Origin of the sequence: Thalassospira profundimaris WP0211 (assembly GCF_000300275.1) — a bacterium.
GTDB classification, from domain to species: domain Bacteria; phylum Pseudomonadota; class Alphaproteobacteria; order Rhodospirillales; family Thalassospiraceae; genus Thalassospira; species Thalassospira profundimaris.
Genome location: NZ_AMRN01000003.1, coordinates 1 through 57,671, shown reverse-complemented (window position 1 = coordinate 57,671; position 57,671 = coordinate 1). Strand labels below are relative to the sequence as shown.

Here is a 57,671-nt window from a genome sequence, read left to right as displayed (position 1 = left end):
ACATTCCGCCGCCTTTACAAGATTTCCCCGCTGGGCTTCGTTGCCGCATCGGGTGCAGGCGTGCTTTCTGGGGCGGTTTATGGCGTCGGGCCAGTCTTTGCCGCCGACCTCGGACTTGCGACCAATGAAATCGCCTATTTCATGTTCTTCGTCATTCTGGGCGGCATGATCATGCAATTTCCGATCGGCAAGATTTCGGACATGGTGCCGCGCCAATATGTGATGATTTTCGTTCTGACCGGGCTTGCGATCTGTGGATTTTTCCCGCTGGTTGCGCCGGATCTTGTCCGCGACAATCTAACAGTCTGGGGCGGGATCACGGGCGTGTTCATCATGCCGGTTTACGGCCTGGCTGTGGCCTATGTGAATGACTACCTTGAGCCCGAGGACATCGTTCCTGCGTCAGGTGGTCTTCTGATCATTTATGGTGGGTCTGCTGCGTTTGGTCCAATTCTGGGATCCAGTGCAATCGGTTATTTCGGCCCGTGGGCCTTGCCTGTACTGTTTTCAATCGTTGGCATTTGCGTTGCGAGCTTTGCCACGTACCGCGCTGGCTTTGGCCGTCGTATCTCGATCGAGGAACAGGGTCAGTTCGTTGCCGTACCGCGCACAACGCCAATGGCGTTTGAGCTGTCACCGATTACCGACGACATCAGTCTCAATGACGAAGACGACAGCACAGAGCCAGATAGTGAAACAAAACCAATGGACCCGCATGATCTGCAAGATGTGCTGACCCCCGACGGCACGGCACATCCCGACGACATCGGACAGGTACCGCCGGCAGACACGGACGGCACGACGGATCCGAATGAAGACAAGAAGATGTGAACGTCTGTCGATTGAGGCAGAATGATCAGGCTTCCATAATGCGGAAAACATCCCGCAATTTTGAAACCGGCTGTGGACCCGGGCCTGCTTCAACCCATATGTTGTGAACCAACGATAAGCGAGTTGCCTTTGCCGCGCTTTGTGTGTTCGTCGGCAAAGCCATATTAATCGCCCGAAACAGTTCCAAGTCTGGTGAGAGAAAACATGACCCAACGCATCCAAGAAGGTGGACTTCAGATTGCAAAAGTGCTGCACGATCTGGTGGCCAACGAAGTCATTCCGGGAACCGGGATCAGTTCCGATCAGTTCTGGGCATCCTTTGAAAAGCTCGTCACTGAACTTGGACCACGCAACAAGGCGCTGCTGGCAAAGCGAGACGAATTGCAGGCCAAGATCGACCACTGGCATCTGTCGCGTCAGGATCAGCCACGCGACCCGGCCGCCTACAAGGAATTCCTGACCGAGATCGGTTATCTGCTGCCCGAAGGCGATGATTTCTATATCACCACCACCCATGTCGATCCGGAGATTGGCCGGGTGGCAGGTCCGCAGCTTGTCGTGCCGGTGATGAACGCGCGCTATGCGCTGAATGCCGCCAATGCACGCTGGGGCAGCCTTTATGATGCGCTGTATGGCACCGATGTCATCGACGAAGCCGACGGCAAGGAAAAGACCAAGTCATTCAATCCGAAACGCGGTGCTGCGGTTGTGGCTTATGCCGCGAACTTCCTTGATGAAGCCGCCCCGCTTGCAACCGGCAAACATGCCGATGCCACGAAATATGAAGTGCGCGAAGACGCATCTGGCTGGTGGACGCTGGTTGTCACCCTTTCGGATGGCAGCGAAACCGCACTTGAGCTGCCATCCCAGTTCATCGGGTACAACGAAAAGGACGGCAAGCTGACCGATGTCTTGCTGCGCCGTCACAGCCTGCATATCGAAATCCATATCGATCCGACGCATCCGATTGGCAAGGAACATGCCGCGGGTGTGTGCGATGTCATTCTGGAATCTGCGGTCAGTACCATTCAGGATTGCGAAGATTCGATTGCTGCCGTGGATGCCGAGGACAAGACCGTTGCCTATCGCAACTGGCTAGGCCTGATGAAAGGCACGCTTGAAGAAAAGTTCGAAAAAGGCGGCAAGACGATCACCCGTCGTCTGAACCCGGACCGGACCTATCAGGGCTTTGACGGGACTGAAGTTGTCCTGCCGGGCCGCAGCCTGATGCTGATCCGTAATGTTGGTCACCTGATGACCACGGATGCGGTGCTTGATGCCAATGGCGACGAAGTCCCGGAAGGCTTCCTTGATGCCATGGTCACCAGCCTGATCGCCAAGCATGATGTGATTGGCAATAGCGAACTTTCGAACTCCCGCCATGGCAGCGTCTATATCGTGAAGCCGAAAATGCACGGCCCCGAAGAAGTCACGCTGACCAACGATCTGTTTGCCTTTGTCGAGAAGGCGATTGATCTGCCGGAACATACCCTTAAGGTCGGCATCATGGATGAGGAACGCCGCACGACGGTCAACCTCAAGGAATGCATCCGTGCTGCCAAGGACCGTGTGGTCTTTATCAATACCGGCTTCCTTGACCGTACCGGTGATGAAATCCATACCAGCATGGAAGCTGGCCCGATGGTCCGCAAGGAAGCGATGAAAGACCAGTACTGGATCGCGGCCTATGAAAACTGGAACGTTGATATCGGTCTTGAATGCGGCATGAAGGGCGTTGCCCAGATCGGCAAGGGCATGTGGGCCAAACCGGACCGGATGGCCGAAATGATGGAAGCCAAGATCGGCCATCCCAAGGCCGGCGCGAAATGCGCCTGGGTCCCGTCACCGACCGCAGCAACCCTGCATGCCATCCACTATCATCAGGTTGATGTCCGTGCGGTTCAGGACGAGATTGGCAAACGCGAACGCGCAAGCCTTGATGACATTCTGGCGATCCCGCGTCTGGGTGACATCAAACCGATGCCAAGCGAAATCCAGGAAGAGCTTGATAACAATGCCCAGGGCATTCTGGGTTATGTTGTGCGCTGGATCGATAGCGGGATCGGCTGTTCCAAGGTGCCAGACATCAACGATGTCGGCCTGATGGAAGACCGAGCGACGCTGCGTATTTCAAGCCAACATATCGCCAACTGGCTCCATCATGGCCTGTGCAGCGAAGAACAGGTGACGGAAACCATGAAGCGGATGGCCGCCGTCGTCGACAAACAGAATGCCGGTGACCCGACCTATCGCAACATGGCCCCGAACTTTGATGACAGCATCGCCTTTGCGGCGGCCTGTGATCTGGTCTTCAAGGGCCGCGAACAGCCAAACGGCTACACTGAACCGGTCCTGCATGCGCGCCGTCGCGAAGCCAAGGCAAAATACGGTTCGTAATCGCGACACCGCATATCAAACACACACAAAACAAAAGCCGCCCGACACATTCGGGCGGCTTTTATGTTGCAAGAAATGCTGCAGCATGAACTGCAACATTTTAAACGGGATCAGTTTCCCAGCGTCATGATTTCATAGCCCTTTTCGGTGACAACAAGGGTGTGCTCGTACTGCACGGTTGCGTCACCGGTATCGGCATACAGCGTCCAGCCATCTTCGCTATCAAGGGCCCATTTCGCGCCACGTGACAGAAACGGTTCGATGGTAATCACCTGCCCCTTTTTAAGGGCACGGCGTTCCTTGGGGTCATCCCAGGTCGGGATGGTGTGGGGATGTTCATGCAGCGACTTGCCAATGCCGTGGCTGGCAAGATTGCGGATCAGGGTATAGCCACCCTTGCGGGCGAACATTTCGATCTTAAGCCCGATCTCGCGGATCGGCGCCTTGTCACGCACCACCTTGATGCCCGCCCACATCGCTTTCTTGCCGTCTTCGCACAGCTTTGCAATTTCGGGCTTTGCCGTGCCGCAGATGAAGCTGGCACCGGTATCGGAAAAATAGCCATCAAGCGATGCCGAAACATCGATATTGACCAGATCACCATCAGCCAGAACCTGATCACCGGGAATACCATGCGCAACCGCATCATTCACACTGATGCAGGTCGCACCGGGGAACTTGTATTCGCTTTCCGGTGCTGAAACCGCACCGGCATCCTCAAGAACCTTGCGGCCGATATCATCAAGCTCGGCAGTTGTAATCCCCGGGACAATAGCCGCCCCCATGACATCGCGCGCACGGGCACAGATCCGCCCGATCTTGCGCAATTGTTCGAGTTCTTTTTCGGATGAAATTGTCATGAAATGCTTATTGCGATGCCCTGAGACAAAGTCAAGAAAACCCGCATTTCACGCCAGCGACGACTTGCTGCCGGACGGCTCACCATCATCAGACGCAAGCACATAACAGTTCTTGCCGCGCGCCTTGGCGGCATAAAGGGCATCATCCGCCTGATCAAGAAGCACGTCGATGGTTTTGCCGTGCACCGGACAAATGGCAATGCCGATGCTCATATGAATGGAAACACGATTGCCGCCGGTAATAAAGGGCATCTGGATGTCGTTCAAAATCCGTTCGGCCAACATTGCGGCTTCACCCTCGCCACTCGTTCCGACATGACACACCACCACCATCTCATCCCCACCGAGACGCACAACCAGATCGCCACCGCGCACACAACGGCGCAACCGTTTTGCGACCTCGCGCAGGACATCATCGCCAGCTGAGTGACCGAACTTGTCATTGATCGGTTTAAAGTCATCAAGATCAAGCATCATGACCGCAAGTTGGGTCTTCTGGCGATCAGCATGGGCAAGTGCATGTTCGAAATAGACATCAAGCGCCAAACGGTTGCCAAGTCCGGTCAGGTTATCGTGATGGGCAATGTGTTCCATCTGGCCAAGGGCTGCGTCCTTTTCCGTCAGCTTGGCAAGCAACGCATTGAGGCTGTTTGACAGGATTTTGATTTCTCTTGCGCCATCAAAATCGGGAAGACGTTCAATTTCGCCACGTTTCATCGCCTCGATCGAACGGGCCATCTTGCCGATCGGTCCAACAAAGAAACCAGCCCCCCACCATGCAATCACGCTGGAGACGATACTTAACACCAACCCCCACGCCATGATGTCGCGGCGCAGGACATACACCGGCTCAAGCGCCTCTTCGACGGGCTGACGCACCAGAATTGACCAGTTCAGACCGGCATAATCAAGGTGACCGTCGGCCGGGGCATAGCCCGTCAGATACTCTGCGCCATCCGGCCAAGTGCTGATCTTCCATCCGATATTGTTGCGCTGCGCCTGCTGCAGAGCATCAAGTTCAAGCGATGAGCCGACCATCGCCCCGTCCGCCCCCAAAAGAACAGTGCCATCGGCAGATACGACAAATATATCGACATCCCGATGGATCCCCTGCCCGGCAAAAAGTGTTTTGCGGACATTATCGGCCCATTCCCAACTCAGATGGGTGGCAAATACGCCGGTGAACTGATCGTTTTTGTTGAACAGGGGAACGGCAATATCGACAAACTGGATCGGCTCCCCGTTATAAAGCGGGAATTTTTCAGCCAGCAATTTCGCATCGTGAACATCACCGATAAACTGTCCGTTCTTGCCATACTGATACACTGGGCGCTGCGCGATATTCGCCCCGAGTAACAAGTCGTTCGTCGACGCAACCACCGTCCCGTCGCGATCAAGCACACCTATCCAGGTAAAGATCGGGATTTCGCGGCTTAGGCGATTGACGATGCTTGAAATCTGTTGGGTATCTTCGAGCTCTTGCAGGACAGAGAGCGTGCTTAGGACCGAAACCTCGCCACGGTGGGTCCACATGATACGGTCAAGTTCATCAGCCATCTGACGGGCAATATCAGAAACACCCAGACCAATCTGCTTTTGCAGATCAGCACCGGATCGCTTTCCGATCACAAAGCTCATCAGTACGGTCAGGCCAACCAGTAGCAGCGCTGTTGCCAGAGCTACTTGCACGCGGATTCCGACCTGTAACAACTTGTTCAAGGCTGATCCTCTCACTCTCCATTGCCGGGGTCTTCTTTTTGTTTTTGAAACCCTCAGCAGCGGTTGTTTTACCACACCGCTTTTATGAACGTGAATATAAGAATCAGCAGACGGCTTTTTAAGTAGTTGATTGAACAAAAATACGGCAACCGCAAAGAGCGGTCGCCGCATTACCCATACAGTTTTAAGCGCTGTTAGATGTCAAAAAACACGGTTTCGCCATCGCCCTGCAAGATGATGTCAAACCGGTAGACCGGGATCGGTCCACTGTCATCACGATCAGCAATCAGGGTCTTGCGACGGGTTTTCTGTTCGATCAGGTTCAGAACAGGATCAGCCGCATTCGAATCTTGTTCGTCGGCGAAATACATCCGGGTATTCAGCCCGATATTAATACCCCGTGCCACGATCCAGAAGTTGATATGCGGCGCCATGTCTTTGCCATTGCGACCGGAAACCACACCTGGCTTGATGGTTTCAAAGCGATAGACGGCAGTATCGAAATCCGTTCCCGTCCGGCCCCAGCCGCGGAAATCCTCATCGATTTTGCCAGAATTCTGACGATCAAGTTCATGGTTGTAGCGCCCGTCTGCATTGGCCTGCCAGATTTCAAGCAGCGCATCACGCAGTGGCGTTCCGGTACCATCAATCACCCGCCCTTCGATGATGATCCGTTCCCCACGGGTGTTTTCATCGGCCAGAAGGTTGGTGAAGTTGTTTTCAAAAATGTCAAAACCGGCCTGATTGGGAATGAGCCCGATATGAACATACGGGCCCGCCGTCTGGGAGGCGGTTTCTTTGAGATAATCAAGGCTTTGCACCATGGATCAGTTTCCTTCCAGACGGTTTTCAAACAGGGTCGAACGACGGCCGCGCAGGACGATGTCAAACTTGTAGGCAATGGTATCAAGCGGCACCGAGCCCTTGAGATCAATCGGCGCTATCAGGCGGTTGATCGCATCCTCGTCCGGGATGACATGCACAATCGGACACTCCTTTATCAATGGATCGCCTTCGAAATACATCTGGGTGATCAGGCGCTGGGCAAAGCCGGACCCGAATACCGAAAAATGGATATGGGCCGGACGCCAGCTGTTGACGTAGTTGCGCCATGGATACGGACCCGGCTTGATGGTACGGAAAAAGTAGTAACCGTTTTCATCGGTCAGCGCCCGGCCACAGCCGCCAAAGTTCGGATCAATCGGCGCCAGATAGGTATCTTTTTTGTGGCGATAGCGTCCTCCGGCATTGGCCTGCCAGAATTCGACCAGCGTATTGGGTACCGGACGGTTGTTTTCATCCAGAACCCGCCCATGCACGATGATACGTTCGCCAATCGGATCGCCATCCTTGGCGTAGTTTCGGACCAAATCGTTATCAAGTGGCCCCAGTTCGTTCTGACCGAAAACCGGACCGGTAATTTCCGACAAGGATCCTTGCAGCGACAGCAGCGACTGGCGCGGGGAACGCGCAACCGATGTCTTGTAGATCGGGGTGTAGCCTGCTGGCTGCAGCGTTCTGTCACGCTGATAGAATTCCATGATTTTTCCTCCGCAGATGATGCTCCGGACTATTGAATGTCCGCGTTAAACGCATCCTGCGCGGCCAATTGCATAAAATAAATGCATCATTTATCATCTTACTCATGAGCAATTTTGATCATTTGGAACTGGACGGCCATGCGTTGCGTCTGTTTCTGGCCGTTCTTGAAGAAGGGTCGGTCACGGCTGCCGCCGAACGGCTTGGCGTGACGCAATCGGCGGTCAGCCACAACTTGACCAAATTGCGCCGGATCATGCGCGATCCGCTTTTCACCAAATCCGGGCGCGGGATCGTGGCAACCGCGCATGCACAAAATCTGGCCGAACAGGCGCGGTTTCTTCTTGATCAGATGCAGGCCTTTGCCAGTGGTGCGCATTTCGAACCCGATGGCGCATCCATGAGCCTGACCATTGCCGCCAACGATCTGCAGCGTGATCTTTTGTTGCCAACACTGTTTCGCAATCTGGAAAGCGCGCTTGCTAATATCCGGATGACGGTGGTGCCGTCCCTTCTGCCCGGACCGGCCTTGTTGCGTGAAAATCATTGCGACCTTCTGATTTCGCCGCGGCCACCCGAAGGTGTGGATATCGTGCAAAAGCGTCTTCTGACCGATCATTACATGGTGTTTTATGATCCGGATATGCGCGACGCCCCGCAAAGCGATGATGATTATCTGTCCGCGCGCCATATCACGGTGCGCTATGGCAATAACCGCACGCTTGAGTTTGACGACATGCTTGAAAATCATGGTGTAGAACGCAACATCGCTTTGCGGGTACCGAACTTTACCGCCATTGCCGAATTCCTGCGCGGAAGCAATATGATCGCAACCTTGCCAAGCCTTCTGCAAAAACATGCGCTGCGTGATTTTGCACGTGCGCCGATGCCGCTCGCGGGTCTAAAAAAGGGCACGCTTGATCTTCCTATTTTCATGTGTTGGCACCAACGCTATCAGCACGATCCATCGCATCTTTGGTTACGTGAACAGCTTGAAGATGTTGCCGCAGCCAGATTGCGCATGCCGATAGAACACCCCGTTTCGCAACCCACAGATCACGGGCAAGCCCCGCAAAGGACATCATGACGATTACCGAAATCATCTATTGGCTTGAACTGGCAGGGGTCGCCGTTTTTGCGATTACCGGCGCGCTTGAGGCATCCCGTCGCCAGATGGACATGGTCGGATTTGTCCTGATTGCGACCTTTACCGGCATTGGCGGCGGCACTGTTCGCGATGTCATTACCGGGGCAACACCGGTTTTCTGGATACGCGATACCACCTGGCTTGTGACCTGCATCGGGGCTGCCGTCATCACATACTTCACCGCCCATCTGGTTGAACGACGTTATGTTGCCTTGCTGTGGCTCGATGCGCTGGGGTTGGCAGTGTTCGGGGTCACCGGGGCCGCCATCGGCCTTAATCTGGGCGTATCCCCGTTGGTCGCAATCGTTCTGGGCATGATCACGGCCACCTTTGGCGGGATGGTGCGTGATGTTGTCTGTAATGAAATCCCGCTGATTCTGCGCCCGGAGATTTATATCACCTGTGCGCTGGTCGGTGCAGGGATCTATGTGATTGGCACAGCGATCCTTGATTTGCCGCGCGGGCCGATTGCCGTGATTGCGTTCTTTGCCGCATTCCTGATGCGGGCATGTGCGATCAAGTTCAAGCTAAGCTTCCCGGTCTACAGGGCCCGTCCGGGTCGGGAATACTAGGGCAGCACACCCGCTGTCCCATTCCCTACTCAACGATCAACTGAACCCGGTCGCTTGAAAAGGCGGTCACACCGTATTCGATTGGCGCACCAGCGGAATCAACATCGACACTTTCCGTCGAAATCACCGGTCGATTGCGCGCCTGTTTAAGAAGGTTGGCAACACGTGATGACGGAAGCGTTGCCGAAATGCGCGTGGTCTTTCGTGTGTAATCATCAATCCCGAAGCGTTTGAAGGCTTCTGTGAGCGATTTGGTTTCGACAAATATCTCGACAATGCCGTCAAAGCGCGCGGCCGGAAGATAACTTGTCGCAACCGCAAGCGGGACACCGTCGGCCTCGGATACCGAAAACAACTCGATCACCCGCGTGCCCGGTTTGACATCGAGGAACTGCGCGATGGTCGAATTGGCTTTGAGGACCTCGGACGAGATCAGGCGTTTGTCGGGCAAGCGATGGCGGCCCGATACGATCTGCGAAAACCTGGTCTTGGAACCAAGCGGGTAGTCAAGGATCTGTTCCTGAACAAAGGCGCCGCGCCCCTGTTCGACACGGACAACATTGGAATCGACAAGTGCGGCCATGGCGCGGCGCACCGTATGGCGATTCACCCCAAAACGCCGGACCAATTCCATCTCGGTCGGCATCTTTTCGCCCGGTGTGAAAACGCCGTCAGAGATATCAGCCAGAAGCTGCTTTTCTATTTGCTTCCAAATAGATAGGCCCGGTTCCCAATCCATTGCATTCCCCGTTCACAAAACTTTCACCGCAAGACCTTTGCCTTTGGTGCTGGATCGTCTTATAACGTCAATAGGTATAGACGTCTAGACAAATTTTGAATTTGTCGACATAAGTTGAAAAGGGATCAGTTTGATGACGGCGCACCCCGCCCCGAATGCCCGGACAGATCAAAACCGGAATGCAGACACCCCCACCGATCCGCATATTGCCGCGCGCCAAAAATGGATGTCGGTTCTGGCCCGCACATCCCGTGCCCGCCTTGAAACCGAATGGTCGGAAAATCACGGTAATGAAAGCTGGACACACCTGCGCGAACCGCAAATCGGCATGGTGATGGTACGCGGCCGCGCTGGTGGTGCCGGGCAGCGTTTCAACCTTGGTGAAATGACCGTGACGCGTTGTGCCGTCACGCTGTCAGATGGCACCGTCGGGCATTCCTACGTCAAGGGACGTGATCGCATTCAGGCGCAATATGCCGCCCTGTTTGATGCGGTGATGCTGCGCGACGGATCGGCAAGCGATTTCATCGACACCCTGGCCGCCGAACAGGCCGCGGCCAAACGCGATCATGCCCGCAAGGTTGCCGCCACCAAAGTTGATTTCTTCACACTTGTCCGCGGAGAAGACGAATGACGCCCCAACCCCAATCAGCCCCCGCCCAGACAAGCGAAATGCTGCCCGGTTTTGACCATGCAGCATTTGATTCAAACGCTGTTTTCCGCGCCCTGCTTGATGCGATGTCACGGCCCGGTCGCATTTATGATTTGCCGGTCAGTGTTTCCGCACCCGATGGCCTGAACAAAGCCGCCACTGCAACGCTTCTTGCCATGGCAGATATGGATACGACCATCTGGCTATCGCCAAGTTGCGCGACCAAGGCCGCGGGCAATCATTTGAAATTCCATTGTGGTTGTCCGATCAGCACGGATGTCAAACAGGCCGATTTTGCAATTGCGCGCATTTCCGACGATCTGTCCTTTGTCACCGATCTTGCCGTTGGCAATGCGGAATACCCGGATCAATCGGCAACCCTGATCCTGATGGTTGATGAGATTTCAGATCGCCCGTCCATGACCCTAAAGGGGCCGGGCATCAAGGATACGCATAGCCTTAGCATCAAGGGCCTGCCCGCAAGCTTCCATGCATGGCGCGCAGAAAACCATCACCTGTTTCCGTGCGGTGTTGATGTGATTTTCGCAAGCGAAACCCAGATCGCCGCCCTGTCACGCACCACCCGGATCGAGGTCAATTAATCATGTATGTTGCAGTAAAAGGTGGCGAACGCGCCATCAACAATGCGCACAAGCTTCTGGCCGAGCAGCGCCGGGGCGATACGGACATTGCCGAAATCGAAACTGATCAGATCGAACAGCAACTGTCGCTGTCCGTCACCCGCGTCATGGCCGAAGGGTCGCTTTATGATCGCGATCTGGCCGCTCTTGCCATCAAGCAGGCCCGTGGTGATTTGATCGAGGCGATTTTTTTGATGCGGGCCTATCGCACGACGCTGCCGCGTTTTGCCTTTTCCAAACCGATCAAAACCGCCGAGATGGATGTTTCACGTCGCATTTCGGCAACCTTCAAGGACCTGCCCGGCGGGCAGATCCTGGGCCCGACCTTTGATTACACGCATCGCCTGCTGGATTTCACGCTGATGGCCAACGGCGAAGTACCGACCGAGGCGCCGAGTGGTGAAAATCCGATCGATGAGAACATGCCGCGCGTTCTTGATGACATCCTGAACTATGAAGGTCTTATTCAGGATGAACCGGTTCCGGTTGATGAAAATGCCCCGGTTGCCGATCTGACCCGCGAGCCGGTCAAATTCCCGGCCGGGCGTGACTTGCGTTTGCAGAACCTGTCACGCGGGGATGAGGGATTTGTTCTGGCACTCGGCTATTCCACCCAGCGCGGCTATGCCAACAGCCATGCCTTTGTCGGCGAAATCCGCTATGGCACCGTTTCGATCGAAATCGAACCCGAAGAACTCGGCTTTGCAATTGATATCGGTGACATCGAACTGACCGAGTGCGAGACGGTCAACAAGTTCAAGGGATCAAAAACCAAGCTGCCGCAATTCACCCGTGGCTATGGTCTTGTGTTTGGTCAGAACGAACGCAAGGCCATTTCGATGGCACTGGTCGATCGTGCCATGCGCGCCAATGAAATGGGCGAACAGATCATGGGCCCGGCACAGGACAGCGAGTTCGTGATGGAACATAGCGACAATGTCCAGTCCACCGGCTTTGTCGAACATATCAAGCTACCACACTATGTCGATTTCCAGGGCGAACTTGAACTGGTGCGCCGTATGCGCGCCGAGGTCGAGGAACGTCTGGCAAAGTCGGAAACTGAGAATGGCACATCCCAACCTGAGGCCGCGGAGTAATCCCATGGAACAGACTGTCAAAAATCCGGCCGACGGAGCACCGGACTATAACTTTGCCTATCTTGATGAACAGACCAAACGCATGATCCGGCGTGCCCTGCTTAAGGCCGTGGCGATCCCGGGCTATCAGGTGCCGTTTGCCGGGCGCGAAATGCCGATGCCGTATGGCTGGGGTACAGGCGGTGTTCAGGTAACAGCCGCCGTAATCGGCCCGAATGATACGCTTAAGGTCATTGATCAGGGGGCGGATGACACCACCAACGCGGTTTCCATACGGCAGTTCTTTGCCAAGACCGCACAGGTGGCCACCACGGAGAAGACCGCCGAGGCATCGATCATTCAGACCCGCCACCGCATTCCCGAAAAGGAACTGCGCGAAGATCAGGTGCTGGTCTATCAGGTGCCGATCCCCGAACCGCTTCGCTTCCTTGAGCCGCGCGAAACCGAAACGCGCAAGATGCACGCGCTTGAAGAATACGGCCTGATGCATGTGAAGCTTTATGAAGATATCTCACGTCATGGTCATATCGCGACCACCTATGCCTATCCGGTTATGGTCGATGATCGCTATGTGATGGACCCGTCGCCAACGCCAAAGTTCGACAATCCGAAAATGAACAATATGGCAGCCCTTCAGCTTTTTGGGGCCGGTCGCGAAAAGCGCATCTATGCCCTGCCGCCCTACACCAAGGTCAAAAGCCTCGATTTCGAAGATCATCCGTTCGAAGTTCAGACCTGGGAAGACGAATGCGGCATGTGCGGTGCCCGCGACAGTTACCTTGATGAGGTTATCCTCGATGATCAGGGCAATCGGATGTTTGTCTGCTCGGACACCGATTACTGCGCGGAACGACAGGAAGCCGGCCATCGCGGCCCGCAACATCATGACCAACCCCTTGGCACCGCAGATCGCGGGAAGGCAGCAGAATAATGACCCAAATGAACGAACCGCTTCTGCGCGTGGATAACCTGACCATGATGTATGGCGACCGGGTTGGCTGCAAGGATGTCAGCTTTGAACTCCGTCCCGGTGAAGTTCTTGGCATCGTTGGGGAATCCGGATCTGGCAAGTCCACTTTGCTGCGCAGCATTTCCGCCCAGCAGGAACCGACGAAGGGAACGGTTGAATACCAAACCCGCATTGATGGCGTGCGCGATGTCTATCAGATGTCCGAAGCCCAGCGTCGCCTCTTGATGCGCACCGATTGGGCGTTTGTGCATCAGAACCCGCGTGATGGATTGCGTATGAATGTCAGTGCCGGGGCCAACATTGGCGAACGGCTGATGGCGATTGGTGATCGTCATTATGGCAACATCCGCAGCAATGCGGACAGCTGGCTTGGCAAAGTCGAAATTGCGTCCGAGCGCCTTGATGATCTGCCATCAACCTTTTCGGGCGGCATGCAGCAACGCTTGCAGATTGCCCGCAACCTCGTAACCAGCCCGCGCCTCGTCTTTATGGACGAACCCACGGGTGGGCTTGATGTTTCTGTTCAGGCCAGATTGCTCGATCTGCTGCGCGGGCTGGTTCACGATCTTAATCTTGCGGTGATCATCGTCACCCACGATTTGGCAGTGGCACGACTTCTTTCGCACCGGCTGATGGTGATGCAACAGGGCAAGGTCATTGAACATGGCCTGACCGATCAGGTTCTTGATGACCCGCAGCATCCCTATACGCAGCTGCTTGTTTCTTCCATTCTGCAAAACTGACCGGGGCGAAGAAAATGTCTGAAATGCTTCATGCTCAAAACGTCGCCAAAAGCTTTACCCTGCACACACAGGGCAGCGTGACCATCCCGGTTTTTGAGGGCGTTGAATTCATGCTTTCGGCTGGTGAATGCATCGCGCTGACCGGTGAATCCGGATCGGGGAAAAGTACCTTCATGCGCATGCTTTATGCCAATTACACATGCTCTCAGGGCTCTATTAAGGTGTTCCATGATGGCGACTGGCTTGATATCACCACTGCCAGCCCGCATTCGATACTGGAAATCCGCAAGCGTACGCTGGGCTATGTTTCGCAGTTTCTACGCGTGATACCGCGTGTACCGACCCTTGATATCGTTGCCGAACCGCTGGTGGCCCTTGGCACGGATCGCAAGACCGCCACTGACAAGGCACGCGATCTTTTGACACGCCTTCGCATACCGGAACGTCTTTGGCAGCTTTCGCCACTGACCTTTTCGGGTGGGGAACAACAACGTGTGAATATTGCGCGTGGCTTTATTGCCGATTATCCGATCATGCTACTTGATGAACCGACCGCATCGCTTGACGCCCAAAATCGCGCCACAGTTCTGGCGCTGATTGAAGAAGCCAAAAGCCGTGGGGCCGCGATTGCCGGTATTTTCCATGACCACGAAACCCGTGATGCCGTCTGCACCGGGTCGTTTGATGTGACTTCGTTTAAAGTTGGGGCCAATGACTGAACAGATTTTTACCAATGCCAAACTCGTTCTGGCCAATGAAGTCATTGATGGCGCCGTGCAGGTCAAGGACGGCAAGATCAGCGATATTTCTGATCGTCCGTCCAACCTGCCAGGGGCAGAGGACATGGGTGGCGATTACCTGATGCCGGGTCTGGTCGAGCTCCATACCGACAATCTCGACAAACATCTTACCCCGCGCCCCAAAACGCGTTGGCCGGCAACAGCCGCCGTGGTTGCCCATGACAATCAGGTCGCCAGTGCCGGGATCACCACCGTGTTTGATGCGGTATCCATCGGTGATGTCAATGAAGGGTCAGAACGCATTGTCAGACTGATTGAATCGGTCAATGCCCTTGAACACGCACTGGAAAATGCATTGCTGCGCGCGGACCATAAACTGCATCTGCGCTGCGAAACGTCCTTCCCCGGCATGGTCGAGGCCCTTGGTCAATTGATCGACCTGCCACTGGTCAGCATGCTTTCGGTGATGGATCACACACCGGGTCAGCGCCAGTTCGTCAGTCTTGATGCCTATTACACCTACTATCAGGGCAAATACGGCCTGAACGACGAGGAAATGCGCAAATTCATCGCCACCCGCCGTCGCGATGCAGAGCTTTATTCCGAAAAGCACCGCCGCCATGTGGTCGAACAGGCCCATGCCAAGGGCCTTGCACTTGCAAGCCACGATGACGCCACCACCGAACACGTCGCCGAGGCGGTTGCAGACAAAATGACCGTTGCCGAATTCCCCACCACGCTTGAAGCCGCCAAGGCATCCCATGAAGGTGGGCTTGGTGTGATGATGGGTGGCCCGAACCTTGTGCGCGGCGGATCGCACAGCGGCAATGTTGCGGCAGGCGAGCTGGCAAAGCAGGGTTACCTCGACATCATATCAAGCGACTATGTCCCGCACAGTCTTTTGCACGGTGCGATGAAGCTGTTTGACGAGTTCGAAGGCTACGATCTGCCACGGGCCATTCGCACGGTGTCGCTTAATCCGGCGACCCAGGTCGGGCTTGATGATCGCGGGGAGATCGCGGTTGGCAAACGTGGTGATCTGATCCGTGTGCATCATTCGCCGCACCACCCAATTGTGCGCGGTGTCTGGCGCGAAGGCGTGCGGGTGTCATGACCGGGGCGCCAGCACATACTTGCAGATCAGGATACGGACTTTTGGTCCTTGTCGTCGGCCCAAGTGGTGTTGGCAAGGACACCCTTCTCGATGCGGCGCGCGAAAGACTGGCTGATGACAAGCAGTTCTGCTTTCCACGGCGCTGCATCACCCGCCCGGCCGGATCGGTCGGAGAAACACACATCCCCGTCCGGCCCGAAGATTTCGGGCAAATGGCACGTCAGGGGGCGTTCCTGCTGAGCTGGATGGCCCATGATCTGGGATACGGCATCCCGCGCCATGTTCTTGGTGAGGTCGAGGCCGGCAAAACCGTCATCGTCAATGTATCGCGCAGCGTCATTGGCGATGCCTGTGCCCTTGTCGGGCAAAACAACGTGCGGGTGATCAGCATCAGCGCCAGCAGCGAGGCATTGCGCAAACGGCTTGAGGCTCGCGGGCGCGAAGATGCCCTTGATATCGAACGCCGGCTTGCACGCGCATCCGCCTATCAGATCGATGGCGATCATGTTGTTCATGTTGATAATGATGCCGATCTTGAAACCGGCATCGCGCGCTTCATCCACGCAATTGAAATGCCACAACCAATTGCAAACCGCGCCTGAGGCTGTTTCAGCCATCCAAAAATGCTGCACCTTGAAAGCGCAGCATTTTTATCCTGCCAACGGGAAACGTTTCAGCAATCTGAACGGCTTATGATCACCCGGATCACCAAACAGGCAGACTTCGCGAACGGTAAATGGTTCCTGACACAGTCGTGCGACCAAGCCGGACAGTGCCGCCTTGAAGGCATCGATCTGGTCGTCTGACAGTTTATTGGTCAATGTCAGATGGAAGCGGAATTCTTCCATGACATAGGGATAGCCCCAGCGCACAAGATAGGCTTCCTGCCGATCCGTCAGACCGCTAGCACGGCGCTTGTTCATTGCCGCTTCGTCTTCGGGCTGGCGAAAGTCATCGAGTTCGCGCACCAGTGTTGCCGCAAGGTCGGCCAAGTCCCCGACAGGTTCGGTCGGAACAAGGGCCAGAAAACGACCAATCGCCTTTAAGACCAGATGCCCGCACGTTACCGGTGCAGTCGTTTTGCAAAGGCGCGAAACGGCTGCTTCCAGATCGCCACGATCCATGCCGCTTGGCAGTGCGAATGGCGGTTTCAGGGTACCATGAAAACCGTATCGGCTTGGCGACGTGGTTGCTGCCACAATCTCGGCTTCCGTCAAGCCCGCAACAGTTGGACGGGCCAACTGGTTTCCGGTTTCCGGATCACGCCCCAGCCAGGCATTGCCAAACTGCCCCAACGCGCTTTGCGGTTCTGGCGCATAATAAAGCGCGTAGCGTTGATATTGGTCGGTCATGAGTGAACTCTGGAAACGGGTGACGTGGCGAGAAACGCCGAAGGTCAGTAGCTTAACCTCCGGCATCCATCAAATCATTGGGAAATATTGATCGGTTAAACCGTATCGTATTTCAGGCAAAAGTCACGCACCGGAAGCGTTCGGAAATCCTGCAACCTCTCGCGCAGAATATCGTGCGACCAGTCCCACCAGCGAATACGCATAAGCGCATCGACGATGTCTGCCTCAAACCGGGGACGCAGGGGGACTGCCGGAATGCCTGTCACAATCGTGTAGGGCGCGACATCCTTGGTGACCACCGCACCGGACCCAACGACCGAACCGATCCCGATAGTGACACCACCTTGGACAATCGCGCCATGTCCGATCCAGACATCATGCTCCAGACGCACACGTTTTTCGCGACGCCAGTCAAAGAAGGCCGGATCATCTTCGCCCAGTTCATAGGCGCTGGAGCGATACTGAAAATGATGCATCGACGCCCGATCCATCGGATGCTGTCCCGGGTTGATCCGGGTATGGGCAGCGATGTTCACGAACTTGCCGATATCGGAATAGATGATCTCGCTGTCATTCACGACATAGGAATAATCATCCATTTTCGTTTCGCGCACCGAGGTCCGTGCACCGACTTCGGTCCAGATCCCCATTTCGCAATCAACGACAATCGCTGTTTGGTCAATCGTGGGCTGTTCCGACAATGCCTTCATTGCCGGTTTGGCCTGCGTAATCTTAAACGCCATGATCAGGTCACCAGTTTACGCAGACGCTGGGACACCATATCGAGCAGGCTGACCGAGATAATGATGATGATCATGACTGCCGCTGTTTCCGCGTAATAGAAGCCACGGATATATTCCCAAAGCACCATGCCGATACCACCGGCCCCAACAATGCCCAGCACGGTGGCCGAACGCACATTGCTCTCGAACCGGTAAAGCGAATAGGAAATCCAAAGCGGCAAGACCTGCGGGATCACACCAAAGATGACTTCCTGAAGCGCATTGGCCCCCGTTGCACGAATGCCTTCGACGGGTTCGGGATCAATCGCCTCGACCGCCTCGGAAAACAGTTTGGCAAGCACACCCGTGGTGTGAATCCAAAGTGCGAGGACACCGGCAAACGGGCCAAGGCCGACCGCAACAACGAACAACATGGCAAAGACCATTTCGTTGATCGCGCGGAAGGAATCCATCAGGCGACGGACCGGCTGATAGACCCAGACAGGGACGATATTTTCAGAAGAAAGAATACCAAACGGGATCGAGCAAACGATGGAAAGCGCTGTGCCCCAGATCGCAATCTGGATGGTGATCCACATTTCTGCGACATACATCTTCCACATCAGGAAGTCGGGCGGGAAGAAGCCCTCGGCAAAGTCGACCATGTTACCGCTGTTTTCAAACAGCGCCATCGGGCGCATATCTGCCCCCTCCCACGACATGGCCAGAAGTCCAAGGATGATCGCCCAAAGCAGGAAGCTTGATGCCGACCGCTTAAGGTCACGCGGCGGAAGCTCCGTTGCGACAGATGATGTCGAAGAAATGCTGCTGTTCATCGTTCAAATCCCGGAATTAAAAGCAAACAGGGAGCGCACCTTTGATGCACTCCCTGTCGAAAAGTCGGTTACTGGTAGGCAACCAGGATGTCGAGTTCAGCAAGTTTCTTGTCGATCTCGGCAACACGTTCTGCTTTTTCTTCAGCAGAAAGCTCTTCGGTGTTCTGGATTTTCAGCTTGTCCTTGAACAGGGCCAGCTGACGGATCGGGTAAAGCTGTGCGTTCGAGCTTTCCATGAAAAGACCCATGCCATCGGAGTTGTTGGCAAGAACTTCCTTGGCGCTTTCAACATCGCCGAAACGACCGTAACCAAGGAAGAATGCCTTGATTTCGGATTTCAGTTCGCGCGACAGGTCTTTACGGTAAACCATCGGGTCAGACGGGATCAGCGGCGAGGTCCAGATGACTTTGACCTTGTCGGTGATTTCCGGCTTGTTCATTTTGGTACGGCCAAGCTGCTCGGAGTTGTTGGCAGCAACATCAACCTGCTTGTTGGCAGTCGCCATCAGGTTGGTTTCGTGGTTGGCATTCCGAACGGTCTTGAAGCATTCCTTCGGGTCAACGCCATTCTTGGCGAAGACATAATAGGACGGAACCAGGAAGCCCGAGGTCGAGTTCGGATCACCGATCCCGAAGTTCAGCGAACCATCACATTTCAGCATGTCTTCAAGGGTTTTGACCTTGTCGTTATCAGCCTGGGTGATGATGTGGGAGTAGTAACCGTTCGAACCATCGGATTTGGAGGTCTGAACGAAAACTTCGCCACCGGCGCGGTCAACGGCTTCCATTGCCGACTTGTTGCCGAACCAGCCAACATGAACCTTGCCAAAGCGCATGCCTTCGATGATGCCGGCATAATCCGGTGCAAAGAATGCCTCGACGTCTTTGCCAAGGGCTTCTTCCATGTCATCGATCAGCGGCTGCCACTGAGCTTTGAGGTTGGAAGTAGATTCGGTCGAAATGATACCGAAAACGATGGTTTCCGGGTCCTGTTCGAGCGGCTTGAATTCAACATCGGCCTTGGCAACGACGGATGCCAGCATCGTTGCCGCAAATGCTGCGGATGCGATTGTCTTAACGTTCATAAGAAGTCCCCTGTCAGAATAGATTTCGACATGTTTCGAGAAGGTAAGGCAGTCATGACAACTGGCCCGGCTAGCTTGTTGCGACAGCCAGGTCCTTTTCTGCGATGGGCCGTGTAACGGGCTCTGCGGCCTTTGCCGCACCATCGGCAAAAAGTTCGGAAGAATGTTCGCCGTAAAGTTCCTGAAGGAATTGCGGCGTCAGTTCGCTTGACGGTCCGTCAAAAACGACTTCACCATCGCGCATGGCGATGGTGCGTTTGCAGTAGTCTTTTGCGTAATCAACCTGATGAAGCGATACGATGACGGTGACGTTGTCTTCGCGGTTTACGCGATCAAGCGTGTTCATCACCTTACGGGACGACGCCGGATCAAGCGATGCAATCGGCTCGTCGGCAAGAATAAGTCGGGCACCCTGGGTAATGGTGCGCGCAATCGCCGCGCGCTGTTGCTGACCACCCGAAAGGTTACGCGCCTTTTTCGACGCATGGGCATCAATGCCAACACGATGAAGTGCGCTCATGGCGCGCATCTTTTCGGTTTTGGTAAACAGACCAAGCGACCCGCGCCATGCCGGCACACGGCCCAAAAGCCCCATCAGGACGTTGGTCAGAACCGAAAGACGGCTAACTAGATTGAACTGCTGGAAAACAACACCAATCTCGGAGCGCACCTTGCGGGCACCGCGTGAAATCTTGCCATTTTCCTGAATGGTTTCGCCAAACACGACAATCTTGCCGCCATCGCGATCCCCGCGCAGCAAACCGGCAATATGACGGATCAGTGTGGATTTACCCGAACCCGATGCGCCAATCAGCGCCACCATCTCGCCTTCCCGCACCTGCAGTTTGACGCCGCTAAGCGCACGCTTGTCACGGGTAAAGCTTTTGTTCAGTCCAGAGATATCTACAACCAGCATCAAAAGAGTCGCCTGAATGTGTTTCGCTGGATGAAGAAGCTACGCACAAACCGCGACTCTACGGTGACACTGATGTTACAGTTCGATGATTACGCAGAGCATATCGCCCCGACAACAATTAAACTTGTCTATACATCAAGAATTAATCGAAGTACTCACCGGTAATTCCGACATTATTTCTGTAACATTTTTAAAATTTCCGGCAGGTATTTGTCTGATGAATGTCCACTTTTAAAAATACAGAACAGTCAAACATTCTACATCAACCCTTTTGACACCGATATAGACGGACCGATCGCGAGATTTATTTAATTTTACTGATGGTCTCCATGACGTCGTCTTCAATCTCAAGGCCCTCCGCTTCGGCAAGTGCGCGTGCCTGCTTGCCGCGACGCCCCGGCAAACGAACGCCTTCTTCTGCGGCAATCTCGTTGGCAATATAGGCAAGGTGATCCATTACACCGACACCGCCGGTTGCCTTGGGATCAATGGCAATGATCAGTTGTCCAAGCGCAGGTGGTGCGCCTTTGTCATCAAAAAGTGACGAAGACTGGTGACCGAACTGTGCACTGGTAAGACCAGCCGCAAGAAGCTCCACCATCATGGCAAGTGCCGCCCCTTTGACCCCACCGGCCGGGATCATCGTGCCATCAATGGCTTTGACGGCATCGGTGGTTGGATTGCCATCCACATCAAGCGCCCAGTCATCGGGAATGGCGACACCCTTTTGCTTGGCGGCCATGATCTTGCCGCGCGCAACCTTTGAAAGCGCAAGGTCGATGATGATCGGATCACCGGCATCGCCAACCGGCACGCCAAAGGCAATCGGGTTTGTGCCAAACATCGGACGTCGGCCGCCCCATGCCGCCATCGCCGCCGGGGCATTGGCAAACATCATCGCCGCCAATCCCTTTTCCGCCAGACGTTCGACCGTAAGCCCCATCACCCCTGCATGATGCGATCGGTGGATTGCGGCAATCGCAATACCCTGGGTGCGAGTCATATCTGGCAAGTGATCCATCATCAGATCCAGTGCCGGATAGGCAAATCCATGCTGCGCATCAATGCGCAAAACGCCAGGTGTAGGCTTTTCAAAGATCGGGCTGATCATGCCATCAACCTTGCCGACCTTTGCCTGCGCGCTATAGGCCGGCACGCGACGAAAACCGTGTCCCCCTTGTCCGGATGCCTCGGCCGTCACCAGTGCCGTTGCGACCGAGGCCGCATTGTCTGCCCGCACATTGCAGCGCATCAAAGTTTCGCACACAAGTGCGTGGGCATCTTTCACGGAAATCTTCATCGTCAGGTAACCTTGATTTTCAAAGTGGGGCTTTGGAACCGGGAAACGGGCGCAAGGATCATGCGCCTGCAGGATCCGTAACATAGCCACAAGCCATCCCTGCGTGCAAAGCCGTTTTGGGTGCGACCAGAAGCGCCTTTGGCGCCAACGACTTTGAAAATATGATACCATCACCAGAATTTGCGAATGACAAGATCGCGCGGAGGCCGCGCAAGCATTACAGGAATTCAGATATGCGTCAGGTTAAACACAGGATCGGCTTGCTTTTGGCATTGGTGGCATTGGCATCACTTGCGGCCTGCGGCACCGCGTCCACAGGCAACATGACACCGGACTGGGGAAGTGTAACTGATCAGGAATGGCAACTAGTGCAGGTCATTGATGGCAACAGCACCCTTTCGCCGACCCCGCCTGTCATGGCGACCGCCACATTTTCCAGCGATGGCATGGTGTCGGGCAATGCAGGCTGCAATCAGTATTCAGGCAGTTACGAACAGGCGGGATCGTCACTGGGTGTCGCACAGCTCGCCATGACACGAAAGATGTGTATCGCCGACAACGCCATGCAGATCGAAAATGCCTTTAGCGGTGCATTCGTCTTGGTCAGCAGCTGGGATGTCGTTGATGGGCGTCTTGTTCTCAAGGACAGTGACGGCGACATGGTTATTGAGCTGACGCCCGCCGCGCAATAAGCACATCGGCATTGCTCACATACCACCAGACGCAACATGCTTGCACGAGATGAAAAAGGGGCACCAGTTGGCGCCCCTTTTCTTTGATCAGGTATCATAACCGCCAAACGGCGAGATACGCATATGTCGATATTCTAGTCCTTGCTGACCGTTGCCTCGGAATTGGCACCGACGGCCTTGGGTTCGGTCCGCAGACCCTGAATGATCGAATAGCAGGCCATCAGAAGGACAATCGCAAACGGGAATCCGGTCGAAACCGCCATCGCCTGCAATGATCCAAGACCACCACCCAGCAGCAATGCAATTGCAACCAGACCTTCGAAGGTGCACCAGAAGACACGCTGCGGGACCGGTGCATCGACTTTGCCGCCTGCGGTGATGGTATCAATCACAAGCGAGCCAGAGTCAGACGAGGTCACGAAGAACACGATCACCAGAACGATCCCGATGAAGGACGTGATGGCTTGCAGCGGCAGCTGATCAAGCATGGTGAACAGTTTGATCGGAAGACCTGCTTCGGCAATTGCGGTAACGCCTTCGGTTACCATATGCACAGCGGTGCCGCCAAAGGCCGTCATCCACAGAACACACACCAGCGACGGAATAATCAGAACGCAGGTGATGAATTCACGCACGGTACGACCACGCGAAACACGCGCAATGAACATGCCGACAAACGGTGACCAGGAAATCCACCACGCCCAATAGAAGGACGTCCAGCCCTGACTGAAGTTGGCGTCTTCACGACCGACCGGGTTTGAAAGTGCCGGAAGATATTGTGCATATGACAGCAGGCTCGAGAAGAAGCCGGTGATGATTTCCATCGTCGGACCAACCAGAACCACAAACAGCAACAGAAGTGCTGCAAGGATCATGTTGATTTCCGACAGACGCTTCACCCCGGCATCAAGACCCGCCAGCACCGAAATAAGTGCAACACCGGTAATCCCGACAATCAGGAAAACCTTCGATGTATCGGAAACCGAAATGCCAAACAGGTAATCAAGCCCGGCATTGGCCTGTTCCGCACCGAAGCCAAGCGAAGTTGCAAGACCAAACAGGGTCGCGAACACCGCCAGAATATCAATCAGGTGACCGGTCCAGCCCCAAACACGTTCGCCAAAGATCGGATAGAAGATCGAACGAATGGTCAGCGGCAGGCCCTTGTTAAAGGAAAACAGTGCCAGTGCCAGCGCGACAGTGGCATAGATCGCCCATGGGTGAAGACCCCAGTGGAAGATGGTTGCAGCCATGCCAAGATCAAATGCAGCATCGGCATCCCCGGCGGCCGCACCAAGCGGCGCCCAGTCGGTGCGAAGACCATCTTCACCGACAGCAATTCCACCCATCGAGGATGTGAAGTGCGAAATCGGTTCTGACACGCCATAGAACATAAGACCGATGCCCATGCCTGCAGCAAACAGCATGGCAAACCAGCCGGCATAGGAATAATCCGGTGTTGCATCCGCACCGCCAAGGCGCACACGACCGAGCGGCGAGACAATCAGAAACAGACACAACACAACAAATACGTTGGCAGCAGACAGGAAGAACCAGTCAAGCGACGATGTCAGCCAACCACGCAGGTCGTTGAACATCGGCCCGACACTTTCCTGAAAGGCCAGGGTGAGAAAGACGAATGCAACAATCGCAAGACCCGAAATCAGAAAGACCGGGTTATGGACATCCAGTCCAAATGGCCCGATCTCTGCTTGGATATTGTCTTGCCCGATTTCATATTCTGTATCAATCGGGTTCGCTGCACCGTCCGGGCTTTCAATGCCCGTGTCAGCTTCAGACCCCATTTGAAACTCCCTAGGTTAAATGAATATACAGCTACCCCTAGCCGTAAAGGTTCGTCCGCATCCTCTAACGCACGAGGAATACAGAAAGATCCGAGTGGGACGCGACATATCCGCCATGAGACGCAAAAATGTGGTCCGCAATACCGGGCACATGCGATGCCATGACGATGACGTCGGCACCAAGCTCGTCGGCCTTGGCGACAAGTTCCTTGCTGAGATCCACTGCCGGATCATGCGAAATATGCACGACCGCCTTGGTGCTTACACCATGCTTGGACGCCAGATCTTCGGCGAACGCCTGAAGTTTCTGTTCAAATTCCTTTGGCGTATGGGCCACCGATGACGGCGTATTGGTACCGACACCTAGAAGGCTTATCTCGGCCTTGTAATGCTTGGCTAGATCGACCGCCGTTTTAATTGCTTTATCCAATTTTTCAACGTGGGCCAAATCGACAGGCACGAGCATCTTCTGATACATTCATTCCTCCGTTATGTGCACCACCCCTGAAGTCCGTGGTTTCACGAAATATCAGGGCAGCGAAAAGAACCTAACATTGACGGTCAGCAAAATCAAAAACGGGCTTTCGAAAGTGCGCACAAGCAATGCTGCAATATTTGCCGTAAAATTCCGTCACACCGTTTGACAGTACTCGTTGCCGAAAATTGACCTGACCACATTGGGAAACTGCGCCTAAAGTCGAATCGCCAAATGATTATTTTTCAGGTTTCCAAACAGAACATCCGGTGCCTTTAAGCGAATTTTCGATGTTCGAACTTGAAAATTTTAAAAAATTTTTCTCGCTCTAAATCGGCCTATCCACGCCATCAGCTTTTCCACCCGTAAACCCCTTAATTGGCAAGGCGTTTCTTGGCAAAATCCATCGGATTTCTATTCTATTTTTCAGAGAGTTTCGAATGGCGAAACTCTATCCCCGGATGCCGAAAAATCGCACGGTCATGCGCACTTGGCTTGATGAAGCCCCCAAACTCGTGTCACGATGTGCGCGATTTGTGCACTGTCTGTCCCACACAACATGTGCCTCCAGATCAGAACACCATAAGTTCTGAATGGACATATTTGCTGGATCCGTCTTGTGAAAGGCAGGCATCCATGGCCGTGCACATACCCGAAAGGGAAAATTATTGTGGCCAACGGGGGAGTTGATCAACTGCGCAATAACGGTGCCATGGCGCAACAGCACATCTTCATGCTGCATGCCCGTTTGTGTCTGAACGACACCCCAACCTGCACAACGAAGCACAACCAAATCGCGGGTAGGATCTGCCACACCATTAAAATAATTCAGCAAAATCAAAAGCATCAGAGAAGGAACAGGGATGACTGACCCTATCAAGTATTTCGCGTCACGCGTCACAGCATCTGAAATGAACCGTCGTGAATTCATCGGCCGTTCGATGGCCGCCGGCCTGACCCTTGCCGCTGCCACAAGCCTCTATGGCAAGGCTGCCATGGCACAGGAACCCAAGCGCGGCGGGCATCTGAAACTTGGCCTTCAGGGCGGGGCTTCGACCGACGTTATTGATCCGGCAAAATCCTCTTCGCAATTCACCTTTGCCATGAACCGTAACTGGGGCGACACCCTGGTTGAATCGCACCCGACCAGCGGCCTTGCCGTACCGTCGCTTGCAGAATCCTGGGAACCGAATGCCGATGCATCTGTCTGGACGTTCAAAATCCGCAAAGGTGTCGAATTCCATGACGGCTCCGAACTGACCATCGACGATGTTGTCAAAACCCTGAACCGCCACACCGACGAAAAGTCCGAGTCCGGCGCACTGGGTGTTCTGGGCTCGATCAAGGGCATCGAAAACAAGGGCGGCGATCTTGTTCTGACGCTTTCGGAAGGCAACGCTGATCTTCCGCTGCTGCTGAGTGACTATCACCTCGTGATCCAGCCGGGCGGCGGTTATGACAATCCGAATGCCGGTATCGGTACCGGTCCGTTCAAGATCGACAACTTCGAAGCCGGTGTGCGCGCAACGTTTGTGAAAAACGAAAATGACTGGCGCACCGATCGCGGCTTTGTTGATTCCGTCGAAATGATCGTGATGAACGATGCGACCGCACGTATGGCAGCCCTGTCATCGGGTCAGGTTCACTTCATCAACCGCGTTGATCCGAAGACCGTTGGCCTTCTGAAACGTGCACCGAATGTCGAAATTCAGACCACTTCGGGCCGTGGCCACTATGTCTTCATCATGCATTGCAACACCGCACCGTTTGACAATAACGACCTGCGTCTGGCGCTGAAATACGCGATGGACCGCGAAACCATGGTCGAGAAGATCCTTGGTGGTTACGGCAAGGTCGGCAATGACTTCCCGATCAACGAAACCTATGCCCTGTTCCCGGAAGGCATCGAACAGCGTTCCTATGATCCGGACAAGGCAGCCTTCCACTTCAAGAAGTCCGGCCATGACGGTTCGGTTCTTCTGCGCACGTCTGACGTCGCCTTCCCGGGTGCTGTTGATGCGGCGGTTCTCTATCAGGAAACCGCGAAAAAGGCCGGGATCGACATCGAAATCAAACGTGAGCCGGGTGACGGTTACTGGTCAAACGTCTGGAACGTTCAGCCGTTCTCGACCTCTTACTGGGGTGGTCGTCCGACCCAGGACCAGATGTATTCGACGGCCTATCTGTCGAGTGCTGACTGGAACGACACCCGCTTCTTCAACACCGACTTCGACAAGATCCTTCTCGAAGCACGTGCTGAGCTTGATCAGGCCAAGCGTAAGGAAATGTATCACGACATGGCACTGATGGTCCGTGACACTGGTGGTCTTATCCTGCCGATGTTCAATGACTTCGTGAACGCAACCACGACCAACGTTTCCGGCTTTGTCGATGACATCGGGAACGACATGTCGAACGGTTATGTAGCGACACGTTTGTGGATCAACAGCTAATCAGCCGGGGTGCATTGCATCCCGATGATTGAAGACTTGCGGGATCACGGTTGGTTTGACCGTGGTCCCCGTCTTGTTGTTCGCCTGTTTGTTTGACACATGGTCTGATCGAAATTTCCAGATGGAGGCAAATGATCCTTTGCCGTCCCACCCGTCTTGAATTTCCGTTCAGGCCATTAAGGGGGAGTATGTGTTCATGGCCAATCCCTTGGCCGGCGTACGAGCCACGCGACACAGACTGAAAGAAACCCATCCGTTATCGGTACTGATTGCCGAACGTCTGGGTTTGAGTTTGTTGTTGCTCTGGGCTGTATCAATTCTGATTTTTGCCGGAGTCGAAGCCCTTCCGGGCGATTTTGCCGAAACCTATCTTGGTCAGTCTGCAACACCGCAGGCGATTGCCAATATCCGCGCCGACCTTGGCCTGGATCGCCCGATTACCACCCGCTATTTCGAATGGCTTGGCGGCGTTGTTCAAGGCGACTTTGGCAACAGCTGGGCCAGTGGTGCGCCGGTGACCGAACAAATCACCAAACGCCTTGGCAACTCGCTGTTTCTTGCGTTCTTCGCCGCGGCGATCTCGGTGCCGCTTGCGGTCGGGCTTGGCATGGTGGCGGTTCACTATCGCAACCGTATTCCTGATCGCGTGATCAACGTTCTGTCGCTTGCCGCGATCTCCCTGCCGGAATTCTTCATCGGCTATATCCTGATTGTGTTCTTTGCCGTTCAGATGGGGGTCGCGACCTTCCCGTCCACGGTCTATGACAATATGAGCTGGTCAGAACGACTGGCCGCCATTGCCCTGCCGACGGCAACACTGGTGATGGTGGTGCTCGCACATATGATGCGCATGACCCGTGCAGCCATCATCAGTGTGATGTCATCGGCCTACATGGAAACGGCCGAGCTTAAAGGCCTTGGCGCCTTCAAGGCGATCGTCAAACACGCGGCCCCCAACGCAATCGCCCCGATTGTCAACGTGGTTGCGCTTAACCTTGCCTATCTGGTGGTGGGTGTTGTCGTGGTCGAGGTTGTCTTCGTCTATCCCGGCATGGGCCAGTATATGGTTGATGCCGTGACAGTGCGTGACATGCCCGTCGTGCAGGCCTGTGGGCTTATCTTTGCGGCGGTGTATATCCTGCTCAATATGGTGGCCGATATCGTCGCCATTGTCGCCAATCCGAGACTGAGGCATCCGCGATGAGATTACGTGAAATCCCGCTGACCGCCTGGATCGGAATTCTGGGCATTCTGTTTGCTTTTGGCTGTGCTGTCTTTGCCCCGCTCATCGCGCCCTATGGGGAACGCGAAATTGTTGCGGGCGTTTGGGAACCGGCCAGTGACCTTTATCTTCTGGGCACCGACAACCTTGGCCGTGATCTTCTGTCACGCCTGATTTACGGTGCGCAGACAACCCTGTTTGTGTCGCTTGCGGCATCGATCCTGTCGTTTTCCATCGGCATTTTCCTGAGCTTCACGGCCGCTGTTTCCGGTGGCCCGATTGATCAGGGACTGTCGCGTCTGAACGACTTGATGATGTCGATCCCGACCCTGATTTTCGCCCTCGTGGTGCTGGCAGTCCTGCCGCAAAACATCTTCATCCTGATTGCCGTAATGGCCATTCTCGACTCAACGCGTGTCTATCGTCTGGGCCGTGCAGTCGCGCTTGACGTTGCGGTAATGGAATTTGTCGAGGCCGCGAAACTGCGCGGTGAAGGCCGGATGTGGATCATCTTCCGTGAAATTCTGCCCAATACGCTGTCGCCGCTTCTGGCGGAATTCGGGCTGCGTTTCGCCTTTTCGATCCTGTTCCTGTCGACGCTTTCCTTCCTCGGCCTTGGCATTCAACCACCCGCCGCCGACTGGGGTGGCATGGTCAAGGACAACAAGGATGGCATCATCTTTGGCATTCAGGCCGCCCTTATTCCGGGTGGCGCGATTGCGGCCCTGGCTGTCTGTGTCAACATGGTTGTCGACTGGTTGCTGAAACGTACTTCCAGCCTGAAAGGAGGCCGCGGCGATGTCTGATCTTTTATCGGTACGCGATCTGCGCATTGGCGCGACCATCTTCCCGCCGGGTGAAGCCCCGATGGATATTGAGATCGTCCATGGTGTGTCCTTTGATCTGCAAAAGGGCAAGGTCCTTGGCCTGATCGGGGAATCTGGTGCGGGCAAATCCACCATTGGCCTTGCGGCCCTTGCCTATGGCCGGGGAGGTGTGCGCATTACCGGCGGTGAAGTCCTGCTTGATGGCCAGGACATCCTACCGCTGGATAAAAAGGGGATCCGCAAAATCCGCGGGGCACGTGTCTGTTACGTTGCCCAATCGGCAGCGGCATCGTTTAACCCGGCGCACAAGCTGGGCGATCAGGTGATTGAGGCCACGGTCGAACACGGCCTGATGAGCCGTGACGAAGCCCGCAAACGGGCCGACTACCTGTTTGAAATTCTGGGTCTTCCAGACCCCAAGAATTTCGGCAACCGGTTCCCGCATCAGGTATCGGGTGGACAGCTGCAACGTGCCATGACCGCCATGGCACTGTGTTCCAAACCGGAATTGATTGTCTTTGACGAACCAACCACCGCCCTTGACGTGACAACCCAGATCGACGTTCTGGCCGCGATCAAGAATGCGATTGAAATGACCGGCACAGCCGCCCTTTACATCACCCATGATCTGGCCGTTGTCGCCCAGATTTCGGATGACATCATGGTGCTGCGCAATGGCGAAACCGTCGAATATGGCCCTGTCCAGCAGATCATTGAAAACCCGCGTCAGGAATATACCAAGGCGCTGGTCAATGTGCGTCAGACCAAACAGACCGAAGCGCGCGATCAGTCCGATGCGTTGCTGAAAGTTGAAAACATCTCGGCGGCCTATGGCAACGGGGTGCAGGTTCTTCATGACGTATCGCTGCATGTGCCGCGTGGTCAGACACTGGCTGTGGTGGGGGAATCCGGTTCGGGTAAATCGACACTGGCCCGCGTCATCACCGGGTTGCTGCCGCCCTTCCAGGGCAGCGTCACATTCGGTGACGAGGAACTGTCCAACGCCCAAAAGGACCGGTCACGCGATCACTTGCGACGTATTCAGCTGATCTATCAAATGGCGGATACCGCGATGAACCCGCGCCAGACCGTCGGGCAGATCATCGGTCGTCCGTTGCAGTTCTATTTCGGCAAGCGTGGTGCGGAACGCAAAAAGGAAGTCATCAAACTTCTTGATGAAATCGAGATGGGTGAAGCCTTCTATGACCGCTATCCGGCCGAACTTTCCGGCGGGCAGAAACAACGTGTGGCGATCGCGCGTGCCCTGGCCGCACAGCCGGAACTGATCCTGTGTGACGAGCCGACCTCAGCTCTTGATCCGCTGGTGGCCGAAGGCATCCTTGATCTTTTGCTGCGTCTGCAGAAAGAACGTCAGGTATCCTATCTGTTCATCACCCATGACATCGCAATTGTGCGTGCAATTGCCGATTCTGTTGCGGTGATGCTGCAGGGCAAGCTGGTCGATTTCGGCCCGCGGTCCGAAGTCCTGAACCCGCCATTTGACGATTACACCGACCTTCTTTTGAAATCGGTGCCGGAAATGGAACTGGGCTGGCTGGAAAAAGTTCTGGCCACGCGCAAAATGGAAAGTGCCGGTCACTAAAAACCGTGCAAAAACAAAAAAAGGCGGCCCGGATCATGGGCCGCCTTTTTGAATAAGCCCCACATAACCACTCCAAAGGACCACGCCCCAATATGTCCGACAGAAATTTCACTGTTATTGAAAACACCTTTATCACCATCGCCGACGGCACCCGACTGGCCGCACGCATGTGGATGCCCGAAAATACCGAAAACGATCCGGTTCCGGCAGTGTTTGAATTTCTGCCCTATCGCAAGGGTGATGGGACCTGTGCGCGCGATGAGTCGACCTATCCCGAATTTGCCAAGGCCGGCATTGCCGGCGTACGCATTGATATTCGCGGATCAGGTGAATCTGATGGTGTGATTGACGGTGAATATACCGAACTTGAGCTGGCCAATGCCTGTGAGCTGATTGCATGGATTGCCGATCAGCCGTGGTGCAACGGATCGGTTGGTATGATGGGGATTTCCTGGGGCGGATTTAACTGCCTGCAGGTTGCCGCCCTCAATCCGCCTGCGCTCAAGGCGGTGATTTCCATCGCATCAACGGTGGACCGCTATAACGACGACATTCACTATAAAAATGGCTGTCATCTCTCAGCACAACTGTCATGGGCAGGCACAATGCTGGCCTATCAGTCACGCTCACCTGACCCTGCATTGGTGGGTGATGACTGGCGGGCAATGTGGCTGCACCGCCTGAAGGAAGAACCGTTCTTTTTGGAAGAATGGCTTCAACACCAGACCCGCGATGATTTCTGGAAACATGCCTCGATCTGCGAGGATTTTGATGCCGTCCAAATCCCGTCGATGGTTCTGGCCGGGTGGGCGGATGGCTATCGCAACACGCCAATACGCGCGATTGAAGGTATGCCCGATCGCGCGAAGGCCCTGATCGGCCCATGGGTGCACAAATATCCGCATTTCGCCTGGCCAAAGCCGCGTGCCGACTTTACGGGCGAAGCCATCAAATGGTGGAACAAATGGCTGCGGGGTGATGATAACGGCATCGACGAGCTGCCGCAGATGCGCGCCTATATCCTGGATGGCCCCAAACCGGCCCCGCGGCGTGACTTTGATCCGGGCTTCTGGATCGCCAAAGACACATGGACGCAGCCCGAAACCAAGACCGTCTATGTCAATGACGGCAGGCTCTCCTTCGAGGCAGGTGACGAAAGTGCCCCTGCGGCCGACATCTATTTGAAATCACCGCTCGATACCGGAACCGCATCGGGCGAATATTTCACGCTGAAACCCGATGCCGAAATGGCCATTGATCAGCGTCCTGATGACGCTGGATCGCTGGTCTTTGAAACCGCACCGCTAGAGGCCGAGATTGACCTTCTGGGGCGTCCGGTTTTGCGCGTTGATCTGGAATGCGATGCAGACTGGTCGAACCTGTGCGCACGTCTGGTCGATGTCCATCCTGATGGTACAGCAACCCGCGTATCGTTCGGGGTGCTGAACCTTGCCCATCGCGACCTTGAAGCCAATTATGCCGACCCCAAGCCAATGCCGCGTGGCCAGAAAGTCACCATCACGCTGGTGCTTGATGCCTGCGGTTATCGCTTCAACGCCGGGCATCGCATGCGGCTTGCACTGTCGACATCCTATTGGCCAATGATCCTGCCGCCGCCGTTTGACGCGGGTCTGACCATTGCACCGTCTTCGATTGCGTTTGACCTGCCGCTGCTTGGCGCGCACGAGAAGATTGAGGTCAAGGAACCCGACAATCCCGATCCGCTGCCCAAATATATTGAACACAAACCGGGCCGGACGGAACGCAGTGTTCAGCGCAATCTGACGCAGAACGAAACCCGTTATCGCATCTATGAAGATACCGGTCTTTTTGAGCATCCGGACTCACGCCTGTCGACCCGCGAAGTGCGCAGCGAAACCTGGACGATCAACCCGCTTGATCCGACTTCGGTTAAGGGTGAAGCCGCCTGGACCTGCGATCTGGAACGTGATGACTGGTCAGTGCGGACAGATTGCCACGCAGAACTGACATGTGACCGCGACAATTGGTATGTGTCGGCCTGGGTGATTGGCTATGAGGGCAGTGAACAGATCTTTGAAAAGACCTGGGAAAAGACAATCCCGCGAAACTTCATGTAAGCATCTGCAGAAACGCAAAAAGGGCCGGTTATCCGGCCCTTTTCTTATGACTGATCGATCATGCTGTGAACAGCATCGCGCAAAACTCAGAACTTCAGATCAAGCGTGATCAGAATATCAGCGCTGCGTGTGGCCGGATCGCCTGAGAAATCCAGTTTGCTGGAAAATCTTTCATCAAGGTCGGTCAGCGTTGCGCCAGCGGAAATTTCAGGTGTGCCGCCATCAGACAGGCTGGTACCGACATAAGGCGATGCCGTTCCGGCAAAACTTCCGTCCCTACCGGTAAACGAAATGCCATAAGCAACCAAACCACTCAGCGTATATTCGCTGTAGTCATCACGCCCGACCACGCGCGAGCCTTCGATTGCGCCCGACAGGCCTGTCCCGCCCGAGGCAAACCGCAAACCACCGCCAAGGTCAAAGGCCCCGGCATCGCCGTTGGTCTGGTCGGTAAAATCGTGAATATAGCCCGCTTTCACATATGGCGTCAGAGATGTCTCGCTGAACTGGAAAGCATAAGCCAGCTCGGCATTAGGCTTTAACTGAACGGTATTAACTGCGGATTCCTCGACCCGGTTGCCGTCACTTTCGGTGTAGGCAGCAAGCGTATTTCGCGACGTCAACGCACCAAGCCCACCTGTCACGCGGAGCGGGCTATCTGCGATCGGCTGGAAAGTTTGGCGGACATCGACCTGCATATACCAGCTCTGGCTGTCAGTATTGCCTGTCACGCTTGTATTGCGGCTCTTGGTCACATCGCCAAACGCATAGCCCGCGATTGCAGAGAAAATTAGATTATCGTGAGGCGTGTAGATGACATAGGGGGAAAGGCTCCAGGTATCCTCGTCATACGTGCCGGTTTCAAAGGTCGTCGTAATATCTGTCTGGGCATAGCCAATAGACAGACCAGCTACGAGTGCGGGCGACAACCGGTAGTCTGCACCAAGATTATATCCCCAGACGCTGCCATCGAAGCGATTGTCTTCGTTTGTTCTGTTGCGTGTGTTCTCGACATCGGTAAAGGACCCGTGACCCCAAAGCGTAATCGGACTTTCGCCTGATATGAAAGTGCGTTGTCCAATTCCATCCGTCGGTATATCCGATGTTTCTGCTGCAGACAGAACGCGCGACGTATCGAAGGATGCAAGCATCGCCAGTCCGCGTACGGTTGTTCCCTGTGTGCGCGTTTTCTTTTCCATGGGATCATCGAACAAACCCGAAGAAGCAAAACCGAATTGCTGTGTCGACGGGGCATTGGCTGGCACCGTTCCAACGGATGGGTCGGCTGCCACATTGGCCACCCGCGACCCAAAATTCTGTCCGATAATTACAGACTGTGATCGCGTCACTGAACCCTGAACCGCGCGCCGGGCCGCGGCCGAGCTCTCCGATGACGCTGCATCAGCAGTCGTAATTGTGACTGATCCGCTATTGTAGCTGAAATTGTTTCCCAAGCCGCCGGCGAGGGTATAGGAGAGGGTCATTCGGATCGTCGACCCGTTTTCACCGTCAATTAAAACCGTCGCCGTTTCGGTGCCGTCTGCTGACCGGTTGCTAGAGCAGTTGGCACCTGCTGCGGCGTTAAAGCTCCCCATGGAACAACCTTTATGCGCCGTATCACTATGCGCTGCACCTGTACCGATTCGGAACTGTTCTGGACCGCCGATCTGATTGAAGAAGACGATATCGAATTGGGCGCTGCTGGGTGAAATCGTATTTGCTGTCAGGGTGCAGGTGCCCGCACTGTGATCGTATTGCAGAGTGCTCGGCTGAGAGGGATTAAACCCCGCCACCGAACAGGTGATTGTCGTCGTTGCCGCAAATCCGTCACGCCCATCACCGATCATAACGCTGCAAAAGACGGTCATCGCCAAAAGCAGCGATGATTGCAGTTTCGCAAATTTGATCATGCAGGTCCCCCCGAACCATTATGCACCCACGCGACTTAATCGCAGACAAAACTTGGTTGCATACGAATCTTATAAACTCAAAGTTTTATTGGGATCAATATCTTATCAGTCACAAAGAACGACGCGCGGTTCCACCACGCGAAAACTGTTCGCCCTGTGCCGCTTCTTTTTGATGAGGTGGGAGATCTTCTATTGAAGGTGGCCTTATTGCGCTGCTTCCAGCATCTCAGAAATAGCTTTGCACAGATGCTCAAACGCCATTTTCGCCCCCGGGCTCATATGCCAGGCACGCAGCCAGCCATGGATCATTTGGGGTTCTTCACGGTATTGGACGGAAATGCCCGCACGGGCAAGACGGGCGGTATATTCGCGGCCATCATCGCGCAGCGGATCAAAATAGGCCGCCGTAATAAAGGTTGGTGGCAAGCCCCGCAGGTCATCAACCGACAGCGCATGGGCAAACGGATCATCCATCGGCGCCTTTAACACATCACGGTAATAAATCACGTCATCGGTACTGAGCCCCGGCGCATTGGCCATCTGGCCATAGCTTGGCCAGTTCAAGTCACCGCCAAGGGCCGGATAGATCAATGCCTGCCCCAAGACGCGGTTACCAAAGCCCTCTTCGCGGGCCCGAACCGCGATCCCGGCGGCCAGCATGCCACCCGCACTGTCGCCAACCAGCACAATCTTCTTGCCTGACGCCAGGATGCTTTGGGTCACCCGATGGCAATCTTCGTGCTGGGCGGGCCAGATATTTTCCGGCGCAAGACGGTAATCAATTGCGATCAGTTCGGCTTTTGCCGCCTCGGATATTTCCGCACAAATCGCATCATGGCTGTCGCGCGAACCAACCACAAAGCCACCGCCATGCATATAGACGATCTTGTGGTTTGATGTGCAATCGGCCGGACGGTAATGGCGCACCGGTACGTCGGCAATCACGTCATCTTCGACCTGCATACCGTCCGGATGCGGAAAGGCAAACTCGGTACAAAGTGCATCGTACCAGCTGCGTTGCTGCTCGATTGAGGCCGCCACCGCGTCGGGGGGATAGAACCCGTCGCATTTGGCGATAAAGGCACGAATGCCTTCTTCCTCTGGCATCGGGTCATAGGTCACTTCGGGGGAAACCTGATCGGAATTGGCCATCAACGGATCCTTGGTCAAAGACGTGATAGATCAACCTAACGCGGATGCCCCCGCAGTTAAAGACTGCAGGGGCATCACACAGCGTTATTGTGAACTGGTTCCACGCAAAACGGATCGAACGTATAGACTAACCGATTGCACGGCCAAGCTGATCTGGCTTGGGCAGGTCTGCATGACGTTTTGCCATTTCAGCCAAATTGGTTGCCACCACGCCACCAGGCTCGGACGTGCGACGGGTTTTAAGGTCGACATGCAACAACATGGTCTCAATCGTTGCCGCAACCGCACCCTCATCATTGATCAGACGATGGAACAAATGAAGCTTCTTGCCTTCGCCCTTGATCAGTTGGGTGGTCACACGGATATGGTCGCCGGCACTGATTTCGTGCAGGTAGCAGACATGGGTTTCAACCGTGAAATAGCTGCCCCCACTGGCGATATAATTTGCATCCGCCCCGACCAATTCCATGAAGCGGTCGCTTGCCTGCGAACTGACCTCGACATAATGGGCTTCGTTCATGTGCCCGTTATAGTCCGTCCAGCTTTGCGGGATCTGACGATCACCGGTTACCGGAAGATCGTTGATCGGCATTGGTTCGGGAAGCGACGCTTCGTGATCATTGATCGTGCCGCCGGCACCACTGCCCGATTTCTTAAGCGCGCGCATCATGCCAACAAGGTTGTCATCGCGCAGGCGTTCAAGGTCACGGATGCTCATATGACCGGACTGATCATCTGATTGCTGCGCAATACGGGCGGTCAATTCCGGGGTCAGTTCCGGCACATCCATAAGCTTCGTCCACGGCCATTTAAGGGCCGGTCCAAACTGCCCGATGAAATGTTCCATCCCGGCCTCACCGCCCGCAATGCGATAGGTTTCAAACAACCCCATCTGCGCCCAGCGAAGGCCAAAGCCATACCGGATGGCGTCATCAATTTCCTCGGTGGTCGCGACCTCGTCATGAACAAGCCACAGCCCTTCGCGCCAAACCGCTTCAAGCAAACGGTCGGCAATATGGGCATCAATTTCCTTGCGCACGACAAGTGGTTTCAGCCCGACGGACCGCAACACGTCACAGCCAGCTTCAAGCGTTGCAGCGTCGGTCGCGGCAGACGGCACGACTTCGATCAAGGGCAGCAAATAAACCGGGTTGAACGGATGGGCGACAATGATCTTTTCAGGTTTGATTGATCCTTGCTGCAACTCGCTTGGCTTAAAGCCCGATGTCGAAGAACCGATCAGGCAGTCCGACGGGGCGTGGGCCTGAATTTGTGCAAGGATCTTGTGCTTAAGCGCAAGTTGTTCGGGAACACTTTCCTGAATCCACTGCGCATCAGACACGGCCTTTGCCATATCGTCATGGAAGGTCAGTTTGCCTTCTTCTGGCAGGGAGCGATCATAGAGTGCAGGCAAGCTTCGGCGTGCGTTTGCGAGAACTTCGTTGATCTTGCGTTCTGCCTGCGGATCCGGATCGAAAACCGCCACATCCCAGCCATTTAGCAAAAACCGCGCGGCCCAGCCGCCACCGATGACACCACCGCCAATGATGGCAGCTTTTTTGTTGATTGCCTCAGCCATTAGCGTGGCTCCCGCTTGGTCAGGCCAAGCTTCTTGCGAACCGCATCCGGGCCAATCACGGTGGCGCCCATGCCTTCGATAATGCCAACCGCGCGCTCAACCAGCTGGGCGTTGGTGGCAAGCACGCCCTTCGACAAATAGATATTGTCTTCCAGACCTACCCGAACATTGCCCCCGGCCAAAACCGATGCGGCAACATAGGGCATCTGATCGCGCCCGATGGAAAAGGCCGACCAATTCCAATCAGACGGCACGTTATTCACCATCGCCATAAAGGTATTAAGGTCATTTGGCGCACCCCAGGGAATGCCCATGCAAAGCTGCACCAGGGCCGGGCTTTCAAGGATGCCCTCGGACACCAGTTGTTTGGCAAACCACAGATGGCCGGTATCAAATGCCTCGATCTCGGGCTTGACGCCAAGGTCGGTCATCATCTGTCCCATGGCGCGCAGCATGCCCGGCGTGTTCGTCATGACATAGTCGGCCTCGGCAAAGTTCATGGTGCCGCAATCAAGGGTGCAAATCTCGGGCAGGCAATCGGCGATATGCGCCATGCGCTCGGACGCGCCGATCATGTCGGTCGCGGCTTCATTGACCGGAAGCGGTGCCTCGGTGGAGCCAAACACAATATCGCCACCCATACCGGCCGTCAGGTTCAGAACAACGTCAACATCCGCGGCCCGCACCCGTTCGGTCAGTTCGCGGTAATATTTCAAATCACGTGACGGTGCCCCGGTTTCGGGATCACGCACATGGCAATGCACCACGGCCGCCCCGGCCTTGGCGGCGTCTATCGCGCTATTGGCGATCTGTTCAGGCGATCTTGGCACGTGCGGGGATTTGTCCTGCGTGCCACCCGAACCGGTCACGGCGGCGGTAATGAAGACTTCCTTGTTCATCGAAAGCGGCATGATGGCCTCACTGTTTTTGCAATCATTCTCTGCCATCAGGATATCTCGATTGACGATATTGATTTTACATATTCCGTCATTTACTTTTCTGATCATGCCAAGCACGCATCACCGATTTGTCTTTGTCCTGTTTGACGGATTTTCCAATCTGGTTCTGGCCAGTGCACTGGAACCATTGCGAGCGGCCGCAGGTCTGCCGGGCGGGCCGGAGATCAGCTGGGACATCTGCACGATCGACGGATCACCGGCAACAAGTTCCAGTGACCTTGTCATCACGCCGAAGGCCGCCCTCAATGCCATCCCGGACCCGACACATATCGATTATCTTGTGGTGATTTCGGGTTATGACATGCGCCATCATTTGTCTTCACGCACCCGGGCAAGATTGCAAAATGCTGCGCAACATGCACGCACGGTGATTGGTGTCGATACCGCCGCCTGGTTGCTGGCGTCATGCAATATGTTGGCGGGAAAATCGGCAACCATCCATTGGCAGGAACTTGATCAGTTCCGTGAACAGTTCCCCGATGTCACCGTTTTGACAGATCGCTTTGTCGAAGACGGCAAAATGATCACATCCGGGGGGGCCGCAACCGTCATGGAAATGATGTTGCACATCCTTGCGCGGCAATATGGGCCTGCGGTTGCCTTTGATGTCAGCAATCTGTTTGTCTATGACGCCCGCCATCAGCGGCACGGCGACCCCAATATATCTGGACGCGGCGCAGACCGATTGCATGGGCCGGGCGCGGATCATGTCCGGCGGGCGGTTGCCGAAATGATCTCCCATATCGAAACGCCGGTTGCGCTGAAATCCATTGCGATCCATGCGGGATGTTCCCTGCGCAGTCTGGATCGCGCCTTTCAGGACAATTTGCAGATGGCACCGGGGAAATATTATCAGATGCTGCGTCTTGGCCGGGCCCGCGATCTGGCACGATCAACCGACATGAAGCTAGCCGACATCGCCCTTCAAACCGGGTTCAAAAGCCACGCAGCACTCAGCCGGGCCTATGCACAGGCCTTTGGCACAACCTTGCGCGCGATGCGCAGCAAACGTCGACCTGCCGCCGCCGTAGGCACATAACAGATCAAGTTACAGCCGGATTGACTCAACGCTGTCCTTTAAAAGCCGCGCACTTTTTTCAAGGCCGTCACGCTCTGCACTGACAAGGTCAGGCATCAGATCGGTCTCAATCCCCTGCGCCCCGACCACGCGGGGAATGGACAGGGCAACGTCCTTGACCCCGACGATTTCGGGGGTCACGCACGATACGGTCAGAACGTCATGCTGATCCTGAGCAATCGCCTTGATGATCCGCGCCAATCCGGCCCCGATCCCGTAATAGGTCGCCCCTTTGCCCTTGATGATTTTATAGGCCGCATTGCGCACACCATCATCAATGGTGGCACGCACATGCTCTGTAATCGGGGAACCGACTTGGGCGGCAATATCGGCCAGTGAAAGCGATCCCACCTTGGCGTTAGACCAGGCCAAAACTTCGCTGTCGCCATGTTCGCCAAGGACATAGGCATGAACCGATTGCGGTGAAATGCCCAGATGCCGCCCCAAAAGACTGCGGAAACGAGCAGTATCAAGGATCGTCCCCGAACCGATCACGCGGTTGGCAGGCAGACCGGATATCCGTTGCGTAATCTGCGTCATGATATCGACCGGGTTCGATGCAATCAGGAGAATTGCGTCAGGCGCAACCGCAAGAACATTGCCGACCACATCTTTGAAAACGGCGGCGTTTCTTTCCAGCAAAGCCAGCCTGCTTTCACCGGGTTTCTGACTGACCCCGGCGGCAAGGATGATCACCGATGCCCCGGCAAGACCGACATAGTCAGCCGCCTCGACAATTGTTGAGGACAGAAACGGCACTGCGTGCGCAATGTCTTCGGCTTGGGCGACGGCCAGATCGTGGTTCTGATCAACCAGAACCACCGAACTTGCGAGTCCCATGACGGCAAGCGCATAGCCCGCCGAACTTCCGACCATTCCGGCCCCGACAATGCCGACTTTCATCACCCGAATCCCCAATTTTCACAGTCTGTTGTCATGATGATGCCATTGCGGCCGATTGACGTCAAAAAAAGCGAGGAAAACTGCTGTTGCACATTGAAATTTCTCCAGACAAAGGCCACCTAGCCGGTATCGTGTGCCCGACAATGATAACTGCGTCGCAAAACTACTGCCCAATTGACTTATGCTTTCTCCCTTAGCGACCTCATTTAGAAATAGATTTTCTGATCGCTCACTCTTCACCGTGGGCGTGCCAAAGAGCAGGTTACCTGCCGGCGGAGTAGAGGGAGACTTTGGGTGCAACTGACGGCCCGCAAACCGGCACGTACATTGTACGTGAAACCATGTTCGCATTCGCTTTTGGGTGCGAATACCAATCGTGCCAACCACCATGGTGTTGCGGCAAACGGTTTCCTGCGTTCGGGACCATCACATTTTGTGCGGACGCAAAACTGTCAGTTACCTCGGCTATACCAACTTTCTCGCGCGCAGATAGCCACTGAAGACGTCCAGGAAATAAGCCCGAGGCCGGAAACAACCGGTTTCAATTGTCTGTACACCGACGAATGTGATCGGTGATATGCTTACGCCCTGATGCAAACGGCTAGCCATGCACAGGATTCCATCCAGATACCATTGAGAGAAGCCGAGGTATCCGACCATGCATTCTTCTGACATTCAAAAACTCGTCGCCCGCCGCCAGACATTCAAAAGCCTTGAAGCGCCGTTCTACAGCGATCAGGACATTCTGGATCTGGATATGGAAGTGATCTTTGGCCAGCACTGGATCTTTGTTGGCGTAGAGCCGGAACTGCCCGAGCCGGGCGATTGCATCACGGTTGAAATCGGCGGGGCGTCGATCCTGATCCTGCGTGGCGACGATATGGGCATTCGTGCCTTCCATAACGTTTGCCGTCACCGCGGTGCGAAACTGATCGACGAACGCCAGACCACGATTGGCAATATCGTCTGCCGTTATCATGGTTGGACCTACAACGAGGATGGCGACCTTATCCTTGCGGAACATATGGGCTCCGACTTTGATAAAAGCTGCCATGGTCTTAAAACCGTCCATGTTCGTTCCATCGCAGGTCTGATCTTTATCTGCTTGGCCAAGGATGCACCGGACGATATCGAAGAAATGGCCAAGGTCATGGAGCCGTATATCGCGCCGCATGACCTTGCAAACTGTAAAGTCGCCCACGTTTCCGAACTGATCGAGGAAGGAAACTGGAAGCTGACCATGGAAAACAACCGCGAGTGCTATCACTGCGAAGGTAACCATCCGCAGTTGACCGTGCCGCTGTCAGAATTCGGTTTCGGTTTCTCGCCTGATGAACTTGATCAGCGCCGCTCCGAAGACGTTGCGAAATACACCCAGACCATCGCCAATGACCATGCCCGGTGGGAGGCCTGCGGTCTGCCGTCTGCCGAACAGGATCAGTTGTCGAGCGTGACCGGTTTCCGCACCATGCGCCTGCCGCTGATGCGTGAAGGCGAATCACACACCCTTGATACAAAATCGGCATCCAAGAAACTGCTTGGCAATTTCACCGATGCCAAACTTGGCGGGCTCAGCTTCTGGACCCACCCGAACTCCTGGCACCACTTCATGGCTGATCATGTCGTGACCTTCTCTGTCCTGCCACTGGCACCGAACAAAACGCTGGTCCGGACCACCTGGCTGGTTCACAAGGACGCACATGAGAACGAGGATTACACGCTTGATAACCTCACCCATGTGTGGAACATGACCAACCAGCAGGATGCAGACCTTGTGCGCCTTGCCCAGATTGGCAGCGAACAGCCTGCATACGAACCGGGCCCCTATTCCAAGTTTACCGAACCGCATGTCGAAGCATTCTGTGACTGGTATATCAAGCGTCTGGAAGATCACTTCGCAACGACCAAAGCCGGGATTGCCGCAGAATGACCGACAAGAATACCACCGACAGCAACAAGGGCGATCAAGCCCCGGTAGAAGAAATTCTGACCGAAGTTACCCGGGTCCCGCTTTGGGACCCGGAAAACGACGACGTCCTTGTTTGCCGTCAGGTGCGTCAGGAAACGCACGACGTAAAGACCTTTGTCTTTTCCGCACGTGAACCGCGCGCGTTTCGTTTCTACCCCGGCCAGTTCATGACGTTCGAACTGCCGGTCGATGGCATGATTACCCGTTGTTACACGATCTCGGCTTCGGCAGCCCGCCCATACCGTCTTGAAATTACGGTCAAACGGGTTCCGGGTGGCCCGGGATCGAACTGGCTGCATGACAACATGCTTCCGGGCAAGGAAATCAATGTTTCCGGTCCGGGCGGCGAATTCACCGCCGATGCCACGGGCGAAGAAAAGCTGTTGTTCATTTCGGCTGGCAGCGGCATCACCCCGATGATGTCGATGACACGTACCGCCTGTGACCTGTCCGAACCGACCGACCTTCATTTCGTTCATGCGGCACGTACGCCGTCTGATCTGATTTTCCGTGACGAGCTTGCCCTGCTGGCCGCACAGAACCCGACCCTGAAGGTGGCACTGACGTGCGACAGCGCGTCTGCAAGCCATCAGTGGACCGGTTATACCGGCCGCCTGAGCTTGCCGATGTTGTCGCTGATGTCGCCCGACTTCAAGGACCGCAAGGTATTTTGCTGTGGACCTGCCCGCTTCATGGAGGGTGTTCGCCACATGCTCGAAGAAGCAGGCTTCGACATGGGCAAATACTACGAGGAAAGCTTTGATTTCGGGGCTGAAACCGCGGGCACGTTCGAAGAACACGCCTCCGTCGCACCGGAGATCAGCGAACAAACCTTCCGCGTCAGCTTCAGCAAGACCGGCCACGTGGTTGAATGCAGCCCGGGTATGACCATTCTGTCTGCGGCCAAGGAAGCCGGCCTGATGCCGATGTCATCCTGTCAGCGTGGCATTTGCGGTACCTGTAAATCCAAACTGGTGTCCGGTGAGGTCGACATGAACCATGGTGGTGGTATCCGTCAGCGCGAAATTGATCAGGGCAAGATCCTGATTTGCTGCTCGACCCCGCTTTCCGATGTCGAGGTCGAGATGTGATATCTCTGCGATCTTAATCGCACCAATTCAAACGCCCTGCTTGCCATCACAGTAAGCAGGGCGTTTTCGTTTCTTATGCGCCGGCCTCAAGTTGTGGTGCGTTTTCGACCATCGCACTTGTGGCCAGTGAATCCGGGATCGGGCGACGCAGGGCCTGTGGTGTACAACCATAACGACGGCGGAACATCCGGCTAAGGTGCGAAGAATCACAAAAGCCGCAATCAACTGCGATCTGGGCGACAGACTTGTCGCTTTTCTCGATCAGGTGCTGGGCCAGATCAAGCCGGATATTAAGGAACGCCACCTGGGGCGATGTATCCAGCGCCATCCTGAAATGCCGTTCGATCTGGCGTTTGCTGTTGCCCATGCGCCGCGCAATTTCCTGAACGGAAATCGGCATATCTATATTTTGCTGCATGATCAAAAGCGCGCGCTGCACGATCTGATCCTGCGTTTTCAAATCCAGTGGAATGCCCGGCTGGGGCTTTTCCGCCTGAAGCGCATCATCAATAATCATGATATGCAGGCTTTTGTTCGCCTGTGCCCGCCCGACATGCTTATCGACCAGATAGGCCGCCAGATGTGCCGAACTGACCCCGCCCGAACAGGTCAACCGGTCACGGTCGACCACAAAAATCTGCTCGGTAACCGGGTCAAGTCCCTCGAACTGCTCGACCACCTCGGAATGATGGAACCAACTGACACAGCAACGATACCCGTCAAGAAGCCCGGCCTCATGCAGCATAAAGACCCCGGTGCAAACACCAACAAGTGGCACCCCGGCTTCGGCCGCTTCGTGCAGGAATTTCTGATAGGCGGGGCTCAGCTTTTCGGCGTCATCCATCAGCCCACCAACAACCACGATATAATTGAACCGCCTTGGATCGCCCAAGCGTTCCTTGGGCTGAACCGCGATGCCGCTACTTGATGTGATCGGGTCCATCGTGTCGGACAGAACCGTCCATTTACACAGGATCGGACGACTGCGATCACCTTCGTCTGCGGCCAGGCGCAAAACATCGACAAAGTTGGCAAAGGCGCACAACGTAAAGCGTTTTGCGAGGATAAAACCGACGGTTAAACGCGGCGCAGTCTGGGCACGTGCTTCAGGCTTCTTGAGCATCGGTTCCTCCGATACAGACAAGGTTACCGGCTTTGTCGTAGCGGTAATCTCACTTTGACGCAAACATTCTATTTTTTGGCGCAAAAAGTCGCCAGATTACTTTCCATGATACCGAAGGGTATGTCGGCTAAGCAAGAGAAACACAGGGTCACGGCAGAATCAACAATCGGATTGCGATCAAGATGCCAAAATCGGCAAACAGTACATTCGCGCCCCGAAACGATCGCCAGAAACCTGTCAAAATTGCCCCGACCCCGGAAACTCGGCATCCAGAATTGCACCACGCTCAATATCGCCTCCGGTAGTGTCGCATCGCGTAACGCTTCCAGTCTTTGAAACTTAAATCGGGTTGCTGCAATACGCGCCCACACCGGACCAAAAGTTTGTTTGATCCGGATTTCGTCAGAGAGGGAAATGATGAAGGTTCTCGTACCGGTCAAACGGGTCGTCGACTACAACGTGAAAATCCGCGTCAAGGCGGATGGTTCCGGTGTCGACCTTGCCAATGTCAAAATGTCGATGAACCCCTTCGACGAGATCGCGGTCGAAGAAGCCATTCGCCTTAAGGAATCCGGTCAGGCTGACGAAATCGTCGCCGTTTCGATTGGTCCGGCACAGGCACAGGAAACCCTGCGCACCGCCCTTGCCATGGGTGCTGATCGCGCCATCCTGGTCACGGTTGATGGTCCGGTTGAGCCGCTTGACGTCGCGAAAATCCTCAAAGGTGTTGTGAATGCCGAGGAACCCGGCCTTGTCATTCTGGGCAAACAGGCAATTGACGACGATGCCAACCAGACCGGCCAGATGCTTTCGGCCCTGCTTGGCTGGTCACAGGCAACTTTCGCCTCCAAGCTGGAACTCTCGGCTGATCACGCCACGGTAACCCGCGAGGTGGATGGCGGTCTTCAGGCCATCAGTGTCAGCCTGCCGGCAATTGTCACCGCCGACCTTCGCCTAAACGAGCCGCGCTATGCGTCGCTTCCCAATATCATGAAGGCAAAGAAAAAGCCGCTCGATAGCAAAACCGCCGCTGACTTTGGCGTTACCCTGGCCCCGCGTCTGCGCCTGATCCGGGTTGAAGAACCGGCAACGCGCAAGGCGGGCATCAAGGTTGCCGATTTTGCTGAACTTACCGACAAACTCAAGCATGAAGCTGGCGTCATCTGACCCAGGCGGAGATTGAAACCATGGCTATTCTTCTTTTTGCCGAACACGATAACGCCACCCTGTCCGAACAGACCGCAAAGGCGCTGAGTGCTGCAACCCAGATCGGTGGTGATATCGATATTCTGGTCGCGGGCTCGGGCGTTGGTGCGGTAGCTGATCAGGCAGCCAAACTTGCCGGTATTCGAAGCGTCCTGGTTGCTGACAACGACGCACTGGCAAACCATCTTGCCGAAAATGCAGCCGATCTGATCGTTTCACTTGCAGGCGATTACGACACCATCGTTGCCGCCGCAACCGCCAATGGCAAAAACATCCTGCCGCGTGTTGCGGCCCTGCTCGATGTCATGCAGGTGTCCGAGGTGATGGAAGTTGTCGATGCCGATACCTTCAAACGCCCGATCTATGCCGGCAACGCCATCGAAGTGGTGCAAAGCACAGACGCCAAGAAAGTGCTCACCATCCGCACCTCAAGCTTTGGCGCAGCCGCGGCCGGTGACAGCGCTGCCGAAATCAAATTGGTTGATGCCGGAAGTGCCAATAGCGGGAAATCTTCCTTCCTTGAAAACATTCTGTCGGAAAATGATCGGCCGGAACTGGGCTCTGCCAAGATTATTGTTTCCGGTGGTCGTGCCCTTGGTTCGGAAGACAAGTTCAAATCCGTTATCACACCACTGGCCGACAAGCTTGGTGCCGCCGTTGGCGCATCGCGTGCGGCTGTCGATGCGGGCTATGCCCCCAACGATCTTCAGGTTGGTCAGACGGGTAAAGTCGTTGCCCCGGACCTATATATCGCATGTGGTATTTCCGGTGCGATCCAGCATCTGGCAGGTATGAAGGATTCCAAGATTATCGTTGCCATCAATACCGATGAAGAAGCGCCGATCTTCCAGGTCGCAGATTACGGCATTGTCGGTGATCTGTTTGAAATCCTGCCGCAGCTGGAAAACCAGCTTTAACATTCAACACGAGACATCAAGACGGAACCAAACCAGTGAATGATACCTCTTATATCCTTCGTGTTGCCTGTGATGATCAGCCGGGCATCGTTGCGACCGTTACCTCTGCTCTGGCTACGCGCGGCGCCAATATCGCCGAGTCCAACCAGTTCTGGGACCGCCACACCAACAAGTTCTTCCTGCGTGTTGCGATCATCACACCAGCAGATATCGACAAGGAATCCGTTGCCCTGTCGCTGAACCCGGCGGTGGATCGCTTTAACCTGAAGCTCAAGATTGATGAAGTTGCACGCCGTCCGAGAATCATCATCATGGTTTCGAAATTCGACCATGCGATGCTGCACCTTCTTTACCAAATCAAGGTGGGCTGGCTCGACGCAGAAGTTGCGGCCATCGTTTCGAACCACGAAGATGCCCGCAAGGTCGCCGATCAGGAAGGCATTCCCTTCTACCACTGGCCGGTGAACAAGGAAAACAAGGCTGAACAGGAAGCCAAGCTTGCTGACCTGATCAAGGAAACCAAGTCTGAACTGGTGGTCCTCGCGCGCTACATGCAGGTCCTGACCAACGAGCTTTCAAGCCAGTTCTATGGCATGATCATCAACATTCACCACTCGTTCCTGCCAAGCTTCAAGGGCGCAAAGCCCTATCATCAGGCTTACGAGCGCGGGGTGAAACTGATCGGGGCGACCGCACACTATGTTACGCCGGATCTCGATGAAGGCCCGATCATTGAACAGGAAACAGAACGCGTGAACCACGCGATGTCCGCAGACGATTTCGTCGCGGCTGGTCGCGATATCGAATCCCGGGTTCTCGCCCGCGCAGTCAAATACCATCTTGAAGGCAGGGTGATGCTTAACGATCACCGAACGGTTGTCTTCACTTTGTAGTAAACTTCGCAAAGGGGCCGGCTTTGACCGGTCCCTGACGCGTTTTCGCCATGCCGAGCACTGACAAACATCTCGGAAAGAAGGATTGAGAGAAATGAGCGCATTTCCAAGCAAGGCCAAAGTCGTCATCGTCGGTCTCGGGGGTATTGTTGGTTCCTCGGTGGCGCATCACCTGATCGAAAACGGCTGGGATGACATTGTTGGCATCGACAAATCCGGCATTCCGACCGATATCGGCTCGACGGCCCACGCATCCGACTTCTGCTATGCCACCAGCCACGATCAGTTGACCACCTGGACCACCATGTATTCCATGGATTTCTATGAAAAGATGGGCCATTACGCGCGCATCGGCGGTCTGGAAGTCGCACGTGTCGGTGACCATGAACGCATGGGCGAACTCAAACGCCGCGTTGATTCCGGCAAGGCATTTGGCACCAATGTCAAAATCATCTCGGCCGCTGAAGCCAAGGAAAAATTCCCGCTTCTCGAAGAAGACCAGATCATGGGTGCGATGTGGGACCCGGATGCCGGTCTTGTTATTCCGCGCTCCCAAACCGTTGCTGGCAAGCTGATCGATCAGGGCGTTGCATCTGGCAAGCTCAAGATCTTTTCCAACACCTCGGCACTTGAACTGATCACCGAAGATGGCCGCATCAAGGGTGTGGTTACAGAACGCGGCACGATCCATGCCGATTATGTTGTTGTCTGTGCTGGTCTCTGGGGCCGTCTGATTGCGGAAATGGCCGGTGAAGACCTTCCCGTCATGCCGGTTGACCACCCGCTGACCTTCTTCGGGCCGTACAACCAGTTTGAAGGCACGGGTGTTGAAATCGGTTATCCGTTGCTGCGTGACCAGGGCAACTCGGCCTATATGCGCGACACCGGCGATCCCAAAAGCACTGAGGGTGGCCAGATCGAATGGGGCTACTACTACGAGGAAAACCCGCGCTTGGTCCACCCGCGCGACATCCTTGAAAAGGATCAGGCACGTCTGTCCCCGTCGCAGCGCGACCTTGAACTCGAAGACGTCATGGAACCGCTTGAACGCGCCATGGAACTGACACCGATCCTGACCGAGCTTGGCTTTAACGAAAGTCACTCGTTCAACGGTCTGTTGCAGTCCTCGGCCGATGGCGGCCCAAGCATGGGTGAAAGCCAGAACCTGCGTGGCCTTTGGTACGCAGTAGGCATCTGGATTAAAGACGGACCGGGCATGGGCAAACTGATTGCCGACTGGATGACCCATGGCCGCACGCATATCGACCACGCATCGGTTGATTTCTCGCGCTTTAACAAGTTCCAGCTGAACGAACAGTATATCCACGACCGTTGCTACGAAACGGCGAAAAAGATCTACAACCCGCCGGTCCACCCGCGTGAGCCATTCGCCAACGCCCGTGGCATTCGCCGTTCACCGTTCTACGAGCGCGAAGTCGAACTGGGCGGCTACTTCATGGAACTCGGCGGCTGGGAACGTGCACATGGCTATGCCGCCAACGAGCACCTTCTGGAAAAATACGCCGATCGCGTCCCGGTCCGTGAACATGAATGGGACAACCGCCATTTCTGGCGTGTGTCCAACGCCGAACAACTGGCCATGAGTGACGATTGCGGCATCATCAACCTGTCGCACTTCCACATGACCGACATCTCCGGCCCCGATCACGTCGAACTGATGGAATGGCTTTGTGCCGCCAAGATCGGCGGGGATGCCAATATCGGCAAGGGTATCTACACCCACATGCTTGATGACGAAGGCATGGTGCGTGCCGACTTCACCGTCTTCCGCATGGAAGACCGCTGCCGTCTGGTCAATGGTGCTGATACCGGCCCGCGTGACCTGACCTATATGCGCCGCACGGCCCAGGATAAGGGTTGGGATGTCACCATCACCGATGTGACCGAAGATTTCACCACCATCGGTATCTGGGGCCCGAACGCGCGTGAAAACCTTAAAAAGGTTGTCGAAGACCCCGAGGCGCTCAATGTGGAAAACTTCCCGTTTGCCGCGATCCGTCAGATCAAGATTGCCGGCAAGACCGTTTCGGCCTTCCGCATTTCCTATGTCGGTGAGCAGGGCTGGGAACTTCACATGCGTTACGAAGACGGCTTGGCTGTCTGGGATGCGCTGCGCGGGATCGGTGTTCTGGCGGTTGGTGTTGAAACCTATGCCAACTCGCGTCGTCTGGAAAAGTCGCTGCGTCTGCAGAACGCAGACCTGCACACCCAGTACAACCTGCTGGAAGCTGATCTGGCCCGCCCGAAGGTCAAGGAAGCCGAGTTCCGCGGCAAGGCAAAGCATGTTGAATACCGCGAACGCGATCATCAACCGGCCATGCTCTGCACCCTGATCATGACCGAAAACGTCGATGCCAATGGTGTTGCCCGTTATCCGGTCGGACGTCTGCCGGTAATGGATCCGGAGTCTGGTAAAACCCTGATCGATGAATTGGGCCGTCGTTCCTACACCACCTCGATCGCCTTTGGCCCAAGCATCGGCAAAAACATCGCCCTTGCCTACCTGCCATGGGACTATTGCCAGGAAGGTCGCAAACTGACCGTATCTTATATGGACGAGATCTATCCGGTCGAAGTCTATGGCATCGGCTACAAACCGATCTACGATCCGGAAAACCTCAAGCCGCGCAGCTAAATCGCCTACGCGCCATACGAACAAAAAGGGCGGGGAAATTCCCGCCCTTTTTTCATATTCGAACCGATCAAACCTTAACAACCGGCTGAACAGACCCCGGCACCATCGAATTCCATGGTCTTGCCACTCAGCGGAACATGGGCTGGAACACTCACTGCGTTGATAAACGCCTCTGTCCGGGTACCGGAACGCACATTACCGCCATCCGTTGCCCATTCATTGGCATGCGATGGAATAACCGATGCAGGCATGATCAGGTCATTGATGACATAGGCGGCTTCGGTCGGGCCGGTGGTGTAGGTATCACCGATATTCATCACCACAAGCTTCGCGCCGTAATGGCCGCGCACCACAGCATCCTGTTCGGCCGTGATGCCGGTATCACCAGACAGATACACCGACAACCCGTTCGAGAAGGTCAGCACATAACCGGTCGGCGGTCCTGCATACGCCGTTACCCCGGAAGATTTAAGCATCTCGCCCAACGGCCCGCCAAGGAAGTCACCTGAAACGCCGTTGCTGTGCACAGCCGGGACCGTGGTGATACTCACACCACCGACCATGCGCGAAGCCCCGAAACGCACCAGAACGGACTTGTCCGGATCACCCCCGATACTTTCAAGCTTACGCCCCAGAATACCGGGCATTTCGCTACCGGTTACAATCAGTGCATTCTTGGCATGTGCGATCTGAACCGTGTTCGATACGGACCGGACATCAACCGGGAAGGATGGCTTACCGCATTCGGTTGCGTTCACCGCCTCGATATGACGGTCACCAAGATGGTCGCCATGCATATGACTGAGCAATACCGCATCAATCTCGCCCAATCGCGCGTCATCTGGACCCGCCACCGTTCGACCGGTGTCATACAGAATTCGGGTACCATCCGGATCTTCGAAAATCATCGCCCGATCAAGCGGGCAGAACTCGCCATCAACCGCACCAAGCGGCGTCACCTTGACAGTCTGGGCCTGTGCCGATGCACCGATGGTCAATGCTGCGGTAATCAACCCCGCAGCAAATCCACCCCATTTTCCACGCGTCTTCATGATCTGTCCTCCACTGTTTCATCACATTGAGTTTTGATCCGCTGACTTTAATACGTGCAAATAGGGCATCGGATTTACTGCCCTGCACCCGACCTGAACGATCCTAACATAATCCGCCTTGCGACCCGGAGTTATTCAGCGGACGACGGTGGCGGCCTAAGACTGACTCTCCGGACAATAAAAAACCCTGCCACCGAAGGGGGCAGGGTCTTTTTATTGGTTGCGGGGGCAGGATTAGTCTCCGCCCTATGGGCTCCGCCAGCTTCGGCCAAAGGCCTTCGCAAAGAACCTACAAACAGGCATTGACCTGTTTGCGATGTTCCCATCCATATGCACCCGGCAATCGAACATTAAAAAAGCCCGCCACAAGGGCGAGCTTTATTAATGTTGGTTGCGGGGGCCCGAGGCCACCTTTGTTATAACTTCAGGTGGACATTGGCTTCTCCGCTCGGTCGCAATGTCGAGAATGCCCATTAACTCACCCCACAAGCTGATTTGAAATTCACCGCGCTTATCTCCCGGCGTGACAATTATTTCTCCAACTACAGACCTAATCGCGTCTGCCGCCTCCGCATACATCTGTGGATCGTCGAGAGCTGCGGTCAGATTTTGCACCTTTTTCCGATAAATCTCCGCAACATTTGGATGGATATCAGGAACGTCTTGAGGAACCTCGCTCATACGAGCCATGATCTCTTGTTTTTCCTGCTCAAGCTCTTCCATACGAGCCTTCATCGCCGACTGATACATGCCATCTTCAATAGCGGACATAATGCCAGCAATCCCGCGCTCGACCTTTTCCAGTTTTTGCCGATCAAGAACAGCTTCTGCACGGCGCTCCCGGTTCATCTGGTTCAGACCTTCGGCATAGGCCTGAACCGCTTCTGCCACCGCCTCTGCAGAAACCAGTTTTTCGGTAAGCCCGGCCAGAACACGGGTTTCAATTTTGTCTCGAACAATTGTCCGACCATTGTCACAGGTTCCACGACGATAACGATTTAAGCATCCATAGCGGTCTCGGGTGATGATGCCATAGTTACCCCCACAACAACCGCACTTGATAAGGCCGGAAAACAGGAAAGCAGGTCTGCGCAAGGTATTGAGCTTTGCGGCATGATAAGCGCGAACACCCTTGGTTAAATTTGCGTACTTTCTGGAAATTTCTTCCTGCCGACGACGTGCCGCCTGCCAAAGATCATCGCCAACGGTCCTCAATTCGGGCACCTCAGTCCGGATCCATTCGGTTTCCGGGTTAGGTCGTGAAACCCTCCTTCCGGTCGCCGGGTTCTTTACATAATGAAGCCGGTTCCAGACCATCACTCCTATATAAAGTTCGTTGTTCACGATGCCAGTCCCTCGGGAAACATGACCACGAATGGTGGTATCCCCCCAAACCCGACCATACGGTCCGGGTATGCCTTCCCGATTGAGATCAGCAGCGATCGCCTTCGGACTTTTACCCGCAGAAAATTCACGGAAAATGCGGCGGACAATTTCAGCTTCCGCTTCGTTGATTCTGCGCTCACCGGTAACCGGTTCGCCATCACTGTTTAGACGCTTTACAACATCATAGCCGTAGCAAATCCCGCCACCGGATTTACCGCTCTCAACTCGACCGCGCAGACCTCGACGGGTCTTGTCAGCAAGGTCCTTGAGAAAGAGAGCATTCATAGTACCCTTGAGGCCAACATGCAGTTCGGAGATTTCACCTTCAGCCAATGTAACGATCCGCACTCCGGCAAACTTGAGGTGTTTGAACAAGGTTGCGACATCGGCCTGATCGCGGCTGACTCGATCCAATGCCTCTGCCAGCACCATATCGAACTTCTTCGCCTGCGCGTCCTGTAACAGGCTTTGAATACCCGGTCGTAAGGTAATGCTGGCACCTGATATTGCTGCATCGTGGTAGGTGCCGACAATTCGCCATTTCTCCCGCTTTGCCTGCTCCCGGCAAATTCGGAACTGATCTTCTATGGAGTTTTCACTCTGGTTGTCGGAGGAGTAACGGGCATACAACGCTACACGGGTCATGAGGCTTTCCTTTCTCGTAGAACAAAAGGTTCACCCTTTGGGGCCTTGCCCCTCTATCTCTTCTCCCAATGTGGCAGGACTATTGTCATTGGCTGCCCGACGTTGTTTTTTCTCCCAGGCCGAATAGTGTTGTCGAGCCATATGATGGCCTATGGCACGGGCTATAAGACAAACATGCTGATCCTGCTTAATTTCCAGCCCACGCCCCGGCCAATCATTATCGTTAACCGGGGGCATTACAGCTACCCTTGCTTCTGGTTTCTCACCCATCGGTCTACCTATTTATGCAATGGATAGAATGCCAAGGATACTTCACAACAAAAGATAACAGAACCGGGTCTGACGCCACCAACTCACGATCCAGCCAGGTCGCGCCGTCACTTTCCAGTTGCTGCTCAAGCGACAGATGGGATAGGTGCCGGATGATCACCGGCGAAGCCTTGCCACGCTCCCGTTCATATTCAACAGCCTTTTCCAGATGATCGGGTGTGATGATCCATGTCCCATCTGGCTCACGTTCTACACCTTGGGTTAAGCGGCGCATAGCTTCCAGCCGCCGGACATGGGTTCTGACATATTCCTCTGTTGCCGTCCGATCATGGTCGAGGTGCAGGTCGATGCTGTATCGCCCGTCATTCTCCCGGGCGATCTCTGCCACCGTGCGATCAACCATTCTGGGCTGGATGTCTCTTGCAGATATCTGAACAATGCTGTCTTCCGGAACCGGCTCGGTTGCTTCGCCTTTGCCGATCTCGACATAGCGGGTCTTGCCATCCACCCCGTCGACGATCAGGTAATACCTATCATTCAATTCATCGGATAGACCACGTGTAATGACACGACCGACAATAGGTCGTTTGTCCAGTTCATCTCCGGCATCAATCACAAAATCGGTAGGACTGCGGGCAATTTCCCGACGCTTCATTTCCCGATGCAAAGTTTTGATGATGTCATCGCATTCGCCCATCCGGGATAACGTTGCTGCCAGACCTTCCTCAAGTCGCCATTGACCGGGGGTTATCTCCTCGGCCAGTCCGAGGCGTTTGAGCTTTTGCAAACGCCCTGCGCGGAGGCTCTGGCGAAAAGCATCTTTATCTACGGCACTGACAATCCGGTCCTCACCCACCTGACGCAGCAGGTTACGATCAATACTGGTCAGGCGATCCTGATCGATTTCACGCCGCAACCGGTTTTCAATTTCCAGATCGGTGCGCGGACCGAGATCGAGGCTGACAATCTCGGACGCCCGCTCGCGCATGCCATGTGCCATATAGTTGCGGGCGATGACGAGATCGCGCCCCTGCTCGTCCTTGCCCCGCACCAGAATATGGCTATGCGGATGGCCGGTATTGAAATGATCGACCGCGACCCAATCGAGGTTCGTACCAAGATCGACTTCCATCTGCCTCATCAGCCGTCGGGTGACGGGTTTGAGATCGGTATATTCTACGCCATCCTCGGCCGAGACGATAAAGCGGAACTGATGCCGGTCACCATCGGCCCGCTCGAGGAATTCTGTGCCATCCGCCCGGTCCTGATCGGCGTTGTAAAGTTCGCCTGGCAAACCTTCTCTTGTGACCCCGTCGCGCTGGATATAGCGCAGATGCGCCCGTGCACCCTGCATGCCTTTCCCGGTCAACCGGACAATTCGTGATTTGATAATCACCCGACGCTGCCGGAAGGCGGCATAACGATCCCGGCTGGCAAGAACCTGCCCGGCCCCACTCGCTCGTCCCAACCGGCTGCCGGTAAATCGGGACCGGCCCAAACGCCGATATCCCCCTACCCGATTGGTGGCTGCCAGCACCCGATGCAGGAACTTTCGGCTGCCCTTGCCGCCACGTGAGCGGATCTTGCCAAGCTTGGGTTTGAAGACATCATCTGCCATTGCGTTCTCCACGACCTGCCTGCAACATTTGGCACTGTTTAAGGCAAGGGTTTCCAAGGGTTAGCGCGGAAAATGGCACCATCCTCACCCGCCTTGGCACTATCCTTGATCCTGAAAAAAGATGTGCAGACAAAGACTTGAGGGCATCGAGACAACGCGATGGTGCCGTTCTTTTATCTTGCCCTACCGGGCTTCTGAGCCACCTACCGTCCCTCCTGCGATCACCTGCGATCTCTCACTGAACCTCGGCTCGGGCAACGGGTCGCGCACCGGCCAGGATCACCACACAAAGAAGTCGGGAGCGGCACTTGGCGGTACCGCTCCCAGGGTGGCTCATGGCATCATCCGCCGCCCGCGAAGAACGCCTGATCGGCGCTCTCGAAGCTCTCGAAATGCCGCAGACCGAGCATCCAGTGGACATGCCGATCGGCATCGATGAGGCACGTCGCGACGTAGTAGCGGGCGCGGAAGTAGCCGAGAATCGCCACCCGCTCGAACGTCTCGTCTTCGTCGTCGAGGCTCTCCCAGGCGCCGAGATTCATCTCCGCGATGCGTCCGTCCCAGTGGAAATCGGCCCGCTCGGCGGCGATAAAATGCTCGATAACGGCGTCAATTCCGTCGCTGCCGAACTCGGCGGTCAAGTCGCGGCGGAGCTGCGGGAAGCGGTCGAACGCGGCGTGCGGATGCGTGTGAAGCGTGGTCATCGGAACCTCCATCGTTGCTGTCCTCCTCATCGAGGACAGCTCCCGCCATCGGCCGGCGAAGCGGCCGTCAAGGACGCCGGAGGCGCCGCGCCAGCGGGGCGCGGGGGAGCCGAAATGCGGAGCGGAGCGCCAGCGCAGCGGAGCATTTTGGGGGGACCGCGCATCCTTGACGGCCGCTTCGTCCTGGCTGGTACGCTGGGATAACCGAGACGAGGTTCTCTCTCTCCGACAGGGCACCGTCCGTGCCGCCGCGGCTCATCGGTCTCTGTCCGGGACGGTGCGCAAGGGCACGAACAGGTTCCCCGAGGCCGGCGCCGCCAAGGGTTTGTGACCGCCCGCGACTGTCGTGCGCAGAGGAAAGAAGAGACGCCGATCCGGAAGGACGATCCCATCGATGCTGGTTGTCAAGCGGGTCGGATCAAGTCGCGCGAGGAATAGACGCGTCTCGCGCGGTAACGGTCGCCCGTCAGTCAGATGCTCCTGGTATCGCCTGGGCCCGGCGTTGTAGGCGGCGAACAGACCCGGGAATCCGAAGCGTTCGTAGAGGGCGCGGAGGTAGGCGGTCCCGGCCAGAATGTTGTCGCTCGGATCGTGCGGATCGTGACCAAGGCCATTTCGCCGGCGCATCTCGTCGTAGGTGTCAGGCATCACCTGCATGAGGCCCATGGCACCGGCGGATGAAGTGATCGGACGGCCGTTGAGCATGGTTCGCCCGGCGCTTTCGGCCTGGATGACCGCGCGTATCCAGAGTGCCGGGACGGCGAACCGGGCGGAGGCCCCGGCGATGAACGGCTCCCAGCGGTCGAGCCGCTGCTTGATGGCGGCCGGTTCGGCGACGGCGGAGGACGGGCACGCCAGCGTCGCGACGGCAACCATGCCCAGCACCCGGACGGTCATTCGGTCCATAGCGGCACGAGCCTCCCAATGATCGTGGCGCACCGCACCGGCCCGAAATACCGGCTGTCGAATGAGCCGCGGACATGTGCCATCAGCAGGAAGACCTCGTCGGCGGCGAGCGTGCGACAGCCGGTCCAGCGCGGCAGCACACGGCCGAAGGAGTCGCGATTGCGACGCGTGGCGACATACGTGCCGTTGACGAAGACGGCATCGCCGACGGCGCAGACGACATCGTCCGCAACCGCCACGAGACGCTTCACCAACGGCACCCCGACCGGCAGATAGCCACGGTCGGCCGCGAGCCGGCGGGCGTCGGGCGGCAAGGTGGCGAGCACCAGATCGTCGCGTGCCGGAGCCGTGCGGCTGACCCAGTAGAGCCCCACGGGCGCGCTGGCGCTGGCGTTCCAGACGAGGCGCGGCGCCGGCGCGGCGAGTGTTGCGAAGCCGAGCGCTGCGAGCCCGAGGCCCGCGAGGACGAGCGGGACGCGCGGGCGGCGACGCCCGCGCCGGCGCCG

50 protein-coding genes (1 of these 50 running past the window's edge) are annotated in these 57,671 nt (G+C 55.5%); 25 read left to right on the top strand and 25 right to left on the bottom strand.

Translation table 11 applies throughout. The annotated features are described in order from the left end of the window. Both TH2_RS07010 and TH2_RS07005 read left to right on the top strand, forming a co-directional pair. Positions 1–831 carry the 3' portion of an MFS transporter gene (locus tag TH2_RS07010; protein ID WP_008889711.1) on the top strand. Its footprint begins 585 nt before the window's first position, so 831 of the gene's 1,416 nt are visible here — the last part of the coding sequence; the start codon falls outside the window, past its left edge; it ends in the stop codon at positions 829–831. 204 nt (positions 832–1,035) lie between these two features. After that, on the top strand, positions 1,036–3,228 hold the full coding sequence (locus TH2_RS07005; RefSeq protein WP_008889710.1) for a malate synthase G: 2,193 nt from the start codon (positions 1,036–1,038) through the stop codon (positions 3,226–3,228). Positions 3,229–3,338: 110 nt separating this feature from the next. On the opposite strand, the gene map is transcribed toward TH2_RS07005, so the two are convergent. From map to pcaH, 4 genes are all read right to left on the bottom strand, one after another. Continuing rightward, positions 3,339–4,088 (bottom strand): type I methionyl aminopeptidase, encoded by a 750-nt coding sequence (gene map / locus TH2_RS07000; RefSeq protein ID WP_008889709.1) that lies wholly within the window; start codon positions 4,086–4,088, stop codon positions 3,339–3,341. Between the two features lie 48 nt (positions 4,089–4,136). Then, positions 4,137–5,807 carry a GGDEF domain-containing protein gene (locus TH2_RS06995; protein ID WP_008889708.1) on the bottom strand — a complete coding sequence of 557 codons (1,671 nt, stop codon included), beginning with the start codon at positions 5,805–5,807 and terminating at the stop codon, positions 4,137–4,139. A 194-nt stretch (positions 5,808–6,001) separates the two neighbouring features. Further along, on the bottom strand, positions 6,002–6,631 hold the full coding sequence (gene pcaG, locus TH2_RS06990) for a protocatechuate 3,4-dioxygenase subunit alpha (RefSeq protein WP_008889707.1): 630 nt from the start codon (positions 6,629–6,631) through the stop codon (positions 6,002–6,004). A 3-nt stretch (positions 6,632–6,634) separates the two neighbouring features. After that, positions 6,635–7,348: a protocatechuate 3,4-dioxygenase subunit beta gene (gene pcaH / locus TH2_RS06985; protein ID WP_008889706.1), complete on the bottom strand. Its 714-nt coding sequence runs from the start codon at positions 7,346–7,348 to the stop codon at positions 6,635–6,637. 104 nt (positions 7,349–7,452) lie between these two features. On the opposite strand from pcaH, the gene TH2_RS06980 reads away from it, so the two are divergent. Together TH2_RS06980 and TH2_RS06975 are read left to right on the top strand one after the other, a co-directional pair. Next, positions 7,453–8,433 carry a LysR family transcriptional regulator gene (locus TH2_RS06980; protein ID WP_008889705.1) on the top strand — a complete coding sequence of 327 codons (981 nt, stop codon included), beginning with the start codon at positions 7,453–7,455 and terminating at the stop codon, positions 8,431–8,433. Then, the gene (locus tag TH2_RS06975) at positions 8,430–9,065 is read left to right on the top strand and encodes a trimeric intracellular cation channel family protein (RefSeq protein WP_008889704.1); all 636 of its coding nucleotides are present in this window, start codon (positions 8,430–8,432) and stop codon (positions 9,063–9,065) included. The genes TH2_RS06980 and TH2_RS06975 overlap by 4 nt, the downstream gene beginning before the upstream one ends. Before the next feature lie 25 nt (positions 9,066–9,090). Here TH2_RS06975 and phnF read toward each other — a convergent pair whose 3' ends face one another. Beyond that, positions 9,091–9,804: a phosphonate metabolism transcriptional regulator PhnF gene (gene phnF / locus TH2_RS06970; RefSeq protein ID WP_008889703.1), complete on the bottom strand. Its 714-nt coding sequence runs from the start codon at positions 9,802–9,804 to the stop codon at positions 9,091–9,093. Positions 9,805–9,937: 133 nt separating this feature from the next. Between phnF and phnG the strand changes: the two genes are divergently transcribed. The 8 genes from phnG to phnN are packed head-to-tail and all read left to right on the top strand — an operon-like array spanning position 9,938 to position 16,363. Further along, entirely contained in the window at positions 9,938–10,438 is a 501-nt protein-coding gene (gene phnG, locus TH2_RS06965; protein ID WP_008889702.1) for a phosphonate C-P lyase system protein PhnG, read from the top strand. Next, positions 10,435–11,058: a phosphonate C-P lyase system protein PhnH gene (gene phnH, locus TH2_RS06960; protein ID WP_008889701.1), complete on the top strand. Its 624-nt coding sequence runs from the start codon at positions 10,435–10,437 to the stop codon at positions 11,056–11,058. The genes phnG and phnH overlap by 4 nt, the downstream gene beginning before the upstream one ends. Positions 11,059–11,060: 2 nt before the next feature. Then, on the top strand, positions 11,061–12,194 hold the full coding sequence (locus tag TH2_RS06955; protein ID WP_008889700.1) for a carbon-phosphorus lyase complex subunit: 1,134 nt from the start codon (positions 11,061–11,063) through the stop codon (positions 12,192–12,194). A gap of 4 nt (positions 12,195–12,198) precedes the next feature. Beyond that, positions 12,199–13,125: an alpha-D-ribose 1-methylphosphonate 5-phosphate C-P-lyase PhnJ gene (locus tag TH2_RS06950; protein WP_008889699.1), complete on the top strand. Its 927-nt coding sequence runs from the start codon at positions 12,199–12,201 to the stop codon at positions 13,123–13,125. Continuing rightward, positions 13,125–13,907 (top strand): phosphonate C-P lyase system protein PhnK, encoded by a 783-nt coding sequence (gene phnK / locus TH2_RS06945; RefSeq protein WP_193386501.1) that lies wholly within the window; start codon positions 13,125–13,127, stop codon positions 13,905–13,907. Before TH2_RS06950 ends, phnK begins: the two co-directional genes overlap by 1 nt. Before the next feature lie 14 nt (positions 13,908–13,921). Continuing rightward, positions 13,922–14,626, top strand: coding sequence for a phosphonate C-P lyase system protein PhnL (gene phnL / locus TH2_RS06940; protein WP_040823046.1), 705 nt, complete (start codon positions 13,922–13,924; stop codon positions 14,624–14,626). Then, positions 14,619–15,761, top strand: a complete 1,143-nt coding sequence (locus tag TH2_RS06935) for an alpha-D-ribose 1-methylphosphonate 5-triphosphate diphosphatase (RefSeq protein WP_008889696.1) — start codon at positions 14,619–14,621, stop codon at positions 15,759–15,761. Before phnL ends, TH2_RS06935 begins: the two co-directional genes overlap by 8 nt. A 41-nt stretch (positions 15,762–15,802) precedes the next feature. Then, complete coding sequence (gene phnN / locus TH2_RS06930; protein ID WP_008889695.1) at positions 15,803–16,363, top strand: phosphonate metabolism protein/1,5-bisphosphokinase (PRPP-forming) PhnN; 561 nt, start codon at positions 15,803–15,805, stop codon at positions 16,361–16,363. 48 nt (positions 16,364–16,411) lie between these two features. On the opposite strand, the gene TH2_RS06925 is transcribed toward phnN, so the two are convergent. The 6 genes from TH2_RS06925 to TH2_RS06900 all read right to left on the bottom strand — a co-directional run bounded on the left by TH2_RS06925 (position 16,412) and on the right by TH2_RS06900 (position 21,972). Continuing rightward, a complete protein-coding gene (locus TH2_RS06925) occupies positions 16,412–17,113 on the bottom strand; it encodes a DUF1045 domain-containing protein (RefSeq protein ID WP_008889694.1) in 702 nt (233 codons plus the stop codon). A gap of 95 nt (positions 17,114–17,208) precedes the next feature. Continuing rightward, a complete protein-coding gene (locus tag TH2_RS06920; RefSeq protein ID WP_008889693.1) occupies positions 17,209–17,856 on the bottom strand; it encodes an LbetaH domain-containing protein in 648 nt (215 codons plus the stop codon). 2 nt (positions 17,857–17,858) lie between these two features. Further along, complete coding sequence (phnE, locus tag TH2_RS06915; protein ID WP_008889692.1) at positions 17,859–18,671, bottom strand: phosphonate ABC transporter, permease protein PhnE; 813 nt, start codon at positions 18,669–18,671, stop codon at positions 17,859–17,861. A gap of 68 nt (positions 18,672–18,739) precedes the next feature. After that, positions 18,740–19,756 (bottom strand): phosphonate ABC transporter substrate-binding protein, encoded by a 1,017-nt coding sequence (phnD, locus tag TH2_RS06910; RefSeq protein ID WP_008889691.1) that lies wholly within the window; start codon positions 19,754–19,756, stop codon positions 18,740–18,742. A gap of 70 nt (positions 19,757–19,826) precedes the next feature. Then, the gene (gene phnC, locus TH2_RS06905) at positions 19,827–20,672 is read right to left on the bottom strand and encodes a phosphonate ABC transporter ATP-binding protein (protein ID WP_008889690.1); all 846 of its coding nucleotides are present in this window, start codon (positions 20,670–20,672) and stop codon (positions 19,827–19,829) included. A gap of 304 nt (positions 20,673–20,976) precedes the next feature. Next, entirely contained in the window at positions 20,977–21,972 is a 996-nt protein-coding gene (locus TH2_RS06900) for an Ldh family oxidoreductase (protein WP_040823128.1), read from the bottom strand. 233 nt (positions 21,973–22,205) lie between these two features. Between TH2_RS06900 and TH2_RS06895 the strand changes: the two genes are divergently transcribed. After that, positions 22,206–22,664 (top strand): META domain-containing protein, encoded by a 459-nt coding sequence (locus TH2_RS06895; RefSeq protein ID WP_008889688.1) that lies wholly within the window; start codon positions 22,206–22,208, stop codon positions 22,662–22,664. A gap of 134 nt (positions 22,665–22,798) precedes the next feature. On the opposite strand, the gene TH2_RS06890 is transcribed toward TH2_RS06895, so the two are convergent. Together TH2_RS06890 and TH2_RS06885 are read right to left on the bottom strand one after the other, a co-directional pair. Beyond that, positions 22,799–24,469 carry a BCCT family transporter gene (locus tag TH2_RS06890; protein ID WP_008889687.1) on the bottom strand — a complete coding sequence of 557 codons (1,671 nt, stop codon included), beginning with the start codon at positions 24,467–24,469 and terminating at the stop codon, positions 22,799–22,801. Positions 24,470–24,533: 64 nt separating this feature from the next. Next, entirely contained in the window at positions 24,534–24,947 is a 414-nt protein-coding gene (locus tag TH2_RS06885; RefSeq protein ID WP_008889686.1) for a universal stress protein, read from the bottom strand. An 860-nt stretch (positions 24,948–25,807) separates the two neighbouring features. On the opposite strand from TH2_RS06885, the gene TH2_RS06875 reads away from it, so the two are divergent. From TH2_RS06875 to TH2_RS06855, 5 genes are all read left to right on the top strand, one after another. Further along, the gene (locus TH2_RS06875; RefSeq protein ID WP_008889684.1) at positions 25,808–27,397 is read left to right on the top strand and encodes an ABC transporter substrate-binding protein; all 1,590 of its coding nucleotides are present in this window, start codon (positions 25,808–25,810) and stop codon (positions 27,395–27,397) included. A 196-nt stretch (positions 27,398–27,593) separates the two neighbouring features. Further along, entirely contained in the window at positions 27,594–28,601 is a 1,008-nt protein-coding gene (locus TH2_RS06870) for an ABC transporter permease (RefSeq protein WP_008889683.1), read from the top strand. Then, a complete protein-coding gene (locus TH2_RS06865) occupies positions 28,598–29,425 on the top strand; it encodes an ABC transporter permease (RefSeq protein WP_008889682.1) in 828 nt (275 codons plus the stop codon). The genes TH2_RS06870 and TH2_RS06865 overlap by 4 nt, the downstream gene beginning before the upstream one ends. Next, positions 29,418–31,049 carry an ABC transporter ATP-binding protein gene (locus tag TH2_RS06860; RefSeq protein WP_008889681.1) on the top strand — a complete coding sequence of 544 codons (1,632 nt, stop codon included), beginning with the start codon at positions 29,418–29,420 and terminating at the stop codon, positions 31,047–31,049. The genes TH2_RS06865 and TH2_RS06860 overlap by 8 nt, the downstream gene beginning before the upstream one ends. A gap of 92 nt (positions 31,050–31,141) precedes the next feature. After that, positions 31,142–33,148, top strand: coding sequence for a CocE/NonD family hydrolase (locus TH2_RS06855; RefSeq protein ID WP_008889680.1), 2,007 nt, complete (start codon positions 31,142–31,144; stop codon positions 33,146–33,148). Positions 33,149–33,234: 86 nt separating this feature from the next. Here the strand turns inward: TH2_RS06855 and TH2_RS21235 are convergent, their stop codons facing one another. From TH2_RS21235 to bcoG, 4 genes are all read right to left on the bottom strand, one after another. Beyond that, positions 33,235–34,347: an autotransporter outer membrane beta-barrel domain-containing protein gene (locus tag TH2_RS21235; RefSeq protein WP_157193913.1), complete on the bottom strand. Its 1,113-nt coding sequence runs from the start codon at positions 34,345–34,347 to the stop codon at positions 33,235–33,237. A gap of 915 nt (positions 34,348–35,262) precedes the next feature. Beyond that, positions 35,263–36,210, bottom strand: coding sequence for an alpha/beta hydrolase (locus TH2_RS06845; protein ID WP_008889678.1), 948 nt, complete (start codon positions 36,208–36,210; stop codon positions 35,263–35,265). Positions 36,211–36,337: 127 nt separating this feature from the next. Beyond that, positions 36,338–37,789, bottom strand: a complete 1,452-nt coding sequence (locus TH2_RS06840; protein WP_008889677.1) for a carnitine 3-dehydrogenase — start codon at positions 37,787–37,789, stop codon at positions 36,338–36,340. Beyond that, positions 37,789–38,736, bottom strand: a complete 948-nt coding sequence (gene bcoG, locus TH2_RS06835) for a 3-dehydrocarnitine:acetyl-CoA trimethylamine transferase BcoG (RefSeq protein ID WP_232308417.1) — start codon at positions 38,734–38,736, stop codon at positions 37,789–37,791. The genes TH2_RS06840 and bcoG overlap by 1 nt, the downstream gene beginning before the upstream one ends. Before the next feature lie 13 nt (positions 38,737–38,749). Between bcoG and TH2_RS06830 the strand changes: the two genes are divergently transcribed. After that, positions 38,750–39,787: a GlxA family transcriptional regulator gene (locus tag TH2_RS06830; protein WP_008889675.1), complete on the top strand. Its 1,038-nt coding sequence runs from the start codon at positions 38,750–38,752 to the stop codon at positions 39,785–39,787. A 9-nt stretch (positions 39,788–39,796) separates the two neighbouring features. Here the strand turns inward: TH2_RS06830 and TH2_RS06825 are convergent, their stop codons facing one another. Continuing rightward, on the bottom strand, positions 39,797–40,729 hold the full coding sequence (locus tag TH2_RS06825; RefSeq protein WP_008889674.1) for an L-lactate dehydrogenase: 933 nt from the start codon (positions 40,727–40,729) through the stop codon (positions 39,797–39,799). Between the two features lie 658 nt (positions 40,730–41,387). Between TH2_RS06825 and TH2_RS06820 the strand changes: the two genes are divergently transcribed. Together TH2_RS06820 and TH2_RS06815 are read left to right on the top strand one after the other, a co-directional pair. Further along, the gene (locus tag TH2_RS06820; protein ID WP_008889673.1) at positions 41,388–42,659 is read left to right on the top strand and encodes an aromatic ring-hydroxylating oxygenase subunit alpha; all 1,272 of its coding nucleotides are present in this window, start codon (positions 41,388–41,390) and stop codon (positions 42,657–42,659) included. Further along, entirely contained in the window at positions 42,656–43,789 is a 1,134-nt protein-coding gene (locus TH2_RS06815) for an FAD-binding oxidoreductase (RefSeq protein ID WP_008889672.1), read from the top strand. The genes TH2_RS06820 and TH2_RS06815 overlap by 4 nt, the downstream gene beginning before the upstream one ends. 73 nt (positions 43,790–43,862) lie before the next feature. Here TH2_RS06815 and TH2_RS06810 read toward each other — a convergent pair whose 3' ends face one another. Next, positions 43,863–44,912 (bottom strand): GlxA family transcriptional regulator, encoded by a 1,050-nt coding sequence (locus TH2_RS06810; RefSeq protein ID WP_008889671.1) that lies wholly within the window; start codon positions 44,910–44,912, stop codon positions 43,863–43,865. Between the two features lie 417 nt (positions 44,913–45,329). Between TH2_RS06810 and TH2_RS06805 the strand changes: the two genes are divergently transcribed. The 4 genes from TH2_RS06805 to TH2_RS06790 all read left to right on the top strand — a co-directional run bounded on the left by TH2_RS06805 (position 45,330) and on the right by TH2_RS06790 (position 50,584). Then, entirely contained in the window at positions 45,330–46,079 is a 750-nt protein-coding gene (locus tag TH2_RS06805; protein ID WP_008889670.1) for an electron transfer flavoprotein subunit beta/FixA family protein, read from the top strand. A 20-nt stretch (positions 46,080–46,099) separates the two neighbouring features. Beyond that, positions 46,100–47,035: an electron transfer flavoprotein subunit alpha/FixB family protein gene (locus TH2_RS06800; protein WP_008889669.1), complete on the top strand. Its 936-nt coding sequence runs from the start codon at positions 46,100–46,102 to the stop codon at positions 47,033–47,035. Between the two features lie 35 nt (positions 47,036–47,070). Next, positions 47,071–47,928 (top strand): formyltetrahydrofolate deformylase, encoded by an 858-nt coding sequence (purU, locus tag TH2_RS06795; protein ID WP_008889668.1) that lies wholly within the window; start codon positions 47,071–47,073, stop codon positions 47,926–47,928. 94 nt (positions 47,929–48,022) lie between these two features. Continuing rightward, positions 48,023–50,584 (top strand): GcvT family protein, encoded by a 2,562-nt coding sequence (locus TH2_RS06790; RefSeq protein WP_008889667.1) that lies wholly within the window; start codon positions 48,023–48,025, stop codon positions 50,582–50,584. A 74-nt stretch (positions 50,585–50,658) separates the two neighbouring features. On the opposite strand, the gene TH2_RS06785 is transcribed toward TH2_RS06790, so the two are convergent. The 6 genes from TH2_RS06785 to TH2_RS06755 all read right to left on the bottom strand — a co-directional run. After that, positions 50,659–51,636 (bottom strand): MBL fold metallo-hydrolase, encoded by a 978-nt coding sequence (locus TH2_RS06785; RefSeq protein WP_008889666.1) that lies wholly within the window; start codon positions 51,634–51,636, stop codon positions 50,659–50,661. Between the two features lie 381 nt (positions 51,637–52,017). Next, positions 52,018–53,667, bottom strand: coding sequence for a recombinase family protein (locus TH2_RS06780; protein WP_008889665.1), 1,650 nt, complete (start codon positions 53,665–53,667; stop codon positions 52,018–52,020). A 274-nt stretch (positions 53,668–53,941) separates the two neighbouring features. After that, positions 53,942–55,555: a VirD2 family relaxase/mobilization nuclease gene (locus TH2_RS06770; RefSeq protein ID WP_008889663.1), complete on the bottom strand. Its 1,614-nt coding sequence runs from the start codon at positions 55,553–55,555 to the stop codon at positions 53,942–53,944. Positions 55,556–55,896: 341 nt separating this feature from the next. Further along, positions 55,897–56,259, bottom strand: coding sequence for a hypothetical protein (locus TH2_RS06765; protein ID WP_120226701.1), 363 nt, complete (start codon positions 56,257–56,259; stop codon positions 55,897–55,899). Between the two features lie 255 nt (positions 56,260–56,514). After that, on the bottom strand, positions 56,515–57,165 hold the full coding sequence (locus TH2_RS06760; RefSeq protein ID WP_008889661.1) for a lytic transglycosylase domain-containing protein: 651 nt from the start codon (positions 57,163–57,165) through the stop codon (positions 56,515–56,517). Continuing rightward, on the bottom strand, positions 57,153–57,671 hold a 519-nt coding region (locus TH2_RS06755; protein ID WP_008889660.1), incomplete at its 5' end, for a S26 family signal peptidase. The genes TH2_RS06760 and TH2_RS06755, both read right to left, overlap by 13 nt.

What these genes read in the sequence shown, in the direction of transcription:
- TH2_RS06845 (WP_008889678.1), bottom strand. Translation starts at nt 36,210, where the DNA reads ATGGCCAATTCCGATCAGGTTTCCCCCGAAGTGACCTATGACCCGATG.
- TH2_RS06955 (WP_008889700.1), top strand. Translation starts at nt 11,061, where the DNA reads ATGTATGTTGCAGTAAAAGGTGGCGAACGCGCCATCAACAATGCGCAC.
- TH2_RS06765 (WP_120226701.1), bottom strand. Translation starts at nt 56,259, where the DNA reads ATGACCACGCTTCACACGCATCCGCACGCCGCGTTCGACCGCTTCCCG.
- map (WP_008889709.1), bottom strand. Translation starts at nt 4,088, where the DNA reads ATGACAATTTCATCCGAAAAAGAACTCGAACAATTGCGCAAGATCGGG.
- TH2_RS06890 (WP_008889687.1), bottom strand. Translation starts at nt 24,469, where the DNA reads ATGGGGTCTGAAGCTGACACGGGCATTGAAAGCCCGGACGGTGCAGCG.
- TH2_RS06980 (WP_008889705.1), top strand. Translation starts at nt 7,453, where the DNA reads ATGAGCAATTTTGATCATTTGGAACTGGACGGCCATGCGTTGCGTCTG.
- phnH (WP_008889701.1), top strand. Translation starts at nt 10,435, where the DNA reads ATGACGCCCCAACCCCAATCAGCCCCCGCCCAGACAAGCGAAATGCTG.
- TH2_RS07005 (WP_008889710.1), top strand. Translation starts at nt 1,036, where the DNA reads ATGACCCAACGCATCCAAGAAGGTGGACTTCAGATTGCAAAAGTGCTG.
- TH2_RS06760 (WP_008889661.1), bottom strand. Translation starts at nt 57,165, where the DNA reads ATGGACCGAATGACCGTCCGGGTGCTGGGCATGGTTGCCGTCGCGACG.
- TH2_RS06810 (WP_008889671.1), bottom strand. Translation starts at nt 44,912, where the DNA reads ATGCTCAAGAAGCCTGAAGCACGTGCCCAGACTGCGCCGCGTTTAACC.
- phnG (WP_008889702.1), top strand. Translation starts at nt 9,938, where the DNA reads ATGACGGCGCACCCCGCCCCGAATGCCCGGACAGATCAAAACCGGAAT.
- TH2_RS06900 (WP_040823128.1), bottom strand. Translation starts at nt 21,972, where the DNA reads ATGAAGATTTCCGTGAAAGATGCCCACGCACTTGTGTGCGAAACTTTG.
- TH2_RS06815 (WP_008889672.1), top strand. Translation starts at nt 42,656, where the DNA reads ATGACCGACAAGAATACCACCGACAGCAACAAGGGCGATCAAGCCCCG.
- TH2_RS06870 (WP_008889683.1), top strand. Translation starts at nt 27,594, where the DNA reads ATGGCCAATCCCTTGGCCGGCGTACGAGCCACGCGACACAGACTGAAA.
- TH2_RS06925 (WP_008889694.1), bottom strand. Translation starts at nt 17,113, where the DNA reads ATGACCGACCAATATCAACGCTACGCGCTTTATTATGCGCCAGAACCG.
- TH2_RS06825 (WP_008889674.1), bottom strand. Translation starts at nt 40,729, where the DNA reads ATGAAAGTCGGCATTGTCGGGGCCGGAATGGTCGGAAGTTCGGCGGGC.
- TH2_RS06855 (WP_008889680.1), top strand. Translation starts at nt 31,142, where the DNA reads ATGTCCGACAGAAATTTCACTGTTATTGAAAACACCTTTATCACCATC.
- phnE (WP_008889692.1), bottom strand. Translation starts at nt 18,671, where the DNA reads ATGAACAGCAGCATTTCTTCGACATCATCTGTCGCAACGGAGCTTCCG.
- phnL (WP_040823046.1), top strand. Translation starts at nt 13,922, where the DNA reads ATGTCTGAAATGCTTCATGCTCAAAACGTCGCCAAAAGCTTTACCCTG.
- TH2_RS06875 (WP_008889684.1), top strand. Translation starts at nt 25,808, where the DNA reads ATGACTGACCCTATCAAGTATTTCGCGTCACGCGTCACAGCATCTGAA.
- TH2_RS06800 (WP_008889669.1), top strand. Translation starts at nt 46,100, where the DNA reads ATGGCTATTCTTCTTTTTGCCGAACACGATAACGCCACCCTGTCCGAA.
- pcaG (WP_008889707.1), bottom strand. Translation starts at nt 6,631, where the DNA reads ATGGTGCAAAGCCTTGATTATCTCAAAGAAACCGCCTCCCAGACGGCG.
- phnF (WP_008889703.1), bottom strand. Translation starts at nt 9,804, where the DNA reads ATGGATTGGGAACCGGGCCTATCTATTTGGAAGCAAATAGAAAAGCAG.
- TH2_RS21235 (WP_157193913.1), bottom strand. Translation starts at nt 34,347, where the DNA reads ATGGAAAAGAAAACGCGCACACAGGGAACAACCGTACGCGGACTGGCG.
- TH2_RS06785 (WP_008889666.1), bottom strand. Translation starts at nt 51,636, where the DNA reads ATGAAGACGCGTGGAAAATGGGGTGGATTTGCTGCGGGGTTGATTACC.
- TH2_RS06950 (WP_008889699.1), top strand. Translation starts at nt 12,199, where the DNA reads ATGGAACAGACTGTCAAAAATCCGGCCGACGGAGCACCGGACTATAAC.
- TH2_RS06805 (WP_008889670.1), top strand. Translation starts at nt 45,330, where the DNA reads ATGAAGGTTCTCGTACCGGTCAAACGGGTCGTCGACTACAACGTGAAA.
- TH2_RS06865 (WP_008889682.1), top strand. Translation starts at nt 28,598, where the DNA reads ATGAGATTACGTGAAATCCCGCTGACCGCCTGGATCGGAATTCTGGGC.
- TH2_RS06920 (WP_008889693.1), bottom strand. Translation starts at nt 17,856, where the DNA reads ATGGCGTTTAAGATTACGCAGGCCAAACCGGCAATGAAGGCATTGTCG.
- phnC (WP_008889690.1), bottom strand. Translation starts at nt 20,672, where the DNA reads ATGCTGGTTGTAGATATCTCTGGACTGAACAAAAGCTTTACCCGTGAC.
- TH2_RS06935 (WP_008889696.1), top strand. Translation starts at nt 14,619, where the DNA reads ATGACTGAACAGATTTTTACCAATGCCAAACTCGTTCTGGCCAATGAA.
- TH2_RS06895 (WP_008889688.1), top strand. Translation starts at nt 22,206, where the DNA reads ATGCGTCAGGTTAAACACAGGATCGGCTTGCTTTTGGCATTGGTGGCA.
- TH2_RS06820 (WP_008889673.1), top strand. Translation starts at nt 41,388, where the DNA reads ATGCATTCTTCTGACATTCAAAAACTCGTCGCCCGCCGCCAGACATTC.
- TH2_RS06975 (WP_008889704.1), top strand. Translation starts at nt 8,430, where the DNA reads ATGACGATTACCGAAATCATCTATTGGCTTGAACTGGCAGGGGTCGCC.
- pcaH (WP_008889706.1), bottom strand. Translation starts at nt 7,348, where the DNA reads ATGGAATTCTATCAGCGTGACAGAACGCTGCAGCCAGCAGGCTACACC.
- TH2_RS06780 (WP_008889665.1), bottom strand. Translation starts at nt 53,667, where the DNA reads ATGACCCGTGTAGCGTTGTATGCCCGTTACTCCTCCGACAACCAGAGT.
- TH2_RS06770 (WP_008889663.1), bottom strand. Translation starts at nt 55,555, where the DNA reads ATGGCAGATGATGTCTTCAAACCCAAGCTTGGCAAGATCCGCTCACGT.
- phnD (WP_008889691.1), bottom strand. Translation starts at nt 19,756, where the DNA reads ATGAACGTTAAGACAATCGCATCCGCAGCATTTGCGGCAACGATGCTG.
- TH2_RS06860 (WP_008889681.1), top strand. Translation starts at nt 29,418, where the DNA reads ATGTCTGATCTTTTATCGGTACGCGATCTGCGCATTGGCGCGACCATC.
- TH2_RS06885 (WP_008889686.1), bottom strand. Translation starts at nt 24,947, where the DNA reads ATGTATCAGAAGATGCTCGTGCCTGTCGATTTGGCCCACGTTGAAAAA.
- bcoG (WP_232308417.1), bottom strand. Translation starts at nt 38,736, where the DNA reads ATGGCAGAGAATGATTGCAAAAACAGTGAGGCCATCATGCCGCTTTCG.
- TH2_RS06790 (WP_008889667.1), top strand. Translation starts at nt 48,023, where the DNA reads ATGAGCGCATTTCCAAGCAAGGCCAAAGTCGTCATCGTCGGTCTCGGG.
- TH2_RS06840 (WP_008889677.1), bottom strand. Translation starts at nt 37,789, where the DNA reads ATGGCTGAGGCAATCAACAAAAAAGCTGCCATCATTGGCGGTGGTGTC.
- phnK (WP_193386501.1), top strand. Translation starts at nt 13,125, where the DNA reads ATGACCCAAATGAACGAACCGCTTCTGCGCGTGGATAACCTGACCATG.